The 57,671-nt window shown below is 44.6% G+C and carries 47 protein-coding genes, 1 tRNA gene and 1 pseudogene (1 of these 49 only partly in view); 22 read left to right on the forward strand and 27 right to left on the reverse strand.

Features of this window, described 5'->3' with window-relative positions; genetic code table 11:
* Positions 1-84, reverse strand: the 5' end (the start) of a protein-coding gene (locus ACYVEA_RS28710) for a tetratricopeptide repeat-containing sensor histidine kinase (protein ID WP_461116858.1). The gene continues 2,115 nt to the left of window position 1, outside the view; the window shows 84 of its 2,199 coding nt (coding positions 1-84); the start codon lies at positions 82-84; its stop codon lies beyond the left edge, outside the window.
* 550 nt (positions 85-634) lie between these two features.
* On the opposite strand from ACYVEA_RS28710, the gene ACYVEA_RS28715 reads away from it, so the two are divergent.
* Positions 635-1,108 (forward strand): nuclear transport factor 2 family protein, encoded by a 474-nt coding sequence (locus ACYVEA_RS28715; RefSeq protein ID WP_461116859.1) that lies wholly within the window; start codon positions 635-637, stop codon positions 1,106-1,108.
* 59 nt (positions 1,109-1,167) lie between these two features.
* Entirely contained in the window at positions 1,168-1,746 is a 579-nt protein-coding gene (locus ACYVEA_RS28720; protein WP_461116860.1) for a DsbA family protein, read from the forward strand.
* Between the two features lie 37 nt (positions 1,747-1,783).
* On the opposite strand, the gene ACYVEA_RS28725 is transcribed toward ACYVEA_RS28720, so the two are convergent.
* Positions 1,784-3,850: a sigma 54-interacting transcriptional regulator gene (locus tag ACYVEA_RS28725; RefSeq protein WP_461116861.1), complete on the reverse strand. Its 2,067-nt coding sequence runs from the start codon at positions 3,848-3,850 to the stop codon at positions 1,784-1,786.
* 619 nt (positions 3,851-4,469) lie between these two features.
* Between ACYVEA_RS28725 and ACYVEA_RS28730 the strand changes: the two genes are divergently transcribed.
* The 10 genes and pseudogenes from ACYVEA_RS28730 (at position 4,470) to ACYVEA_RS28775 (ending at position 11,698) form a co-directional block, all read left to right on the forward strand.
* Positions 4,470-5,168: an SDR family NAD(P)-dependent oxidoreductase gene (locus ACYVEA_RS28730; RefSeq protein ID WP_461116862.1), complete on the forward strand. Its 699-nt coding sequence runs from the start codon at positions 4,470-4,472 to the stop codon at positions 5,166-5,168.
* Positions 5,169-5,209: 41 nt separating this feature from the next.
* Complete coding sequence (locus ACYVEA_RS28735; protein WP_461116863.1) at positions 5,210-6,529, forward strand: NAD(P)/FAD-dependent oxidoreductase; 1,320 nt, start codon at positions 5,210-5,212, stop codon at positions 6,527-6,529.
* Positions 6,530-6,540: 11 nt separating this feature from the next.
* Complete coding sequence (locus tag ACYVEA_RS28740; RefSeq protein WP_461116864.1) at positions 6,541-7,110, forward strand: hypothetical protein; 570 nt, start codon at positions 6,541-6,543, stop codon at positions 7,108-7,110.
* Between the two features lie 241 nt (positions 7,111-7,351).
* The gene (locus tag ACYVEA_RS28745) at positions 7,352-7,957 is read left to right on the forward strand and encodes a recombinase family protein (RefSeq protein WP_461116865.1); all 606 of its coding nucleotides are present in this window, start codon (positions 7,352-7,354) and stop codon (positions 7,955-7,957) included.
* Between the two features lie 214 nt (positions 7,958-8,171).
* Positions 8,172-8,387, forward strand: coding sequence for a hypothetical protein (locus ACYVEA_RS28750; protein WP_461116866.1), 216 nt, complete (start codon positions 8,172-8,174; stop codon positions 8,385-8,387).
* Positions 8,387-8,785, forward strand: a pseudogene (locus ACYVEA_RS28755) (type II toxin-antitoxin system VapC family toxin). The gene ACYVEA_RS28750 and the pseudogene ACYVEA_RS28755 overlap by 1 nt, the downstream one beginning before the upstream one ends.
* A 446-nt stretch (positions 8,786-9,231) precedes the next feature.
* Entirely contained in the window at positions 9,232-9,528 is a 297-nt protein-coding gene (locus tag ACYVEA_RS28760; protein ID WP_461116867.1) for a type II toxin-antitoxin system HigB family toxin, read from the forward strand.
* 11 nt (positions 9,529-9,539) lie between these two features.
* Positions 9,540-9,926, forward strand: a complete 387-nt coding sequence (locus ACYVEA_RS28765; protein WP_461116868.1) for a helix-turn-helix domain-containing protein — start codon at positions 9,540-9,542, stop codon at positions 9,924-9,926.
* A 72-nt stretch (positions 9,927-9,998) separates the two neighbouring features.
* Complete coding sequence (locus ACYVEA_RS28770; protein ID WP_461116869.1) at positions 9,999-10,226, forward strand: hypothetical protein; 228 nt, start codon at positions 9,999-10,001, stop codon at positions 10,224-10,226.
* A gap of 323 nt (positions 10,227-10,549) precedes the next feature.
* Positions 10,550-11,698 (forward strand): cysteine desulfurase family protein, encoded by a 1,149-nt coding sequence (locus tag ACYVEA_RS28775; RefSeq protein WP_461116870.1) that lies wholly within the window; start codon positions 10,550-10,552, stop codon positions 11,696-11,698.
* Positions 11,699-11,838: 140 nt separating this feature from the next.
* Here the strand turns inward: ACYVEA_RS28775 and ACYVEA_RS28780 are convergent, their stop codons facing one another.
* The 5 genes from ACYVEA_RS28780 to ACYVEA_RS28800 form a co-directional block, all read right to left on the reverse strand.
* Entirely contained in the window at positions 11,839-13,857 is a 2,019-nt protein-coding gene (locus tag ACYVEA_RS28780; protein ID WP_461116871.1) for a hypothetical protein, read from the reverse strand.
* A gap of 8 nt (positions 13,858-13,865) precedes the next feature.
* Positions 13,866-14,522, reverse strand: a complete 657-nt coding sequence (locus ACYVEA_RS28785; protein ID WP_461116872.1) for a hypothetical protein — start codon at positions 14,520-14,522, stop codon at positions 13,866-13,868.
* On the reverse strand, positions 14,519-15,616 hold the full coding sequence (locus ACYVEA_RS28790; RefSeq protein WP_461116873.1) for a hypothetical protein: 1,098 nt from the start codon (positions 15,614-15,616) through the stop codon (positions 14,519-14,521). The genes ACYVEA_RS28785 and ACYVEA_RS28790 overlap by 4 nt, the downstream gene beginning before the upstream one ends.
* Positions 15,576-16,850, reverse strand: a complete 1,275-nt coding sequence (locus ACYVEA_RS28795) for a reverse transcriptase domain-containing protein (protein WP_461116874.1) — start codon at positions 16,848-16,850, stop codon at positions 15,576-15,578. Before ACYVEA_RS28795 ends, ACYVEA_RS28790 begins: the two co-directional genes overlap by 41 nt.
* A gap of 260 nt (positions 16,851-17,110) precedes the next feature.
* The gene (locus ACYVEA_RS28800) at positions 17,111-18,463 is read right to left on the reverse strand and encodes an ATP-dependent DNA helicase (RefSeq protein ID WP_461116875.1); all 1,353 of its coding nucleotides are present in this window, start codon (positions 18,461-18,463) and stop codon (positions 17,111-17,113) included.
* A gap of 246 nt (positions 18,464-18,709) precedes the next feature.
* Here ACYVEA_RS28800 and ACYVEA_RS28805 point away from each other — a divergent pair, with 246 nt between their 5' ends.
* Entirely contained in the window at positions 18,710-19,540 is an 831-nt protein-coding gene (locus ACYVEA_RS28805) for a helix-turn-helix transcriptional regulator (protein WP_461116876.1), read from the forward strand.
* A gap of 72 nt (positions 19,541-19,612) precedes the next feature.
* Here the strand turns inward: ACYVEA_RS28805 and ACYVEA_RS28810 are convergent, their stop codons facing one another.
* From ACYVEA_RS28810 to ACYVEA_RS28870, 13 genes are all read right to left on the reverse strand, one after another.
* Positions 19,613-20,023, reverse strand: coding sequence for an EthD family reductase (locus tag ACYVEA_RS28810; protein WP_461116877.1), 411 nt, complete (start codon positions 20,021-20,023; stop codon positions 19,613-19,615).
* Positions 20,024-20,320: 297 nt separating this feature from the next.
* Positions 20,321-21,811, reverse strand: a complete 1,491-nt coding sequence (gene brxL / locus ACYVEA_RS28815; RefSeq protein ID WP_461116878.1) for a BREX system Lon protease-like protein BrxL — start codon at positions 21,809-21,811, stop codon at positions 20,321-20,323.
* Positions 21,812-21,814: 3 nt separating this feature from the next.
* Positions 21,815-24,145, reverse strand: a complete 2,331-nt coding sequence (locus tag ACYVEA_RS28820; RefSeq protein WP_461116879.1) for a hypothetical protein — start codon at positions 24,143-24,145, stop codon at positions 21,815-21,817.
* Positions 24,142-28,833, reverse strand: a complete 4,692-nt coding sequence (locus ACYVEA_RS28825) for a hypothetical protein (protein ID WP_461116880.1) — start codon at positions 28,831-28,833, stop codon at positions 24,142-24,144. The genes ACYVEA_RS28820 and ACYVEA_RS28825 overlap by 4 nt, the downstream gene beginning before the upstream one ends.
* Positions 28,834-29,258: 425 nt before the next feature.
* The gene (locus ACYVEA_RS28830) at positions 29,259-30,035 is read right to left on the reverse strand and encodes a DUF4007 family protein (protein ID WP_461116881.1); all 777 of its coding nucleotides are present in this window, start codon (positions 30,033-30,035) and stop codon (positions 29,259-29,261) included.
* Between the two features lie 9 nt (positions 30,036-30,044).
* A complete protein-coding gene (locus tag ACYVEA_RS28835; RefSeq protein ID WP_461116882.1) occupies positions 30,045-31,166 on the reverse strand; it encodes a phosphoadenosine phosphosulfate reductase domain-containing protein in 1,122 nt (373 codons plus the stop codon).
* Complete coding sequence (locus ACYVEA_RS28840; RefSeq protein WP_461116883.1) at positions 31,163-34,390, reverse strand: hypothetical protein; 3,228 nt, start codon at positions 34,388-34,390, stop codon at positions 31,163-31,165. Before ACYVEA_RS28840 ends, ACYVEA_RS28835 begins: the two co-directional genes overlap by 4 nt.
* Positions 34,371-35,315, reverse strand: a complete 945-nt coding sequence (locus ACYVEA_RS28845; protein ID WP_461116884.1) for a DUF4007 family protein — start codon at positions 35,313-35,315, stop codon at positions 34,371-34,373. Before ACYVEA_RS28845 ends, ACYVEA_RS28840 begins: the two co-directional genes overlap by 20 nt.
* A 725-nt stretch (positions 35,316-36,040) precedes the next feature.
* Complete coding sequence (locus tag ACYVEA_RS28850; protein ID WP_461116885.1) at positions 36,041-38,059, reverse strand: ParB N-terminal domain-containing protein; 2,019 nt, start codon at positions 38,057-38,059, stop codon at positions 36,041-36,043.
* Between the two features lies 1 nt (position 38,060).
* Positions 38,061-38,621: a hypothetical protein gene (locus tag ACYVEA_RS28855; RefSeq protein ID WP_461116886.1), complete on the reverse strand. Its 561-nt coding sequence runs from the start codon at positions 38,619-38,621 to the stop codon at positions 38,061-38,063.
* A 195-nt stretch (positions 38,622-38,816) separates the two neighbouring features.
* Positions 38,817-39,095 carry a helix-turn-helix domain-containing protein gene (locus tag ACYVEA_RS28860; RefSeq protein WP_461116887.1) on the reverse strand — a complete coding sequence of 93 codons (279 nt, stop codon included), beginning with the start codon at positions 39,093-39,095 and terminating at the stop codon, positions 38,817-38,819.
* 1,471 nt (positions 39,096-40,566) lie between these two features.
* Positions 40,567-41,064: a hypothetical protein gene (locus ACYVEA_RS28865; RefSeq protein WP_461116888.1), complete on the reverse strand. Its 498-nt coding sequence runs from the start codon at positions 41,062-41,064 to the stop codon at positions 40,567-40,569.
* An 87-nt stretch (positions 41,065-41,151) separates the two neighbouring features.
* Positions 41,152-41,745 (reverse strand): hypothetical protein, encoded by a 594-nt coding sequence (locus ACYVEA_RS28870; RefSeq protein ID WP_461116889.1) that lies wholly within the window; start codon positions 41,743-41,745, stop codon positions 41,152-41,154.
* Between the two features lie 325 nt (positions 41,746-42,070).
* Here ACYVEA_RS28870 and ACYVEA_RS28875 point away from each other — a divergent pair, with 325 nt between their 5' ends.
* The 3 genes from ACYVEA_RS28875 (at position 42,071) to ACYVEA_RS28885 (ending at position 44,756) form a co-directional block, all read left to right on the forward strand.
* The gene (locus ACYVEA_RS28875) at positions 42,071-42,298 is read left to right on the forward strand and encodes a hypothetical protein (protein WP_461116890.1); all 228 of its coding nucleotides are present in this window, start codon (positions 42,071-42,073) and stop codon (positions 42,296-42,298) included.
* Positions 42,299-42,679: 381 nt separating this feature from the next.
* A complete protein-coding gene (locus ACYVEA_RS28880) occupies positions 42,680-43,465 on the forward strand; it encodes a Fic family protein (RefSeq protein WP_461116891.1) in 786 nt (261 codons plus the stop codon).
* Between the two features lie 91 nt (positions 43,466-43,556).
* Complete coding sequence (locus ACYVEA_RS28885) at positions 43,557-44,756, forward strand: tyrosine-type recombinase/integrase (RefSeq protein WP_461116892.1); 1,200 nt, start codon at positions 43,557-43,559, stop codon at positions 44,754-44,756.
* Positions 44,757-44,812: 56 nt separating this feature from the next.
* Here ACYVEA_RS28885 and ACYVEA_RS28890 read toward each other — a convergent pair whose 3' ends face one another.
* The gene (locus tag ACYVEA_RS28890) at positions 44,813-44,992 is read right to left on the reverse strand and encodes a hypothetical protein (RefSeq protein WP_461116893.1); all 180 of its coding nucleotides are present in this window, start codon (positions 44,990-44,992) and stop codon (positions 44,813-44,815) included.
* A 230-nt stretch (positions 44,993-45,222) separates the two neighbouring features.
* Between ACYVEA_RS28890 and ACYVEA_RS28895 the strand changes: the two genes are divergently transcribed.
* Positions 45,223-45,843 carry a hypothetical protein gene (locus tag ACYVEA_RS28895; protein ID WP_461116894.1) on the forward strand — a complete coding sequence of 207 codons (621 nt, stop codon included), beginning with the start codon at positions 45,223-45,225 and terminating at the stop codon, positions 45,841-45,843.
* 106 nt (positions 45,844-45,949) lie between these two features.
* On the opposite strand, the gene ACYVEA_RS28900 is transcribed toward ACYVEA_RS28895, so the two are convergent.
* Entirely contained in the window at positions 45,950-51,091 is a 5,142-nt protein-coding gene (locus ACYVEA_RS28900; RefSeq protein ID WP_461116895.1) for an Eco57I restriction-modification methylase domain-containing protein, read from the reverse strand.
* Positions 51,092-51,559: 468 nt separating this feature from the next.
* Here ACYVEA_RS28900 and ACYVEA_RS28905 point away from each other — a divergent pair, with 468 nt between their 5' ends.
* Positions 51,560-51,763 carry a hypothetical protein gene (locus ACYVEA_RS28905; protein ID WP_461116896.1) on the forward strand — a complete coding sequence of 68 codons (204 nt, stop codon included), beginning with the start codon at positions 51,560-51,562 and terminating at the stop codon, positions 51,761-51,763.
* Positions 51,764-51,834: 71 nt separating this feature from the next.
* On the forward strand, positions 51,835-52,347 hold the full coding sequence (locus ACYVEA_RS28910) for a hypothetical protein (RefSeq protein ID WP_461116897.1): 513 nt from the start codon (positions 51,835-51,837) through the stop codon (positions 52,345-52,347).
* Positions 52,348-52,400: 53 nt separating this feature from the next.
* Here ACYVEA_RS28910 and ACYVEA_RS28915 read toward each other — a convergent pair whose 3' ends face one another.
* Positions 52,401-52,619 carry a hypothetical protein gene (locus tag ACYVEA_RS28915; protein ID WP_461116898.1) on the reverse strand — a complete coding sequence of 73 codons (219 nt, stop codon included), beginning with the start codon at positions 52,617-52,619 and terminating at the stop codon, positions 52,401-52,403.
* Between the two features lie 425 nt (positions 52,620-53,044).
* Between ACYVEA_RS28915 and ACYVEA_RS28920 the strand changes: the two genes are divergently transcribed.
* Together ACYVEA_RS28920 and ACYVEA_RS28925 are read left to right on the forward strand one after the other, a co-directional pair.
* On the forward strand, positions 53,045-53,959 hold the full coding sequence (locus tag ACYVEA_RS28920) for a PAS domain-containing protein (RefSeq protein ID WP_461116899.1): 915 nt from the start codon (positions 53,045-53,047) through the stop codon (positions 53,957-53,959).
* Positions 53,960-54,085: 126 nt separating this feature from the next.
* Positions 54,086-55,360 (forward strand): PAS domain-containing sensor histidine kinase, encoded by a 1,275-nt coding sequence (locus ACYVEA_RS28925; RefSeq protein WP_461116900.1) that lies wholly within the window; start codon positions 54,086-54,088, stop codon positions 55,358-55,360.
* 324 nt (positions 55,361-55,684) lie between these two features.
* Here the strand turns inward: ACYVEA_RS28925 and ACYVEA_RS28930 are convergent.
* The 3 genes from ACYVEA_RS28930 to wrbA all read right to left on the reverse strand — a co-directional run bounded on the left by ACYVEA_RS28930 (position 55,685) and on the right by wrbA (position 56,397).
* Positions 55,685-55,760 (reverse strand) — tRNA-Lys (locus tag ACYVEA_RS28930).
* 35 nt (positions 55,761-55,795) lie between these two features.
* Positions 55,796-55,981 (reverse strand): hypothetical protein, encoded by a 186-nt coding sequence (locus tag ACYVEA_RS28935; RefSeq protein ID WP_461116901.1) that lies wholly within the window; start codon positions 55,979-55,981, stop codon positions 55,796-55,798.
* Positions 55,982-55,983: 2 nt separating this feature from the next.
* Positions 55,984-56,397 carry an NAD(P)H:quinone oxidoreductase gene (gene wrbA / locus ACYVEA_RS28940; protein ID WP_461116902.1) on the reverse strand — a complete coding sequence of 138 codons (414 nt, stop codon included), beginning with the start codon at positions 56,395-56,397 and terminating at the stop codon, positions 55,984-55,986.
* A 386-nt stretch (positions 56,398-56,783) separates the two neighbouring features.
* Between wrbA and ACYVEA_RS28945 the strand changes: the two genes are divergently transcribed.
* On the forward strand, positions 56,784-57,173 hold the full coding sequence (locus ACYVEA_RS28945) for a hypothetical protein (protein ID WP_461116903.1): 390 nt from the start codon (positions 56,784-56,786) through the stop codon (positions 57,171-57,173).
* Between the two features lie 84 nt (positions 57,174-57,257).
* Here the strand turns inward: ACYVEA_RS28945 and ACYVEA_RS28950 are convergent, their stop codons facing one another.
* The gene (locus tag ACYVEA_RS28950; protein WP_461116904.1) at positions 57,258-57,551 is read right to left on the reverse strand and encodes a hypothetical protein; all 294 of its coding nucleotides are present in this window, start codon (positions 57,549-57,551) and stop codon (positions 57,258-57,260) included.
* Positions 57,552-57,671: the final 120 nt, after the last annotated feature.

Consider the following 57,671-nt stretch of genomic DNA (forward strand, 5'->3'; position numbering starts at 1 on the left):
ATACTTGCCCAGCTCGAACAGGATTCTTATTCGGCCGGTATCTGCCTTGCTTTGGGCTAACTGAACCAGCAGTTGATTCGCCATCTTCCGGTTTATGTTTTGTGCGTGGGTGGGTAGAGTCCCCCAAAGCAAACCAAAAAACAAGCAAACGTTTACCCGTACAAACGGAGAGACCCAATAAATAAACAGGAGTGATCGTGCTGAGCCAATCGACCTTACTAATGATTGACTAAACGAGAAAAAGGTTACTGACTCTATCATGATCAATTGGCTTCAATGCACTTGGCGTGTGAGCAGTTACTTATGACCGCCGACGTCTATAAACGCTTACTATTCACGCTACAAAAATGGCTCCGAATTGGGATGCCTTTAGTCGGACCAAAAAGACCTGCTTACCTGTTTCCCCAGGATCGCGAACTCTAAAAAAATTGGAGTTATAGGGTAAATGCGCGTATTCTTTTGGAGTTTCCCCAGACTAATTTAAGTCTACAGGTCAGACTTTTATGAGATATATCACGCTCTGGGCCTTTCGTTGGCTGTTTTCTACCACGTAGAATCAATGGCGGTTTCGTGGCACAGGAGTTGACCCGCTTTATGCAGGAATCGTCCTGTATTTCAACCCAATCCAATCTCCATGAAACGGCTTGTTATCTTCTTTCGCTGGCTCATTGGGCCGTCTATGACTATCCTAATTGAGGTGCTTCACGTTCGTTTGCTCAACGTATGGATTCGAACATCGCCCCCTGCTTTTATTCACCCCAACTGCACCTGGAAATTGGCCGATGGGCATGTCTGCCCCGGTAATCATCAGGGGCGGGATTTTTTCGGACACTACCAGCGGCAAATTAACAGCGCCTACCCGGAATGGCACGAAGTTGTCAGTGAAGTCATTGGCTCTCAAATTGGTGGCATCGTAATCGGCAACTACCAGTTTCAGCGAGAAAAGAATGGGTTGTGGTATAGCGCTCCATTTACCCATTTCTACCGGATTCAAAGTGGACAAATCGTTAGTGCGTATTACTACATGGGCGAGGTGAATACGCACCTGAGTTGGTTCCGGTGTACGACCGGTTTCCCTACTTACGTTGCTTTACATTCGCTTAACTGACGCTTAGCCTTCTACGTAGAAACTTCGTTTTTGATCAACCATTCTCTTTTTTGGCGTTTATGGATTCGATAACAAACAATTTCCTTGCCGACATGGGTCATGCGACACCTACGGTCGAGCTGACCGAGTTTGGCGACTTTACCTGCGCCCAGTGCCGCCGGAGTCGACCTTTACTCGCTTCTATACTAACTGCGTTCGATGGTCGGGTTCGGTATACCTATCGCCACTTCCCCAACGAGCGATGCGAGGCCTCCGTAATGGCTGCGGTTGCCGCTGAAGCTGCGCGTCGGCAGGGGCAATTCTGGTCCATGTATCAGGCCTTGTTTGCCCAACCGACTATCACTCGTTCCACACTCTCTATTCTTGCTATTCATCTTGGATTGCACTACCATCAGTTTCTGGCCGATTTAGAAGGTGAAGAACTGCATCATCGAATTGAAGCAGACAGACACGAAGGACAGCAGCTCGGCGTCATGACAACGCCTACGTTTTTCGTTGGTGGACAACGGTTTTACGGAAAGCTAACACAGTCCCGTTTAGCGCCAATTGTTCACGCTCAGGTAAGTCAGTACGCTCAACCCGTGCTTACTCAAGTGGATATTGCCAACGGCATGATCTACTGGGGACGGGGTGAATGAATCCGTAAAAAATTGACAATAGTTTACGGTGAATCCTTCAATCAGGATCAGTATGGGAAGCTTTAGGCTCAACGGAAAGTGTTTTGCGAATGCCCAGTTTATCCATCCGGTATTCCAGCGTTGTTGGTTTCAGGTTGAGTAGTTCAGCCGCCCCATTACTGCCCCGGATGCGACCATTGGTGCGCTTGAGCACCGCCAGAATATAGTCACGTTCCGTCTGCTGCTGAATCTGTTTTATGTCATTCAGGTCTTTTGGAGGAGAGCTAGTCGATTGACTGGAATCACGACTGTCATTCTCCGGGGGTAAGGTAGGTCTACTGAATAGAAATAGATTACTTACTAAAGGCCGACCTAATTCGAGGGGTGTCTGCCCATCATTAAGAATTACGGCCTGCTCCATGACGTTTTCCAGTTCCCGAATGTTGCCCGGCCAGGCGTAGTTGACCAGTTCAGCGAGTACCTGAGGATTGATCCCGCGAAAGGGTTTCCCCATTTTCCGGGCTGATTTCTGGGCGAAAAAGTGAGCCAGTAACGGAATATCCCCTGCTCGTTCGCGTAGAGCCGGTAAGGTGATGGGAAAGGTGGCGAGCCGAAAATAAAGATCCATCCGGAAGCGCCCTTCGGCTACTTCTTTTTCCAGATTACGGTTTGTTGCAGCAATGATCCGCACATCAGTTTTAATAGGCGTTTTGCCACCGATTCGTTCTATTTCCTTTTCCTGCAAAACCCGTAAAAGCTTGGCCTGTAGCTCCAGGGGCAACTCCCCAATCTCATCCAGGAAAATAGTACCCTCCTGGGCCAGTTCAAACTTGCCAATCCGTTTCTCGAAAGCTCCCGTAAAAGCCCCTTTCTCATGACCGAACAGTTCCGATTCGATGAGTGTGGCGGGGAGCGCGGCACAGTTGATTTTGACCAGGATCTTGCTCTTTCGGGGGGATAGATTGTGAATAGCTCTGGCAATTAGCTCTTTGCCGGTTCCACTCTCGCCCAGGATCAACACCGTTGTATCGGTATATGCAACCTGGTTGACCTGCTCAAAAACCCGTAGTAACGACTGGCTACGACCAATGATTTCTTCAAAATTGGCCGACGTTTTAACCTCCTCCTGAAGGTAGTTCTTTTCGCGCTGGAGCTGTTCGCTGAGCCGGGCTACCTCCTCAAAAGCCAGCACACGCTCCAGCATGAGAACGATTGGCTGTTCTAACCGTTCCAGTAGCGTCAGGTGCGACGCACGATATACATCGGTTTTTCGGCTCAGAAATAGAATCACAAACGAGTCGTTGCCGCTCATCCGCAGCGGCATGACTAGCCCTGACTGGAGTCGGAATGATTTAGCGAGCACCTGCCCATAGCGGTGGGTTTGACAAAAATCGTCGAAGACTTCTTTATTATAGCAGACAGGTTCCCGAAAGCGCATCCCGCTTTGCATCGCCAGCAGTTGGTCCGCGCTATAGCCCGTCATCGGTTGCAGATCGTTCAGGGTAAGGGTTTTATATTCGTCAAATCCGATCTGGTAGAAGTTATAACTCTGATTGACACCGTTCTTCTGATACTGAATCGTCAGAAAGTCGAATGGGACGTTAGGTTGCAGTAATCTGGCCGCGTTCAGTAGTTTCTGTTCCCAACTTTCCGATGCTGACAAGGCATCGGTGAGGCCAATTTGCAACGCTTTTTCCTCCCGTAGTCTCATCTCAACACTGTGCGCGTGACGGTACCGGCTGATTTCCAGCGTTGTCAATATATCTTTTTCCCGAAAAGGCTTCACAATGTAGCCACTGGGCTGCGTAGCTTTTACCTGTTCCAGTACGCTTTTGTTGTCATTAGCCGAGATGTAGATGAACGGAATGCCCATGTCTTCCAGCTGTTTGGCTAAGTCGATGCCGGTTTCTTTTCCTTTCAGATAAATGTCGAGCAAGACCATATCAGGCCTATGCTGCGCAATAAGTGTCAGGGCTTCGGCCACCGAATCGGCTACTCCCAAAACAGGATAACCGGCAACGTGCAGAATCAACTCCAGGTCATTGGCGATAATGTATTCATCTTCAACGATCAGAATTTGACAGGCTGAGGTGGAGGAAAGAGTAGGGTTGAGGTGTTGCTGCATAGTTTAGGAACATAGAGAAAGTGTACATTCAGACTACCTTTCTGTTGACCTTACAAGAATTGCGCCCTACCAGGACAGTAAGTAAAGATAATTAGTTTATCTACGGGTAGTTGCTTCCAGGAAGCAAACAATCCAAGGGCCAGTCACTGTAGCAGCAAATACGTGTTTTTAAACGATAAATTTAATTTGCCAATCTGTTTGACTAGGCGTAAAACTCAATCACCGGCTTAATGGAACTACAGATCAACTGTAGAAACCCCCAGATTTACTGGAGTTCTCCAGTTTACTTTGATCCGATCAGTAGCGATTGACTGAACAGCGAATAGAAACAGTCCTAGCTGGAGCGAATCTTGTTGCTGACCGCCATGATCAAGTACTCCCTTTCAGCTATAGTAAACCCCAAAAATAATGGAGTAGTCTATTAAAAGTCCGACTAGTTTGGATGTTTGTGCTCGTGTATAGCGTATCCCTTCAAGTCTAAATACCCCTCAATCGCCTGAAAAGGCCTGTTTGTAAAATTCGTAGCCAAAAAATAATACTGGCACAAAAACGGATCAGGAAGCTGTTGACGCTTGACTTTTAATGTTAATAGCTCCTGAACAAACGCATCTGTGTACTCATGGCTACCCTATTCATAACCGGTGCTTCTGGTGGCTTAGGCCACGTGGTCACCCAAACCCTGCTGAGCGAAGGGCATCTCGTTATTGCAACGCGCCAGTACAGCGACAATCCGCAAAACCTTATTCATGGCTTTTCAGACTTGCTGTTTACCTATGAAACAGACCTGGCGGATGAAGATCAGGTTCAGAAGTTAATCCAACGGGTTATTCATAAACACGGTCCTATCGACGCAGCGATTCTTTTAGCGGGTGGGTATGCAGGTGGTTCACTGACGGAGACGGATGGGACCTTACTCGATAGCATGATGACGGTAAATTTCAAAACGGCTTATCATGTCATTCAGCCACTTTTTGCCCACATGAGTAGCCAATCCAACGGAGGCCGGTTCGTACTGATTGGTGCCAGGCAACCATTAAATGCTCAATTCGGTCGGCAAGCGGTGGCGTATACTTTATCCAAATCACTGTTGTTCGAATTATCGGACCTGATCAATGCGTCGGGTAAGGAGCATGATATTGTCTCTACCGTCATTGCTCCCAGTGTTATTGATACCGCAGCAAACCGTGGTGTAATGCCGGATGCCGACTTTACGGCCTGGGTCAATCCGCAAACCTTGGCCGACACGATTGCCTTTATGCTTTTTGGCGCGGGCCGTGCCTTACGAGAACCTATACTTAAGGTATACAATCGGGCCTAGCCGCTGGCGGGTAATTAATTCACTCATAAACTAATGAACTGATGGAGATTAACATTCCCGATTCCGGTTTACCCCGTGTGGTCATTGTGGGCAGTGGGTTTGGCGGTATACAACTGGCGAAGTCCCTGAAAGGAAAAGCGCTTGAGGTAGTATTGCTCGACAGGAATAATTACCACACGTTTTTGCCGCTGCTTTATCAGGTGGCGACGGCCGGGCTTGAACCCGACGCCATTGCCGAACCCGTTCGTGAAATATTTACTGGACAACCCCATTTCCATTTTCGAATGGCGGAGGTACTACAGATCGATCCACAGCACCATAAACTGGACACCTCCATTGGTACCCTGCACTACGATTACCTGGTGCTGGCCTGCGGCTCACAAGCCAATTATTACGGGAATGACGAGCTGACCCGTTACGCTCTGCCTATGAAGACGGTGAGAAATGCCCTGGCCTTGCGGAGTCGACTGCTTGAAAATAGTGAACAGGCACTGGAACTAGCCAATGAGCAGCAACAACTCGAACAATTGAACATCGTCATTGCCGGTGGTGGTCCAACGGGCGTTGAGCTGGCCGGTGCCATTGCTGAACTGCGAGATATTGTACTTGCCAAAGACTACCCCGAACTGCCCCTTAAACACATGAAGATTCACCTGATCGAGGGAAACAACCGCCTATTAAAAAGCATGGGAGAAGATTCCTCCCGAAAGGCCCATCAGTTTCTGAAGCGGATGGGCGTAACGGTGCACTTAAAAGTCATGGTTCAATCCTACGATGGCCGGGTCGTTACGCTTAGTAATGGAGACACGCATGCTGCGAAAACCTTGTTCTGGACGGCCGGAGTGGAAGGCGTACTCATTCCGGGCTTATCGCCCGCCAGTGTTGGAAAAGGAAATCGGTATAGGGTCAATGCGGTTAATCAGGTGGAGGGCTATGGGAACGTTTTCGCCATTGGTGATAATGCCTTGCAAGTGCTTCCAGATTATCTACAGGGGCTTCCGGGATTGGCTCCCCCTGCAATACAGCAAGGGCAATGGCTGGCGAAGAATTTAGTTTCTCTAAGCCAGCAGCAGCCGCTTCAACCGTTTCGCTACCTAAATAAAGGCGTAATGGCCGTTATTGGCCGCAACCGGGCGGTCGTTGAACTCCCCTTCTGGCACACGCAGGGGTTTCTGGCCTGGCTACTCTGGATGGGCGTGCACCTTCTTTTATTGGTTGGCTTCCGCAACAAAGCGTCGACGGTACTGAACTGGGCGGTCAATTACTTCAGCTACAGCCGGGCTTCCCGGCTAATCACCCGATTTCAGAATGCTCCTGTTGAAGCCGTAACCAGCGTTTCAGGGGCCTCTGTTCCTCTTTAGCTTTCCGGACTATGAAAAATGCTTTTCGAACGTCTACCTCCTGGTCAGTGCTGTATTGGCGATCAGGCTTCTGGGCTCTTTTTGGCGTTGTACTACTGTGCGCTGATCCCGGTTTTTCATCCAGTATCGTTGCCTTTTTGAGCTCGATTATGCTTATCGAAGGTCTTCTGGCAATTCGGTTCTGGCAGGTAAATCGTGTTCATATAAACGATACAAATTGGTATTTGGCTGCGGGCCTGCTAGATAGTTTGACCGGCATATTCTTGCTGCTTTATCGCGATAACCCGACCATGAGTATTGGGTTAACACTGGGTGGTTGGGGACTGTTCGTTGCTATGTTGCAGGCCGTAGAAACCATTTATGTGTTCTTGGGTGTGCAATCGTCAGGTAAGGTCAGCGACTTTTCAATTACCATCACTCATATGATAAACGTCTTGATCTGCGGGGGAATAGCGTTCGTTGTCTTACAGCAGCCATTGGGCGAAAACTCTATTCGATGGTCGGGATTACTATTTATCGGATTAAGTATGTCATTATTGACTACGACCCGTCGTTTGCAAATTGACGCATCCTCTCAGTAACTATATAGTAAGCTTCATTAGTTTTCACGATTGAGGGCACCCATCTATTTAAGCAGACTTTTTCGTGAACGATTTCAGACAGGAAGGGTAAATGATCGTCACATTAATTATGACATTCACAACCCATACAATTGATCCTAAGAAACATGATTATTCAGTAACTTCAACGCCTACAACCTGCTCGCTGGATCGAAAATAGATTTTTAACTTCTCTTTTACATGAGATAGCTACCCTTATACCATGAAGTTAGGTTATGCGCGAGTCTCTACTCAAGATCAAAATCTGGCGCTTCAGCTAGATGCCCTTAATGCAGCAGGTTGCTCGAAAATCTTTCAGGAAAAAGCCAGTGGGTCTAAAACCGAACGGCCTGAATTGAACAGGTTACTCGAAATCATCCGGGAGGGAGATACGTTGATGATTTGGAAACTGGATCGCTTGGGCCGTTCCCTAAATCACTTGATTGAGATCGTGACTCAGTTAGAAGAGCAACATATTGGCTTAGTTAGTCTAAACGACCCCATCGACACTACGACGGCTCAAGGTCGGCTGGTTTTTCGTATTTTCGCCAGTCTGGCTGAGTTTGAGCGGGAGGTGATTCGGGAGCGGACTCTGGCCGGTTTGGCCTCCGCCCGACGACGGGGGCAACTTCTTGGCCGACGTAAAGGGCTATCAAAAGCCGGTGAGCAGAAAGCCCGAATTGGTGAAAGTCTTTACAAAGAAGCCAATTACTCGGTCGAGCAAATTGCCCGTGAATTACATATCTCTAAAACCACCCTGTATAAGTACCTTCGCCTACGCGGGGTGGAAATAGGTGCTCCCGTTCAAAACCAAACGGCTACAACTTAGCAAAAAGATGTACTGGATTTGATATTTATCAAACGAACGTTTGTTAAATGATGCCACGAAGCAGGTTGACATTTGTCAGATGTCCATTCAGAAACCTATTAAATGCTTCATTACCTTTCTAGCTGTTCTTTTCAAGGCAGGTTGACCTTGTATTTACATGAAAGTGTTAACTTGTCCTACGTATCTTTTAACATGGCCTAGGCCGACAGTAGCTTTGATTTATCAACTGGAAATCGATGATCGCGACGAGACGGGCAAGGCCGTCTTGGCCTTTATTCGACAGATGGCAGCCACCAATAAAGCCATAAAGCACCCAGTCGCGATCAATCAGCCGGAAATAACGGAACGTCCTTTTGGCACCATGAAGGGTAGCTTTAAACTGGCACCGGACTTCAATGAGCCCCTGGATGATTTGAAAGACTACATGTAATGCACATACTGATTGATACGCATATTTTGTTGTGGGTGCTGGAAGCTGATGCCCAGTTGTCCGCTCGGGCAGCGGAGTTGATTCGCAGCACCACCAACGAAGTGTTTGTGAGTGTCGCTTCGCTGCTTGAAATTTCCATCAAGAAAAAGATTGGCAAACTCGACACCACATGATCTTCTACTGAAGTCTTTCAGGAAATGACCGGTGTATTGGCTATTCAGCTCCTGCCTATCCTGCCCCATCATTTAGACGCATATCAGTCGATCCCGCTGTATGAGGATCACCGCGACCCCTTCGACCGTTTATTAATTGCCACGGCTTTTGCCGATAGTCTCACGTTAATATCCGACGATAGCAAGTTTAATCAATATATGCCTTATATAACCTTGATTCAATAGCCTTCGATTTAACTGCAATTACCCTCATACATAATTGTACGCTAATTCGGGTGTGTTTTACCTACCTACCGACCTAAAACAACGTTTGCCCCACCACTATGGGACGTTTTTCTGAACGGTGGCAGGGTAGGAGATAGGTGTCCGCAAACAGCTTTTTCGCGTTCAATAAACCCGTTCAATTTGATTGTTCAACGTTTTAGGCTGGGTTGAGGTTTATCTGACCAGTTTTTATTCAATGTTGTTACCAAGCCTTGAGTATAGTTTTGTCTAATAGCTCGAACATACACGATTGGTTTTATTAAGTGCATAAATATATAACATACATACAGGCATTCTATCTATATCGCCACTTTATCCCGTACTAATAAAATTACATATTATGTAAATAAATAGTTGATTATGTAATTTACTGTTAGTAATTTTAAACAATTAGAAAAGGGGAGTAAATGGTCATCATTACAAAAACAATACTCAACGAGTTTGGCCTTCAGCATACTGATTCAGCATTAGCTCTCAATGATTGGTATACTACAGTTAAGACCTCCGATTGGAAAAGTTTGGCGGATATCAAGCAAACCTTCAATTCGGTGGATTACGTGGGTAATGACCGTTTTGTATTTAATGTAAGGGGCAATAAGTATCGCATAGTTGCTATGATTTTCTTTGACAAACGAACCGTGTTTATTCGCTTTGTCGGTACACATTCTCAGTATGATAAAATCCCTGATTGTTCAATTGTTTAAATAAATTGATTATGCAGTTGCCAACCAACCCAGCAGAGTATCAAAAACTCATGGCTCGCATTGAAACCTTCGTAGAGAAAGCAACAGTAGGAGGGGGGTTTGATGCGCTAACACCCGATGAAGGTAATGAATTAGCTTTGTTATCAGAATTAGCGGAAGCTTATGAAGATAGCATCCCGCTGATGCCGATCAAAGTGCCTCAGACTATTGCTGAAATGATTGAGTTTAAAATGTATGAGAAGAAAATGAAGCAACGGGATATGGCACGCTTACTGGAGGTACCTGAAACTAGGCTTTCTGAGGTGTTACGAGGCAAACGCCGGGTATCCATGGACTTGGCCAAGATGCTTCGTACAAAACTTAAGATTGATGCTGATTTTATTTTAGAACATGCCTAAGTATCAGTCACTGGTTATTTAATAATTTAATATTTTGTAAAAAATAATTTCAAAATCAATCTCTACTAACACATGTCATTTTACATAAAACTAATTATTGAGACTGTGAATTGTGACGAATCTGATGCAAATGAGATTGAAGAATATATGCGCTTTTGTATTTTCAACTCTACCTTAGATTGGCAAACTAAGCATCAGCTTGAGCAGGGAGCAGAAAGGGCTTGGAAAGAAATACAGTATCTAAGAACTTTCGAAGATATTGTTTATGCGAATAGATTAATTAAGGAAAATAAAATATAGTAAAAAGACCGCCTTTTCGTCTAAGCTTTTTTGAGTGATATTATTAATAGTTAAAAGACTATAATTACAGTAGAAGATTGTTCTAAAGTTTTCCCAATTCAAAAAGTAAGATTTTGAAGAAATATCAGTTAAATTAAAAAGCTAATTACCTTTTTTGCTGGTAGTTGAAGGTATTCATAATAGTTATTGACAAATGAGAATACAGAAATTATTAGGATCTAAGTGCCTGTAGCTTAGTATTCTATGGATTATTGAGCCAATAGTTAAATTTGTTAACCAACACCGTTCAGACGCGACCCACAATGTTATTATCAAATTAATTTATGGAACTAATCTATCTCGACAATAATTCAACCACTCGGATGGATCCTGAAGTACTTGATTCAATGATGCCTTATCTACTAGACTTTTATGGCAATGCTTCAAGTGCGCATGGATTTGGGAAGATCATAAATGACAGGGTTGAAAATGCACGTTCTCAAGTAGCAGATCTAGTTGGCTGTGATTCAAATGAAATCATATTCACGGCCGGTGCAACTGAATCAATAAACTTAGCGATTAAAGGGGTTGCTGAAAATGATTCGAGTAATAGAAAACATATTGTCACTATAAAAACAGAGCATGCTGCAGTTTTAGATGTATGCCATTTCATGGAATCCTGTGGATATGAAGTAACTTATCTACCTGTTGACCGTGATGGTTTAATTCAGGTTGATAAATTGCGCGAAGTATTACGCTTTGATACACTACTAGTGGTTGTCATGCTAGTCAACAATGAAACAGGAGTAATACAACCAATACGACAGATTGCTGATTTAGCCCACGAAGTCGGAGCTTTATTCATGACAGATGCAACGCAGGCTGTTGGTAAGATGCCTATCAATGTTGATGAGTTAGAAGTTGACTTATTGGCATTTTCAGCTCACAAATTTTATGGACCAAAAGGCATCGGGGGATTATTTTTACGGCAGCGTTCTCAATGGCGTGTGCAATTGGCAGCCACTACGCATGGTGGTGGTCACGAACGCGGCTTTCGAAGTGGTACGCTTAATGTTCCAGGAATTATTGGGATAGGACAAGCTTGCGAACTGGCACAACGAATGATGGTAACAGATGAGCAGCGAGTTTCTAAGCTTCGTAATCTGTTAGAGACATCCTTATTAGAGATTGACGGTGCATTTGTAAATGGCAATATTTCAAGTCGGCTTTACAATGTCACAAATATTACTTTTCCTAGAGTAAATGCAAATGTATTAATTGAGCAACTAAAAGATTTAGCGCTGTCCAATGGGTCAGCCTGTTCCTCAGCTGTGTTTGAGCCATCTCATGTATTAAAAGCAATGGGATTAACAGATGATGAGGCTTTTGGAGCTATCCGTTTTTCGCTGGGACGGTATACGACAAAAGAGGAGATCAATACGGCAGTTCGGTTAATTAATCAAGCAATTAGCTTATATCATTCGTCTCTTTAATGGGGCGTTTAATTGGAGGACTTGTTTAATAACCGTAAACCACAATCAGTAGCATACGGAGTTACAAAAATTATTTTCGTATTTCGACATGAGGGTACTCAAAGCGGCCTGAATCAATAGTTTTTAGACCAATTATTTGATTAAATATTGGGCATTATACCCTTTAACAAGAAATAAACGAGTCCGAATAGGTTTTTTATGTCATCCATAGTTACTTTAACATTAGTATCGCGTAATGTTTTTGTGTAGTCAGCGTTAGTATCATTATCCCCATGGGTCAAATACAGATGGTTACGAAGCTTATTTAACTCATGCAGCTTTTGTAAATTATGTTCTTTTATACTCCATCTTAAAAAAATAAACTTCTTGTATATTATAAATGCTATTTGCATCTGAAGAGCATTGGCGTAGAGAATACGCTGTTCTTTAAATACTGGTGGTTGATCAAAAACATAAAATGGTGAATTCTTTCGTAAATATATTTCCGATGTTTCTTGAAAAATATATTTTCCCTGATACTCTGAATAGTTACCACTATTATTTAATTTAGGCTTAGATAAATATTTAATGAAATATTGAGATCTACCACCTACTTCTAAATGCCATTCTAATACCTCAATTCTGGTATTATCGTTATTTAGATAGATACAAGAATTATTTGTTGAATTGAAAGGATGAAATTTTGATGTTTTCTCAAAATAGCATTCGGAAATTTCATTTAGGCAACTCCATAGAGTTAAGAAAGCCGTTTCACTTTCTTCATAATAGAAGTTATCTCTATCAAAAGCTGTTTCCTCATAGGTTTTTTTTAATAATCCTATGAACATACAAAGGCGTTCGAGAATGCGTTTATGAAAACAGGTTTCCTCCGGTGTACCAACTCTTTTCTCCTGGATCAGATTTACATTCTCGATATCCCTAATGCCTTTCCAGAAAGGAAATAGGACAGCATATTTTTGTAAGCAAATTTTTACAAGTGCAAAAAGCGCGGTTACATCATTGCGTACAGTTGCGGGTGTACGGTTAATATCAGGACTATACTTGATGTAAAAACCGTCGGCTCCATGGTCGGTAAAACTGTCTAACGTTTTTGCTTTTGTGGAGGCGGTGAACATAATTACTGGTAAGATCGGATTATGCTGTTTTATTATTTTTAAAGCTTCCAAACCTGAAAAATTAATTGAGTTTTCTTCCTGGTAATCTTGCTCAGTTAACCTTATATCAAGTAGGATTAAATTCCAATCATCTGACTTTAATTTGTCTTTAATAAGTTTTAGCACCTCCTGGCGGCTTTGTCCTTTCTTAAGTTCTTTTACACAGTCAAATTCAATTTTTGCCTCTTCAAAGATTGCTTTGAGGGTTTGTTCCCAACCTTTATTGTATTCGTCGTCAATGTATAATATTTTAGGCTTTTGATTGGGGTTAAAAGGCTTGCCTTCATTTAGAACCTCCGACAATTTGAGTGTATCTGACTCTCCGGACGCATAGCCTAGCTTCACTTTTAAGTATTTAATATATAAACTGTTTTCAATCCATTCTGGCTGGCCAGAAAGCACGTTAGCCGTCAACTGGTCCAGTTCCAAAGCTCCCCATTCATTGGCCAGCGAATGATTAGATTCAAGGTGGGGCGGGGGGGTAATCGGATATTGCGCTAAACTGGTTACCAAATTCTGGTTATCTATCGGCTTCAGAAATTGCCATTCATTTTTCACAAATGACAGCAGCCCATCGAATGACTCCTCAGTATAGTAAACCTGAGGAGTGCTTAAGAAAGAAAGGTACGAACACCCCAATTGAGCCAGTTGCCCCAGTTCTTCAAACCCCATGAGGATAATGGGTACATACCGTTTTTTTTGCAACTCAATGCTAAGGCGAATATGCATAGCCAATTGAAAGCCATCATACGATAAGGGAGAAGGCCCGTAAGTGGCCGGAATAGCAATCACATCAAATTCTACTGACAAAATAGATTTTAAGAGGCCTGCTTTAGATATAGAAACATAGTCATCAAAGCTTTCATAGGAGGTAGAAGGAGCATCGAGAACTGTCACTTCAATAGAGCTGAGATGATCGTTCAATATGTCAAAATCATAAGAAATAAACTGCCCGTCATTTGGTGCTCCGGGCAGCGTTCTTTGTATAACGAGTAGCTTATTCATTTTTGTATTTACAAATTGTTGACTCGTAAAATGGCTTTTCTTAGCTGATCTTTAATCTGACCTATTGTTAGAGTCTGTTTTTCCAACAGACTCTCTACTTTATCATATGTTTCAGCAAGTTCATCTGCTCTATTTTTATAATCTTTTACGAAATCTAATAAGTACTTCTGATTTACACTATCCAACACACTGTCATGTGCTAATTGATGTAAATGGGAGGCAATAGCATTAGTGAATAGTAAGAATTCATTAAGCAAAAATTTTTGACCAAAGCATAAAGTTCGAATGTCATTAATACCTTCAATGTATGTTCTTAGATTTTCATAAAAAATTTTACTATTTACGTTTGCATAAAGACTCCCATTGAGATGGACATAATTTGCATTGATAGTTCCTCCACTGAAATAAACAAAAGAGACCCTTCTTGCCTGGTAATACTTCTGAAGTCCTGTTACTTTTTTTACGTTCCTACTCAGAGCGACGTGACCTCTATGACACAATACCGCCTTCGGTTCAGGTAGTCTTGTTTGCAGTTCATCGTGTATTTCTTCCGCAGTATCGCCAAATCGTATGTCCGAAATGACAGTAATTTTATCTGGTGGCAGTACGTAATCCTTTAAAAGCTGGCGTTGACGCTCCGGGCGATCTTCGATGAGATAAATCATTTGTAGAGAATTAATTTGTACGTAACGTCTTTTTCTCCAATCCAGTCAGTAAGTTCCACTGGTTGCACTACACGATTAATTGGCACGTCACGTGTCAGATAAGGAAACTTAAATCTGTTTCCGTCCTTTGTTGAGATATGCATCTGCCAATCGCAGATGCTCTGTAAAATCTTACGTACTTCATTTATGTCCCCATGTAATCCGTTTCGTTTTTCTGCATAAACATCCCAAGATATATAAGAATTTATGTGCGAGATGTCTAATTCATAGACATCATCTTTACTGATTAAAGTAACTTTTATATGTGTGGAACGATCTTTATGGAGAGATATCCAACCAAATAATCGTTTCAACGCATATTTCAATTGAACTGTGTCTATAAATAGCTCGACCGAGTCGAACTCGGCATCTTTTATATTCAGTTTAAAATCTGTTGTGAGGCCAGCTTCGTTAAATAAATTTTTAATAATCCTGTCAAGCGTTTGCGAGCTATCTTCTGTTCTTAGCTGAATATCAAATTTGAACCGCTTGATTACATCACTAAAAAAAGGATATTTAATCAGACGATTATTCTTTATCGGGAACTTGGTCTCTTGTGGCAAGGGGTATTTATCTGGATAAATATTCGGATTAGCTTTACACCAGTCTGCTAATGAGGTATTACCCCAAGCCATTTCAATTTTATATTCGTAGGTAAAGAAAAACTCTCCCTTTACAAATCCATTAAGTCGGTTGTATGTACTTTCATGTAATTGATTTTTCTGCTTGTACACTACTTTATTGAAAGCTTTCCAAGCTCTTTCCAAAAATTCATCATAGTTGAACTCACCCACAGCTGAATCATATTGATGCGTAAAAAATTTCAACTTTTCATCACTCGAGAACGAGGCAAGTATATTTTTCGCAGCTATAGGATTATGGTTTGTTTCCTTGTGCCCATTTTCGAGCGTAGTTTGTTCAGTTCCGGCAGAAAGTGCAAGTTTCAATGCTCTAACTTCGACGGTATCACCGCCCTGCGCTGACAGCCTTTGAATCGCCTTTTCCAATCTTATCTTAAGGGCCGCCTCTGTCGTCAGTTCCCCATTGTGCTTCATAATCATTCATTAGTTGGGTTGCCTGTGCAATATCGCCTTTTTGGTAAAGTTCCATAATGAGCACGAGCATTTCAGCCTGATTCAGCGATGTCTGTTCAGACATTGCTGAATCAGGCAACGTTTTCGGCATGTCTGCTCTACTAGGTAGGCCATCGTATAGTTTCTGATACTTTTTGTACAACTCGTCGTCTGCTCCGCGTACCATGCGCATGTAGAGTAGTTTACCCATCAGCACGTTGGTGAGCAGGGGACGCTTCTTCATGGGAGCGTCAGGACAATGCTTTGCCCAATAGCAATCCTGCGCCTTCGTTTCTCCCTGTTTGCTACATAGGTTCAACAGCATCCTGATTTCACGCCAGTATTGGCGTGATACATTAATGCGTTCATTTACGATCAATCCAGTCACTTCCTGTCTGTAACCGTTTTGTTGCAGGCGCGTTTTGGTGGGATTGATAGTGAAACCCTGCTCCGTTATGATCCGGTTAAGTTCACGATAAAACTCTCCATTCGAGTTGTACACATTACGGTAAGAGGAGAAAGTTAAATCATCTGCATACCGTGTATATGTTAGTCGGAATCGTTTCGCCAGGCCCGCAAGCCGTCGATCAAGTTGCTTACAAACTACGTTGGTCAAAACCGGCGACGTAGGCGCACCCTGAGGTAAAAAAGAGCGCTTAGGGTCATTTATATTAGGTTCACAACATAAGTTTGCCATCATAAACGCCAACGGCTCCCTCTCACCGGTCAGGTTAAAGGGAGGGAGGGTTAGGCAGGCCTTTACGCGCCCGAAGCCGATGCTCGGAAAGAAGTCTTTCAGGTCAAGGTTGTAGATAAACGGCTTACCAACGTGCGGGCGGGCGTTGTCAACAATACTTTTCCCCGACACAAAGCCAGTGGCAGCATGATGGACGTAAGATTCAGCCATAACCTGAAAAGCTACATTCAAGCACCGCTGAATTGTCTTCAACGCACCTACTGGTGCATGTAGCGTTCGCTCTCCTCCTTTTTTTTTGGGTATCATAAAGGCTTTATACCGAGCTAGGGGGAGTTTGGTGTTGGCAAAATATGTAATCGTTTGCAGCTTAATTGGCTTTTGCCTGCCTGACTTAGCCCGATCTCCCTCTGTAAAGATTACGGACTTGATGTAATTCACCAGTAACGATAAGTCATCGTTGGTTTGCATAGTATCAAACAAATCCTTGACCTTCTGTTTTTGCTCTGGTGTTAATTGCATAGGTTGTAAAAAATCCTAAACTGCCCAAACCCGGTATTCTTCCTGTAAACGTGTCACCCTATTAAGGAATAGGGGCAAGGAAGTATAAATGATGTGTATTAATAAAGGTAAGTTTATAAGCCTTACCTACACACATTAAGCCCTTAGCTTGCGCTTGAGCCGCACGGCAAAACGCTCGTGTGAAAATCAATACCGTTGGGGACGGGCAGTTCAGGATGTAAAAGAACGTGTAAAAATAGATATTAGAGTTGCAAACGTTGCTACGCCGAACAAATCAACCGCTTCCTTGCCCGCGTCACTCCGGTGTAGAGGAAGTTCAGATTGTGATTGCCGTTGGGCGTCCACTTGTTCAACAGCACCGTGTCGAACTCGCTGCCTTGGGCTTTGTGGCCGGTAATGCCGTAGCCGTAGCGCAGGCGCATAGCTCCCAGGTACGGGTTCAGGAGTTTCTGCTTGTACTTACTCTCCCGAAAGGCTTTGTCGGTGCGCATCACTTCAGCATAGAGCGTATTTTCCTGCTCCCGCATTAGTTCGGGTTTTTCGGCCTGCGTGAATTCCAGACAAACCTTTCCTGCTAGGCGATGGGGTTGGCCCTGTTCGTCAGTCAGTTCGACCATAACCTGCTGAAAATGTAATCCACCGAAGCGTTCGGCTCCACTAATCAGTTCGACTACCGTGCCGAAATCGCCGTTGTACGCGATATAGCCAGCACCAACAAAATTTTGGTGGAACACCATTATGTCGCCGACCGCTAATGTGTCAGTCCGGCCCAGCCGCTGCCGCACGGCTCTGTTGAACTGAGTTAAGGACTTGTGGTAAGGCGCGATGTAGACAACCGAATCCAGCCGACGCGGATTGAAGGCCCGCAGGTATGCGTCGACGGCCCCTTCCAGGCTCCAGAAGTGTTTGCTCTCGATCTGCCAGCTACGACCAAACCGCATGGCATCCCGCAGCGAGGTAGCCGAGCGCAGAATGCTGGAGCCTTCGGCCTGGCGTTTGACGTCGGTTAATTCCACTACCCGCCCGCTCAGGCCGAACTCCTCACGGAGGTAACGATCAGACAAAGCGGGTGGAGTTTGACCCGCTTCGTAGCCAATGGGCGGTAACTGATACACGTCGCCAATAAACAACACCTTGCTGCCCTTATTGCCGTTTTTGACGAAGTGCATAAAGTTACGCAATAGGCCATGGCTTACGATAAACTTGTCCTCATCGGTAACGCGGTCAGAGATCATCGAGGATTCGTCCACGATGTAGAGCGTTGGCAGGGTATCGTCGTTCATTTTCAGTGAGGTTTTCACCCGTCCGTCTTCCAGCGGTTCGATCAAGTAAATCCGGCTGTGCAGAGTGCGGGCTTCGCGTTCTGTCTTACGCCCAATGATCCGGGCCGCCCGCGTAGTAGGTGCCGACAAAAAGCAGGTAATCTGCTGCTCGGCCAGGTAGTCAACTACCGCTTTGACGATTGATGTCTTTCCCGTTCCCGCCGAACCACGCAGCATAAAGAAATCCTCATCGGATTCCATGAACTCTTCGATCTCGAATAGAAACTGAGCCTGCTCGGTAGTGGGAGCGAATGGGAGAAGGTCAAAAATCGTAGGGGTAGTTGTCGTCATAGCCTGTTGCAGTTTGTTTCTGATGCAAGGTTAGGCAGATCAACTACAGTTTTATTTACTTTGATAAAAATTGTAGCGATATCGATGAAAAAACACGGGGCCGTCAGTGATCTACGACTAAAACGCATTTTTGAAATTCATAAAGTACTGAGGAAGACTCACCGGGGCTGGTCAGCTGAGGAGCTGTGTGAACTATGCAGGGAGGTTGACCCTAGCCTAAACCCTGAGGTAGATAAGAGAACCACGATGAATGATCTCAAATTTCTGAGGGAGGTACTACAGGCTCCTCTACCCGAACGGGCCAATAAGCATCACGGCTACTATTATTCGGAACCGTATTCTATCCTGGAGGGCTTAGACGATTCATATTTAGGTGGTCTGAATGAGGCATTGGCTTTATTGCGGCAATTATCAAAGTCAAAAGAGTTTATTGGCCTGGAAGATTTGCTGCTACGACTCGAACAGCGCATCACACTTACTTCGGCTGATCAGAATCCAGTAATTGAGTTCGACGAAGCGGAGTTGGTGGGCCGTGAGCATCTAATTGGGTTGTACCAAGCTACCCAAAAGAAAGCCTTCCTGAGAATCACTTATCAGACGTTTCAGGGAGAAGAGCCGACGATTCGATATATCTTTCCGCTATTGCTGAAACAGTATAATAACCGTTGGGTGCTTGTTGTTTGGGAGAACGGTCGGGCTAATCCGCAAAACCTGCCCCTCGACAGGATCAAGCGTTTTCGAGAAACTGCTGAGGAGTTTGTTTACCCCAAAACGTTCAACAGCCGAACCTATTTCCAAAACCTGCTTGGAACGACTAAAACGGACAACGAAGCAGTCTCTGTAGTGTTACACTTCAGTCCCGAACGCAGTAAGTATGTAGAAACTAAGAAAATTCACCCAACGCAGAAATCAACTCGGTTACCCGATGGCAGATTAGAGGTCTGGCTTCTGGTTGAAATAAACCGCGAGTTGGAAGCCCGGATACTGGAGTTTGGTAAGGATGTATTGGTTGTTGCTCCTTTACTGTTACGCGAGCGGATCAAAGAAAACCTTTTGGAGGCATTAAGGCAATACTAAATCCTAATCGGACCAAGGTTTGTGATGGGTTATAATGCAAACCGGCCCCCAAAAGGTCTCAAAAATGCTAGTTTATTTTACCACTTCACTTACTAAAATAATAGGACTCACGTTGGTGTAGTTGGCAAAATCGGCCCGGATGGCGTCTCGATGTGGGCCGACAGCCGCTTGATACGCATTTAGGCTCTTTACATAAAAGGTGCCAATCGCCATAAACGGCAGGGGTTGGTTTGGCACGCCGTTGGCCAGCCCTTTGTCAATGGTATACTTCACCAAATTGGTCCCTAAAAAGCTGGCGACCATCGGCATGTGCTTGGTTTCATAGTAGGCCATGTCAAAGGTTTTGCCTTCGGCATAGGGATACATGATAACCACTTTAATTAAGCTTTTCTCACCAGTAACAGCTGTGTTAGGCTTATCTTGAGTAAAGCCAGCCAAACTAACGCTTAAAAGAACAAATGTTAGAATCAGTTTGCTTTTCATACTTCTTCTAGGTGGTTAAGGTCGTCAATCGGAAATTAGGGTTAAAAGTTTTTGAACCAAGTTGGTCAGTGATATAAAATAGACTCTCTCTTTTTCTACTACTGCTTACTTGGTCGGAGACAAATAATCGTATGAGCCAGAATAATGGATTATCTGTGATTTGTCCCTCAAATTGCTCCTGAGTGAGAGGACTTTTTGCACATCCAGGTCAAACGACGAATTATGTAACATTCCGCAGAACAACCCCGTTTAGTACACTACAAAGCAAAAATGACAGACCCAATTAATTTATTTATACTAGATTGGCATCTCTTCTGACCCATCTTCAACAGAAACCACCTCATGTGTCATCGCCGAAAGTGGCCCGCGCTTTAAGGTAATTTCGTGTTTAGAAAACTCTGGGTCCATGTAAAATAATTGTTCTCGTAAGCGTTGACGTAGGTGTATGGCAGGTAGGAGGCAGTAAGTTTCGAACTCCTCCTCGCTAACAACGGATAAATCCGGAAAAAGAAGCTTCAAAAAGCCAGCAGATAATTTAAGAATGGCTCGAACATCACGAAAGTCTTTAGAATCAATCAGGTGTTGACGTTCCTCTACGTACTTATCATACTCAATACGAAAACGCATTGCGTGAAAGATTTCACCTAGATAGTCAGCCTTTAAGCCTACCCCTTTGGAAAGAGCATCGACTCCCATACGAGGCAGGTGCCAGCCAGGCAACAGCCCATGAATGCGATCAAGAAGTGCTGTTTCTTGTAATATTGTTGGTAGATCGCTAAACAGATGCTTATAGTTTACCGGCATCTTATCGTGGCCAATTTGCACGTTAGCAATGAAAACTGCCCCAGCATCAGCGGCCACTGTAAATTTACCCTTGGAATACTTTCCTTGTTCCAAATAACCTTTAAGTTTAGCTACGGTTTCATCTGGGCTGCTGAAAGACAGAGATTGAGCCTCATCAAATACAACAATATCAAACTGGGTAAACAGCCCAGGTACCTTTGTGTTCTCGTTGTAGAAAAGCACTGCGGGAGACACAGCACCTCCTTCAATCAGGCGAGAATAACGAGAGAACTGACCGAATAAAAATGATTTCCCGGTACCTTTAGGAGCTAACTCGAATAGGTTTACTCGACGCTGAACAAATGGAATTAAGCGCGTAAGCAAAGCTGAGCGAGTTGTTTCTGTTATATAACCACCTTCGCCTTCTGCATTATATCCGAGGGAATTAATTAATACTTGGGTCCACTCTTCAAGGCTGAACATCCGTCGCTTTTCAACATATTCATCAACATCAATTTTGGATGCTTGCAAGGGTTTGAACTCACTGAGCCAAACTTCACCACCTTTGTCAGTTGGGCGTCGGTATTGATAGATGGCTAGCCCCCACATCCCACCCTTCAATAGGCGTGGGTAGCGAGTAAGCAAGTGCTCTTCCACCAAAACCTTTTGATTGCCGAGGCTGCCTGATTCTAAAAAAGTTTGGTCTTTAGTTAAATCTACACGCGGACTGACGTATTCCAGCACCGAAACATTATCTCCATTACGCAAACGTTGTTTGAGGTCCTCAACGTCATCTTTACTTGGCATAAACTTGCGTACGAACGCAATTACCTGTTGCTTGACATCTTCATCCCATTCGCCCCCCTTTAGCTGGCGGTCGATGAGCCATTCCCCCACAAATACTGGTATGCTCTGCTCGTTAAGGCCGGAGCCACTGTATAAGCTTTTATCGATGCTAGCTGACTCAAACACGTCAGTTACTTTTTGGCGAAGTGAATCATTCATGCGTTATAGAGAATCAAAATCGAAGTCATCCAATTCGTTGGACTGCTGGATGGGAACTGGGAAAGTTGCTTGTGTTGTATAGCTCTCACCTAGAATAACATATTCTAGGGTAGCATTTAAATTAACATAGCCGTTTTGTGGACGTAATGAGGACGGTAGTTTAAGGCTACCTTTGAATGTTACATTGCCGTTCGATCCAAGTTGGCTGGGGAGGTTGAATTGACTCTTGGTGTCTTGAGCAATTGATAAGCCCCGAAGCTCTACGGCAAAAGTATTAGGGTTATGAATTCGTAACTGTACCTCCTTAAACGTTTTACCCAATTCTAAGTCCTTCGTGCCAAAATAGCTTACCAAAAGGTCGTTCACCATCACATCACTTGCTTCAGCCATCAGTACCGGCACGATGGTTTCTTCAGGAGTCAACCCCCCATGTCGATAGCCTGAGTCATTGCGGCCAAAGTAACGGTAGCCACGGGCTGCTACCCAGTCGTCCTGATTGTGAGTCATCGACTTCGTCAGGTGGTAGGTTTCCTCAACGTCTAGTTCCTCATCAGCCAACTTGCCGACCAGCTTAATACAACGTTCATGCGGCTCAGCAGTGGCATCCTTAATCTTTTTGTTGCTGATACCAGATTCACTGCGTAAGCAACGGGTTGCGCCATGATCCGTGGAAATAAGGAGACGTGTTCGACGGTCAGGAGTTTGGCGCATAGCCATTGCTAGTAACCCAATGCGCTTATCAAGCTCTTGCCCGATGTGCTCAGCCCGTGTTCCCTCTATTTCTCTGTCTTCTTTATGTTGATACGAATCAAGTTCCCGCCAATGCAGACAACATAGGTCAGCATCAACTGCAAGGGTATCAGCAAAGTCGCGTACCTGATTAGCAAAGACAACTCTATGATCAGGATATGCCTGCACCAACGCTTCTCTGCGATTTACAGGGATAAAGGAAGAAGCATTAGGCCGAAGGCCGTTAAGCAGCGCCGGTATGCCTATGGCTGTTATGGTTGGCAAGGTTGCTAGCGCATATTCTACTTTGACTTTGTTCAGACCATGCTTTTTCAAGGCAGCTGTTAAATGCCAAGTATAAGCATCAGGTAGCCCATCGACTATAAGCCAGATTAGTCGGCTATTAGTAGGGGAAAGTAGCCGCTGGGCTCGTTGGCGAACGTTGCTGCTTGTTAAAATGCGCTCATCGTCAATGAGCGTTTCATAATGAGCAAAAAGCCAGTCGCCATACGTATTAGCGTATTCCTCAACTTGGTAAACTAATTCGACCGGTGGCTGTTTCATAAGGTCAAGCCAGAACTTGTAAGGAATAAAGCTGGTAGTTGCCCATTCCTGCCACATTCGCAGCTGTTGCGGCAAAGCTAGTTGTGAGAGGTCAGCCGAAGTTGGAGGTTCAAGTAACTCAGGTATAACGAGAGCCCGAAGCCGTCCGTGCAGGTAAGTTTCGTTAGATAGAATATCCGCATAGCGAAATTCTATACTTTGCAAGATTGCAGGATTTAGACTGATTCCCGTAGAAATCAAAGCCTGCAATTCACCAACGTAGCGTCCTTTCAGGACATCCAGAATTGGCGTGCCTTTCTTTAATTCAACACTGACCAACTGAATAACTTTCTGCTCTAATTTAAGGTCAGCTTCTGTAGCTTTAAACGGTCGAATGGACCAGCTTAATAGGTTGAGTTGTTGTAAGTCAGAAAGAGATACCTGGTAAGTCTTTTTAAGCAATAAAGCATTTTCATGTTCCCAGTCTGAGATTAACTCAGGCAAACCACCCAAATAAATGCCTTCTGCCAAAATTCTGGCAAAGGTAGCGTCGGCTGCTTTAAGTGGCTCAAGCGCAGGCGGCAACGAATCTAAGTATTGACTCCAAAGCTTGCGAAGGTAATCCTTATTTAATGAGGGTGGTTTCTGCGCTACAAAACGTGCCAGTGAATATACAGTAGCAGGTTCAGTAGTGATTACAGAATGAAATGATTCACCAAAGAAGTGCTTAGCGATACCTATTAAAGTAGGTTCTACATCATTACTTAGAAGCAACCCAAGTTCCTGTACAGCTTTATCAGTGAGGTCTGAAGGAAAGGCAACATTAGGCCACCGGTCTCGCAGCTGTGCTAATGGTAAGATATGTGTAGCCAGCGTTGTGGGTAGGTCATCAAACCATTGAGTCCAAGGTTCATGACGGACGACAACATCGCGGCCCGGTTGGTTTGGACTCCGGATGAAAGCAAGCAGAAGTTGCCGGGCAGCTACATAGCTAGCATCGTCCGTCACTTCTAAAGCGCCAGAGACTGGTTGGAGGCCAAAAGGATCTATATAGATTCTCATTGTACCGGCGCTACGGGTGTCAATTCGTTAAGTAGGTCATTTAGCAACTTGCGTTGCTGTCCAGGATTTAAATCCTTCTTTTCGCAAAAATTCCGAACAAAAGCACTCAACTCCTCTCGTGCCTCGGCTAATTTTCGGTCTTCAGGGAAGGTCCAAGCTTGAATAGTAGCAATAGCTTTATTCCAGCTGCTCACAAACACCCTCTGCTGGTCCTTATCCCAAAGGTGATGGTTTGGGGGTAACTGTAGGTAGATGGCCACTTCCTCAACCAGCTTTCCCAAGTCGGATTTTGTTCTTACTGCATGCAACATTAATCGAGTTAGGGGATCCGTAAGTAACGTAGCATCCGCATCTGCCTTAACAGTATAAGCTTCTTGACGTAGTAAGTCATCGTAAAGTGCGCTTTTGTAATCAGCTTCGTGCTTATATTTACCTTTTTTGTCTAGGGCTGATACCAATTCAAGCAAAGGGCGACTGTAGCTGTCGATTCTTGTCTTTAAGCTTCCAATCTTGGCTAGTAACCCGGGTAACTCTTGAACGTTTATGTCTTTTAAACCCGGCAGCCCCCATCGTTGAGGTAGGGTTTGGGTTAGTAAATTATATAGGCTTTCGCCTGATGACAGCTGATTAATTAATAGCGCCTCATCAGAAGTTTTGTTAGCCCAATCAGCCTCCCGAGTACGAGCGGGTAAATTACTATACCACTGCGTAAAAATTCCTTCTCTGAGTACTTGAACTGTATTAGTTTCTTTCAGACCAAACAATTGCCCTATCTCAGAAAAAAAATCCGTCTCAGCTAACAGTGGCTGCCAGGCATTAATGAGTCCATAGCAGCGCCGGTACTCGGCGGCCACCGCAGCAATCTGAGTATCGGTCCACTCCTTCCAATTAGTTGGAAGGGAGCTAAGTAAGGGGTTTTTTTCTATCCAGCGCCGCGGAATATTATCGAGGTATAGGGTAGCTGTTGGCGCAGTAGAGTCAATATTTTCTAACAACCACTTTGCTGCAGGGTCTTCGAAGGGGTGGTTCTGTTTGAGTTGGCCTAATCCAATCCACCAGTCCTTGAAAAGGTTGGCAAAGTCGATTTCGGTGGGGCACTTACTAGGCAAAACTTCGAAGACCTCACGTGCTATATATTGCAGCACCTTCAAAGGGTCGAGGGTGAACTCCTCGACAGTTTTCTTGTAACCCTGAAATTCTTTGACGTATTCTGACTGACAAAGGTAGAGGTTGCCTTCCCAAGTGTGCAGTGGCTTTGTTGTCAGTTCAGAAGTGTAATAAGATAGAATATCTTTTCCTACCGGCCCATTCTGGATGAGTCTAATCCATTTAGCTATGTATGGGTCGGAATAGGTAGCCATCCGCTGGGCTGTCGTTAAACCAGAAAACCATTCTTTGGTGATCAACTGGATATCATCCGTACCAACGTTCTTTTTTCCAAAGACTGTTTTGGACATTGTTTCTAACGTTTCTTGCCGAAACAGTTTGTCCGCATCAATTGGAAATTGCTTGAACTCTCGTAACTTCTTAAGCAGCTTGGGGCGGTTCGCAGGGTCATCTTCAAAAGCTTGTTGTGATGTAATACCCAGCAGGCTGTTAGGCAGTGTTTCCAAGAAAAGCATTCGGGCCTCTAGCTCGGGAATGTTTTGCTGTAGGGCGGCAATAGTTTCAAAAAATGCGTTGACTTCTCCACCTTTGCGGGTAATCAGTGCTTTTTGCAAAGACGTCATAGGAGCAACAATACCTTGGAATTGACGGGCAACTTCTGCGAATGAAGTAGCTGAACTCTTGCCAAACAAGTCGCGAAGCTCGCGTAAGTATCCCTCTTCTTTCGGCGACATGTCCACCCGCCGAATGCGGTAATCAGCCGGCTTCTTAAATAAGTCTTTGAAAAGTTCAGCGTCCTTTTCCTTTACCAGCGCACCTTTATAGATGGTTATTTGAAGCGAATGAAACCGGTCATAACAGCCAAAGAAGAACTTAATAAGATGTTCTGACAATCCATACGGAGCTTGCAATAAGGGACTAAATAGCTCCTGTCCCGAAACCCCAACTTCCTTTCCTTTAAGTACTTTATCAAAGTGTTTAAAAATGGCGGCCTCCGGCGTATTGGCCTCCGGCGATTTAATTTCTCCGTATTGAACACTCTTTTCACGTGCGGTTTGCTTGGTTAAAGTGAGTTTATAGAAGAAGTGTTCTACTATGCGGTCATGAGCAGCATTGCCTGGAGTATCGAGTGGAATTCGCCCAGTTGGACTGCTATAGATGTTGGCGAATGCTGCATCTCGGTCCTTTGCTTGTTGGGTCCGCTTCACAAACCATAGCGCAGCATCCTTAACTGTAGGAACCTGAGAAAACCGCTCCTCTACTTTTTGCTCAAACCATTTGTAGAACCCACGGGCATTACTAAAGGGCTGCGGAGTAGCCTCTGTAGCGTAATGCCACAACCAGTTATTTGGCTCAAATGTGCCAGTGATTAAGCTGCGTAACTCTCTTTCGGTGAGGCGAAACTGGTCTGTTACCTTATCTTTTCGGGCCGGGTTAAAGGCAATTTCTTCACGCAGCAAGGCAGCCTCTAATGCCAAGTACTTTAAGGTTTTCTTTTGTAGTTCGCTAAACAAGAAAGGGTCTTGCGGTTGAGCATAAAATACATATGGCTGCATGGATTTATTGGCAAGTATATAGTTCGCCATTTGCTCCTGAACCTCTGGTTTTTCACTCACTATGTGGAAAATATAGCCAGTTGCTGGCCAATTTTCATTTTTACCGCTATAAAAATCAGCCAGCTTTTCCAGCTTTTCCTTAGCGTCTGAAGCCTGGGAGATTTGTACCACTTCATAGCGCCGTTGCGCACCATAACGGTCATTTTGCTCGTCTGAAACCAAAGCAGGGCAAGGTTCAAGACTTTTCCAAACGTCCAAGCACTTAGGTAGCTTCAAGCCTGCTAATTTAGCTTCTTCTTCCTTCAGCACACTGTCAACAGATAAAGTACCAGCCGAAGGAAAGTCGTAGGTGTCGGTGGTACGGTTATGTTCTAACCAACCTTTATCAGCTAAGCTGTTTAGGAGTCCATCAAACTCAGCATTACGCGAGGCAGGCCAGTTTTGTGCCCAAAGCAATAGGTCCCGGCGTGGAGCGAGGTGATTGTCACGTACAACCTTTAATAGAAGCACGTTGCGAAATAGGCGCTCAGCATCGACTTCTCCTGTTACGTTAGCAAGTGCAGTCTTGTAATCATCGAGCGAGTTACGGATTTGCCCAAATTTAGCATTTATTAGATTCGTCTCGAAAAAATCGAGTAGCCGGTCAGGTGTGAACAACGTTGGACGGCCGTTGTTATCCGTGAGTGGCTGAGTATTAAGAAAATGTTGTAACCCCCCTACTTCTAGTTGGCTAGGACTAAGAAAGTTGAACATTGTTCGCGTATTCTGGGCGTATTCGTTCGAGAACTTGGGGAGAAGTCGGGCGGTCAGAGGATGAAGTGGGAACAGGTTCTCGACCACGTTATGGCTTATCCATTGAGCCGTTTGCTTGCCGTAAAGATTCTGCTTGCTTACTAAGTCAACAGCGTTGCTAGCATAGTCGTCAGAATTTAATAATTCGTCCAACTTTGGCTTTGTCTCCTTCGAACGAATGAAGACCGTTCCCATGATTTCAGTGGCATCAGTAATCTCAACGTCATCACCTGTTCCGTCCAATGTGTCTTTCGTCGCCCCAAGCGAGTGTGGGTCGAATCTTCCAGATGTTTTTTCCAGATTCTTTTTCTTGTCTTCTAGTAAGGCATATGGGTCTTGATGAGTTGCAGCTATGAATAAAATGTTTACTCCCTGACTACCAGCTCGCTTAACGCTCTCAATAAACTTCTGGATCGGCAGGCCAGACCCTTCGTCAGCGTTAATCAATCGACCGAGCATGTCGCCGAATTCATCATACAATACAACAATGCCACGGTAACCTTGAGATGCAATGTTTTTCGCAGTTTCCTCGTACACTTTATAAGCATCCGCTACATCTGACTCATCAAACGAATTACCTACTATAGTACGAAAGAAGGTTTTGAAAGTGAGATAAGAATCTGGGTCCAAATCACGAAGCAACCCAACAAAGTCTTCTATTTTAATCCCCCTCAGTTTTTCTTCAAAGTGCTGGTAGGCTGTGGGATTAGTTGCTTTCCAACCTTCTAAAACTTCAGCTGCTCGTTGGTACATGGTTGGGGGGCGGAAAATCAGACCTTGCTTGTCAAGAGCAGTAATCAACCCCTTCATTAGTGCTTGTCGGAAATCACTTTCACCATAGTTCGGGATAACAACCAAAAATCGGTCGTCGCGCTGAGTCAGCGCTTCCAATTTCGTACTCAGTCCATCCTTTATCTGAGACTCCTTGTCAGAGATTTTTTGCAAGAAGGGGGCAAGAGCCTCCGGACTGTTATTGCCGAGCAGATGGGCCATCATCAGCATCAAATATGACTTACCCGTGCCATACGATGCCTGAATAAGATGAAGCTTATGGTCAGTATTTGTTGAAACTGTATCTAATATAGCTTTCATTACGCGCCGCGAACTGCGATTGGGCAGGTAGCCTTCAATCTTTTGGTCGGGGGCAGTGAGGTTGTATCGGAAATCGTTTGATAAGTCAATCTCGGCTGAAAAAGCTGTTGAGAGTTGAATTAAGCTGCTCAGCGTACTCATAGTATCATACAAAGGACTTAGTATCGGCTAAATTGAGGGTATGCTGTGGTTGAGGCAGCACTTGTCCATACACCGCGTTGAATATGGAGAAAACCCGTGCTGAGTAAAGCAAAAATACAATTGGGTGCTTGGGCTCCAACACAACCAGTTTTTGTACAAGCTGCTTTAGAAACCCGGGATTGTTCAACCTTGGTGCAACATAAAGTTCAAGATTCAGAAAGAGGCAGGGAGCACCTTCAGCCAACATCCTTACCCGCTCTATTAATAGGTCATCAGTAAGAATCAGTCTACCGCTATGCTTTGCTGAACCGTCGACTGGCACAAAGCCAGCTTGCCTACTTTGGTTTATTACGTCCTCAAAATGGCTACTAGCTAGTACTGCTCCAGTTCGTTTCCGCGCCCGATATACGGTGGCTAACAATTCTTCAATTCTCTGCATAATACTTCTCGACAAGTGCTAGTGGAGAACCATTGAAGGGAAGTTCCACCATGTTTAGATTGGCTACTTGTACGCGCTTCACCAGTCCAAGATGGGCTAAGTCGTTTAGCCGGTTTTCTATGCTGTTTGCGTTATAGCCAAAGAACTTTCCTATGTTGCCAGGCTCCTCTAGCAACTCGGTAATTGTGATGGACTGTCTGCCGCGCCGATTATCATACAAGATATAAGCTAGTAGCAGTGGATGAACGCCGTAAGGGTCTAGACGCTCTATCCTATCGTTATTGATGAAAATCATGCGCAGCTTCTCAAACGCATCCGTATCGGTAAGTGCTTTGAAAGTCTTATTAATAAGTCCGTTAACGTAAGGCTTTCTGTAATTTGTCTGAATGTCGTTCGCTGAGGCCCAAAGCTTAAAAGCTTCTTGAAAACCAGTCAAGCTTACGACGTTATCAGTACAATTCAGTAGGTAAAAAAGGACAGGGTTATGGTCTCGAGCGGACCAGTGGTATAAGCAGAGCCATTTGGAAAAATCCTCAACCAAGCGCTTATCTGCCTTCCTAATTAATTCTCCAAGCTTTGTTAGCTCTTTTGTAGTGCTCGCTAAGTTGAAGTCTTTAAGATAGTCAATCAGGCCCCTTACTTTATTATCACCAAAGCCGGTTTCATTGATTAACACTTGTTTTTCAACTCCCAAAAGGTTGAAAACTTGCGTGATTTCCCTAAGAACTACTCCGAAGCCTTGGTATTCGTGAAGTGTTTGCATAGAAGGCTACTATATAAAGCAGGCAGCACAGCCCTCTGGTTCATCATCTAGAAGCTTATCCATAAGGAAGGGCGAACTGTTAGCTAATTTCTCAACCCGTTTTTTCTGTTTTTGAATGTACTCTCTTTTTATTTGCTCAATTCGTTCAGGCTTCATTAGTTCAGCTAGTGATTCCCGTTCGCTCCACGTGTAGCCTTCTTTCTCATACTTTCTTGCCTTTTCAAAAAGCTCCGGATGTTGCTCATAGAGCCAGACCCACTCGATTTTTTGTTGAAAAAAGCAGAAGTAGCAACCAGACCGGCTTCTCGAATACGTTCCTTTCTCGCCATCTACCTCAAATTCACGCTCTTCATAATACTTTGGAATACCAACGCCACTTGTTTTCAGCAATGCGAAGATGTCATCCTTAACCAACACCTTTGTATCAGCAATCACTGGAAAGTCATCTACCTGAGAAAGTGGATAGTTAGTTGTTTTTATGTAACTAAAAACCAGTCGGTTAAATGCTTCTGTATCTGCATTTAGTAGGAGGTCTAACTTTTTCTTCGCCGAAAACCGCAGTGATAGAGGTTCACCAATAATTTGACGAAATTCATCATCAACTATGACTAGCCCAGCCTCTATCATGCTCATAAGTGGCTTGATGTTAGAATTAGCTAACACTTTGGTTATAACATCTTCACTCCAAATATTTTTCCGAAAGGGAAAAATTGACTGAATGTTACTCTTTTTAGAGATATAACCTTCACGCTGTTCGTCCCCCCGTATACCGACATAAGAAACAACTGGGTCATTACCTATGAATGTCTCAAACGGACGTAATTTTAAGTTTTCGGTACACCAGCGGGATTGAGTGGAAGGTAAGTACTTAAATTTGCTTTTGTAAAGCAATTCAAAAGGGCCCAATTGGTGATTCTCGGTGTCTTTCGAGTGGGTCAATCTGATAATGGGCTTACCTAAGTAGCCTTCCAATCGCGTAATCAAGTCATACGTTTCTTGAAGCTCCTCACCAGTATCTGCGGTGTAATACTCAATATCTATCTCAGGATAGTTATCCTTCATATAGATGGCTAGGGCAGCACTGTCCTTGCCTCCAGATATACCTAATACGTGTCTAACTTTCTGACTCATGATAGTAGTAGTTCATTAAGCAGGTTTGCCACGATAGCTAAGTTCAATTGCTTATCATGTTTTAGGGAACCTAGTCGTTTCATCAACATGTCGGTATCCTTCTTTACAATATTCTCCTTGTCTTTGGGCAATCTGATAACTGCCTTTTGGGCTCCGGCACCAAAAGCATTTAATTCGATACCAACGACAGATTCTAAACTAGGATCGATGTTGGTGGCCGACAAGCTAGTTAGGCTATCCAAGTCAAGTAACATCCGCTGAAACTTATCATACAGCACCATTTCATCTTCATCGCTGATAACATCTAATGACTTACCTATAACAGCTTGCGCCATAGCACTGAGCCAAGCATCACGGTCGGCACTAGACGAATTTAATCGCTGCACGAAAACTCGCTGGTTTGGCATGAGCATCGGCTGACTCAACTTCCTGAAGCGTTTTTGCAAAACTGCCTTGTACTCCGAAAAGGGAAGAGGTTGACCTACAACCTCTTCCTGAATGAAGCCTTCGAAACGAGTCAGTAACTCGGGATACGCATGACGGATACTACGAATTGCATTCTCAATTTTATGAATGTATTCTGATAATGACTCCTGCGAGCTGAGAAGAATATTTAAACTGTATCCTAATGCAGAAGGAAAGTCTTCAAAAAAAGTTTTTTCAGGGTCTACTGAGGTAACAATTGCGGTCCTTAAGGCAAGCACTTCCTTCTCAAGGCGCTGGGTGTTTTTGGCGTAGGCAGGTAGTTGGCGATGAAAGGACAAAAAAGGTCGGATTGTCTCAACAAATGTCTGGTTATCAACAAATAATCGGTCCTGTTGTTGAAGAAATGTTCGGTAGCTATTAAGAAGGTCTAACTTGACTCCTTCAATGTCAAATGTTTTTACCTCATAGTCAGATGGGTATTTTATAACCAGGTCAAGGGTCTCATCAGATAGCTGGGGAATATATCCTTTATCCCCAAATAGGGCATAGTCGTCCCGCTTCAAGAAGAGGAAAGTAGGTATCCAGAAATCAAGAAACCCCTGTTTAAGTTTAAAGGGTGACGCAGCCAGCTTTTCATATAAGCCCGAAATAGCTCTGCGACGCTCCTTTGCGCTCTGCAAAAATTGCTCCGAAACTTTCCACAGCTGTTGAAAACGGTTGGGATCAGGGTGTTGCTCGTTACGACTGCCAAAGCTGGTAGAGATACCGTTGGCTTTGAGCAAGGTTAGGTAAATGGTCTTTTCAGGGGGAAACTTACTCTTTTCAAACCCTAGGTCAGGCTTATCCCAGTTTGTTACTAGCGCTTTAAAATACTGGCGACGAGCTGTAAAAATTGAACTCGAGATAATATGACGGTTTACCAGTTCATTCTTGAAAATTGGGGCGCTCGGGTAGATGTCCTGACAAACTCTAGATAACAGTTGGTTGAAAAGCCGTTGTGAATGAATAGCCTGCCTTTCACCTTGCCACAGCCAAGTAAGGTGCGTCGAACCAATAAAAAGATTGCCGAGAATAAAATGGTTGAGAGTTTTACGTGCCGCTTCAATATTTTCATCTAGTAGGCGTAGAGCTATTTTGTCATCTGTGTTGTCGACTTTTACCTGCTCCAGCTTTTGCAGTTCGTAGAGTAAGTCAATAATGTCACGTGTGTTTTCGTAATGTACGAAAATCAGCGCTTGGTCGGAGTGTGCAGCTGAATGCACCCGGACCGTTTCGGCCGACAGGTTTTCATTAAAAATCAGGTAAATCAAGCCATCCACTTCACCTATTGGATAATCAGCCCGCAGCTCATCCGTAATGACAAACTTAAATTGGCGCGGGGTTCCAAATTCGTAGGTATATGCTTTGGCCAAAACAGGTGGCAGGTCGTCGTAACGCTGCAAGAGAGCTGCAACTGCGTCACTTTTAGCAATCTTCTGCTCAACTTCTATTAAGGCTGCTTCGACATCTAAAGTAGTTCCATTGTTTGGAATAAAGCGTTTGGCATGTGCCCGGTATAGAATGATTTTGTGTTTCTTCAGAGCTTCAATCAGATCTGCGGCATTCACAATACCCAGCGTAGTCTTAGCATAGCGTATTAAGAAAGTCTCACTCAAGTTGCTACCCTGAGCTGCGGTGATGTTCAGCAAGCCAATAGTCTTGAGCAGATTCCGGTAGGCTTCAATGTCTTCTGAAAATATTCGCTCAATTTCGTCCAAGCCGTTGCGGATTGCTGACCAAGCGGCATAGTCTGGGTTAAATTTTGATTGGAGATACGAATAGAAATTGAAAAATAAGTAGTCGTATACTTGCCCGATGTGATAGAATGCAGCAGGTCGATCACGTCGAAACTGTTTTAAACTTGTGTGGTCTGATGCTTCCAGGAAGGAAAATAAACTGCGCTCGTTCTGACCGTAACGTTGTAAACACAAAGTCAGTACATTAGCGGCTAACAAATCAAGCGGAAAAAGGCTTGTAGCAACTTCTTCCGCATATGCGGGCTTAAGGTCAAACGCTCGCGTGTCATTGAAAATGAGGACTGTCTGTAGTACTGCTTCTTCTTGGTAAGCATCGCGCTTGTCGACGTTTAAGTAGGTAGCGGCTAAGCGAAGCAACTGCTCAATTGGCTCATTAAAAGTGATCTCTTGGAAACGACCCTTGACTTTATTCCATTCTTGCCGTTGTGGTCCACTCAGTCCAAAGGCATAAGCATCAAAATTTTGATGTACCGTTGTAATGAGTAATATATTGTGACTCGGATTAGCTGCAAACTCGGCAAGACTCTGTAAGAAATAAACAGCTGAGTTGGGATCATGAGCTGCTGCATGCTCCAGAAACTTACCAAACTCGTCAATCAAAATAATAAGACGACCATTCTTCAAGCTCTCCTGATGTTGGTAGTAAAGTGCAGCTAGGATGGTAGAACTACCAGCTCCTGGTTCCAAGCCATATCGCTCGGCCATAATGTTGGCAAGCGACTGGTATTCACCTATGAAGCGAACGACCTCGGTAGGACCAGCACCGAATAGCTTATCCCTAAAATAAGGCTTGTTCTCATTTATATTTTGCTCGAAAGCCCACAGGAAAGCACTTTTTCCCGTTCCGTATGAGCCAATAAGCGTAAAAGCACGAACACCATTATGATAATCGGCCAGCAATTGCGAAACAATGCGCCGAGTATTATCCGTTGGGATATAATTTAATGCCCGGTTGGCATCCCTATCGATGTTTACCGAAGGGCTAAATAAGAGCTGGGACATAATAATCTCTTAAAATTTTGTACTTATCAACTGGTTTCTCACGGAACTGGAGTTCACGTACACCTGCTTGGTCATTATATGTGATAAAGTCATACTGGCTTACCAACTGTTCAATCTTTCGTCGTAGACCCGAGCGGTTCATCGCGAAAATAGCACATGGCATGTCAGGGTCATTTTCTAATGTGTCCAAACTCACAGAAAGGCCGATGCTGGGTGAGTCTAGAAGGCAGTAAAGAATCCAATCAGCTGGTATATCGTCTCGATCTAATGGAGTAATAACGTACACTGGGATCTCTCCTCTCCCATCCTCTGTCTTGCGGGGAAAAGAGTGCACCAAATTCAGCTCTGTTAAGATGCCTGAAAAGCTATCTTCCCGATCTTTAGATTTCGCTCCCTTACCATCTGTGCTACGATAGTACATTTTTAGAAATACACCGAAGTCATCACTGATACTTTTTGGGCTTATGGCAAAGCCTTCTTCCCGCCCTTTTTGCTCAACGAACCGTTCATAATCTTCCTTAGTAAATTCAATTTTACGCTTTCTAAACTCATTGAAGATTATCCAGTAGGTAGATGCAAATCGGGTCCGGACTAACTGATAATGAAGTAGCCACAAAGTAGCATTATCTTCAAGAAAGGGGTCAAAAGGAGGTAACTCGTCTTGACCCCCGAAAAGAAGGTGCGCGAGTTTGGTAGGCTTGTCGGTTATTTCATCGAGCATTCCGAAGGCCCGTAACCAATGTTTGATGGCTCTTACCATATTATTACCCACGCCAAGGATTACAGGAGAATCTTCAGCGGTGAATACTCGATTCTCCATCAAGTAGTCATACCCTTTTTTTAGCCACAACAACCGGCATTGAAAGCTATCGTGTCCACTAAAAGTGAATTTATGTGATTGAGGTATAGCTGTTTGTGCTATCATTAGTAACCAATAGGACCAGTTAAGCTTAAAAGTAAAAGAGTAAATCTAACATAAAAGTGCTTAATTCCTTAGTCTTATTTGATTTTCTACTAACCCTAACCTACTTCACAGGTAAAGCAATAAAGCGATGCATATTGGCACACAAGCCTTTGTGGATAAAATTGCATAGGCAAGAAGAACTCTAAACTAAAGCTTATTTATAAAACACATCATCGAAATTGATGCTGGTATGTCACTTTTTGAACTTAGTCGCAATTTGTATTCTAATACTTACTCACGGATCAACAACTTACGATATCTATATGTAAAATCGAATGTGCTCACGCAACTGATTTATAAATTTCAAACATTTCTGATTACATAATTAATGTTGAAAGAAAGAATAGAGGAGAACCTACTAAATATTCTTGAAATGGCTCAGGAAACTATATTTGAGCTGTTGGCTTGATTTATTTCAATATTGTCTTATTATTAAAATGTATCAAGCCAACCTGTTTAAGGAATTCAATTTAAAATCATAGTCAATGTTAAAAGATAGTAATTAATTCCGGCAACACTCCGCTTTAGTCCTACCGCTTTTAATTCACAGTTATATAATGTTTAACGCAATCAAGGAAATCGCATTCAACAATAAATATAACTAGCAAAATTGTTCTAAACATAAGATTTCTATTTAATTCTATTACATAAAATATGCATCATTGGTTAATTCATATTGAAGTTATTCATTTGGAGGATTCATAATTAGTAAAAGCAGTTCTAAACACTTCAATCAAATAGGTTTTTTTATTTAATAAAATTGTCGAAGCTATTTGTTCCAATTCTACGTCGGTATAGATACTGAAACGTTTACTTAGCAATCTTTTTGTGCGTTGTGTAGAAAAGCGAATAGCAAATTTGTTAAATTCATTTATATCATCTCCACTTTTAATTATTGTATAGACGTCGCTTAGAAATCTTAAGACATCAGCAAAAGCTCTCACACCTTGCGAATTGTAGATAATTCGCTTATCTTCAAACAAAATTCCTTCCCAAAAAGACGAAGCAACAGTACCAAATTCATCTAGTTTAGAATCGGTATCTATAAAAAAATCATCTTTTCCAAATAAGTTAATATCTCCATAGTCTAAAATGTCCAGCACTTCATTTAAATTTTCGACATAGATATTTTTTGTAGATATAACCATTGATTCAGTACTTCCTATTTTTAAATTATTAAGTAGTGTTTCAAAAAAACGATTGAAAACGCCTTTTTGACCAACCACAGTGTAAAACAAATAATACTTTGGATTGAATTCTTCAAATAATATCCTTCTAACCTCTAAATATTTATCCCTTAAATTAGAGTTCACAATAAGTTTCTTTATATTAGCTAGCAACGATTTATACAAATTCGATTGAACGTCAAAAGCATTTAGTTCTGATAACTTTTCGATTACTTCAGCATAAGGCTTTGCTTGTTTAAATATTTGGACAATAGCTTTTAAATAAAAATTTTCAAAATTTTCTTGAGCAACTTCTAATACTCTGTAATCGTAAGTAAATAAAATACTATCTAAGCCATTGTAATCGTCTTCGCTCATTTCTTGAGCAAATACTTCTCTCGAAATTTCTTTTTGCTGTAAATAAGTGTTGAAAGAAGTTTCTAAAGGAACTACTTCACTAAATTCACTCTTGCTTTTTATTGTACTATCAACAAAAAAGTAACTATTTAAAATATTAATAAAATTGGTGATCTTACTTTTATTTCTATGATCGTCAATTGTAACTAGACGCTTCCCAACCAGCTCATCACTTATAATTTGATGTAATGTCAATAGACCTGTTAAATGCGGTAATTCATGTTTTAAGCTATCACCATGCCAATCGATTAATGCCGAAGGAATGAAACAATCTGGTTCTTTTGATGTTCCATCTCTATTTACTGACTCTACTAAAGATTGAACACACAAAGAGGCTAAATCTTTGTCGTCCATCAATATTCTTCTAACCAATCCTACTGATTTCGCATTCGTATTTATATCAATAAAAACTGTTCTTAATACTTGAACTGGCGTTAACGAACTTTTTGTTTTTACTAAACGACTTACATCAAGAAAGATGACATCCTGAATAGCGGAGTAAAATGCTGAATTTTCCTCTCTTGCTTTCAATAGAGCCTCCAACCGATGCTGACCATCTATAACTACAGCATAGAATTTGACTTTATCCCAACATAATATATTATGCTCAAACACTTGTGAAGTATTATAAAAATAAAGACCGTCGACAAGGCTATCATTTTTTTTTGCAATAAGTAATTCTTTAAATTTCAAATTAATACTATAAGCAGATTTGTCGAATACTAATTCTTTAATTGAATCACTTTGATCTGCAGGATAATTATATGTTTTAGAAAAACTACCGTCTATTTCCCTCGGCAATAAAGCCACTATTATAGGTGGGAAGTATTTTACATCTCTTCCTTGAGCTGCTAAATATTTTTTTGCTATTTCATTAATTCGGCTTTTATCAACTTCTCTTTGGATAATTTGGCTTACAGGCCATTCTTTATCTTGACTCAACGTTTCGTACAATGATACGTCTGATTGTAACTCCGCAACATTTAAAGTAGCTAAGTAAGTTTTGATAAATTCATCTGTGCCAAAACCACCAGTGCGAACGGAATAAACGTTTGATAGATTTATACCTTGTTGCTTAAATCCTTGATTCTCAATTTCGTCGAAATTGTCTAATTCATTCATATTAATCCGGTTTTATGGTTAAGCCAGGTTTTACCCTTCTTGAATATATTTCTTCAAATATGTTATTAATTGCCCTTTCTGTTGGATTATATTTAACTTCCTTATAACCTACCCAAATATGCTGTTCTGGAATACCACTTTTTATTATTTCAGGAATCACATTAGTTTTTGCAGTAAAATGTTGACTCAGTCTTGAACGAAGATTATTTGCTTTTCCCAAGTAAAATGGTCTTACAAAACAAATTTCCTTAAAAAAATCATTAAAAGATATTATATTAGATCTACTCAATAAGTGTGTTTCAAGTTCTGAGTTTTTTTTATCACTCAGCCCAAACATATTATTGTTATCTCGAAAACCTTGTTCCCATATTTTCGCATGGAATTTATATAATCCTCTGATTTCTTCTTCTATGTAAAAGTTCTTTAACGAATATTCTTTAAGGATATCTATTAAATCTTTCGTCTTTATTAGATTCGCATCAAAGTCTGGCCAATATACCCACTGATAAATACCATAAGATGAAGGAATTCCATCAATTGGGTCATCAATATTTTTTTTCAAATAATCTAATTTATTAAATGTAAAGCTATTATACTTCATATTTTTATTTATTCAGCCATTAAGTTATTTTATTTAGATACTTTACTTTGTGGTAGACTCTTACTCCAACCTATTTTTTAGTATTTGGCTTATTTGCGAATGATCGTAGCTAGTATTAAATAACCTTCTGATAACCTTATTAATTCGATAACGAGTTCAAATCGCTAGTTTAAATCCATGTAGTTCATCACCTTTGTTAAGTTCAATTAGTAGTTGAGCTAGTTGCTGAGTAGATAAACGAGTTGGTGTTCCTGTTCTTTTACCTTCTTGCAAGGACTGGTATCCTTGCTGTTGATATTTTTTAAGGGTATTACTTACCCAAGGTTGAGTTAATCCAAATACCTTAGCAATAGCTTCTTGTTGCCATCCGGCCTGTCTTAATTCAACACAGCGCCGCCTAAGCGCCTCGTAATCCCTTCGTTTATAAGTTGCCATTATAAGACAAAGTTACTTATATAATATACTTACTCACAAACCGTTCAATACACTAGTAGCAATTTAATCGCGACTGAAGTAACCCTTCTTTCAACGGGATACTGTTAGCAAATTTACTCCAAAGCTACTGAATGAGCCATCAAGCGCAGAAAAGCAGTTTGATGAGTGACTTCTTAAGATACAATATATAGAGAATCATCGAAGCGACTAAGTCAATCGTCTTTTAAATTCATATTAAATTTAATCAGCCCAAGTAGCGAGTACAGTGTGTACTAAATCCACCTCTGAGGAATTATTCATCTGAAGTGTGTCGTCATAATATAAAAGCTTTGTCAGATCGTTAGAACGTCGCTTTAGCTGACAGCCTGCCAGTCTTAATTATGGGTTTCGGCTTTGATTTCTCTAGAATTTCCTTACGTATTCTACGGTGCTTGCACAATAAGATTAATTCATGACGGGTCAACTATGAATTCGTCCAATTAAAGGCTAATGAATCCTATTAGGTTTACTAGATAAATATCTGATTTTCAAAATATTGTGTACGACATAAGAGTTTTGGGGAAATCGTTCACGAAAACCCTTCGACGAATGAACAAGATTTCATGGTTTCCCGCCCTGCCCGCTCAATTGATTATAAACCCGAAACCGTTCACGAAAAGGTCGCCTATCCTGAACGGCTACTAAGAAAAGTACAAATCAGTATAAAACGGGGGTAAAGTGTTCTTATTTCAAATTTATCGGTAAAATACTATTACCAAGATAGATTTAGGCTGGAAGCCATCACTTCGATATTAACGCTATTTAAAAAATAATGAACCGTTAATCGTCAAAATACAAACTGTGAAAATTGTACAATTCTTAGTCAAGTTGTATAACTAACTTTATGTAAAGAGATTATTTAAATAAGGCCCAAATAGTCAACGGGATATCCGTATTTAAATAGTTTTATCATGACCCACGTAGATGCATTTGTTCATTTTTCTTGAGGTTCATCATGGCTTTTTCACTTGGATCGTTGCCGAAAGATTCTGATCAGATCGTATTTCACAACCCCCGAAGTTTGGTGAATTATCTGGTATTGGACAATTAGTGATTATGTAAGGTGAACCTATATGAATGTCGTAATAATTAACCCCCTTTGGCCAAGATAATGTCAATTTTATTACTCCAGTTTGGTCAGTCACGTTGTTGAGTGTTTCCAGATCATATAGGCGGGTAGAACTCGTCTTGAATCCTGTTAAAGTGATACCAACTCCGGGTAGTGGTTTTCCAGTTGTGTCCTGCACGGTTAGTACCAATTCAGACTTTTTGTTAACGGCTAGGAAACAGCCGCTTACTAGCCAGCTTACAGCACTACATAGGATCAAGCTACTAAGCAACAGCCGGCTGAAATGATTGAGCGACATCTTCATGATTCCAAACATATGGTGAAACTGATTGATGTTGCATAAGTGCAATTATGTAAAATAAACTACTTTGCTTTAATCCAACCCAGATTCGTTTGCCGGAACCCCCAGTCGGTAGGAGGATATGAAAAATGAATTTGCAAGCGCAAATGACCGTGTTGAGCTGCTTTATGAAGAAAGGTAACTTTTGCTCGGCGGTCATAGAAATCATTTACCCATAGTTGATCAATTTGACCCTTTACTAAAGAGCCTCTAACAGCTACCAGCGTGTCATTGGGATAAGTAACAAGAAGACCCGTTGTAGCGTCATCGACTTGCCCTACTGCTCGAACCGATATAGTGCTCCCTTCTCCGCTTTGGCTTTGACTAGCTCCGACGTAAAAAGTAGTATCCCTCGCAACACTAGCTAAGTCGATAGTAATATCTGGAAGTCCATTAGTGTACAAGAAAGTGGCAAAAGCTAATCCTAACACACCAATCAGTACTATAAAGCCTAGCAACGCACTCTTGGCCACCTTAAAAATCGTTTGGATGGTCGTTTCAGTAGTCTCTTCACGTTTCATTGTGTTGTATAATCTACATTATGTTTTGTAATACAGGTTGTAAGACAAAATTGCGGTCTGTCTTACACCTGTAAGACAACCGTTTTTTTAGAACTTAATCGCGTTTTCTAACTGATCCGCTTCCTTTCGTAAATAATCTCTAGTTTCTGGATCGTCTTCCACGTTCAGTTGTTGATGAAGGATTAAGTAGCGAGCTTTTCGGCTAGTAAAGGGTTCGCTGGTCATAAACTCCTCCAGCCACTGACTAAAATCAAGTAACTCAGCTTGCTGATGGGAATAGGTGAAATAGTCCGTGAAACCAGCCTGAGCCAAATTAGACCATTCGTATTTTGGGAGCGGTTCAATGGGATGGTCAAAGAACTTATTCAATACATACGTATTGGCACAGAAGGTTTGCCCCATTTTCGCTTTTGCGTCGGCCAGCTTACCCCCTTTAAAAAGTAGCAGAGCCCACTCAAACAGAAAGTCCGGAAAGCCAATATCGTCGGAAAAAGTTTTGGCGAACCAGCGGGTATAGGCCAATCCCCCTTTGTAATCGGCCAGCTGGATGTAATAGCGGGTGGGTAAATAGCGCAGTCCACGGGAATCATCATACCCACCAAACTTGCGTTTCTCGGCGGCTAAAGCCCGTTTAATATCGGCTATTTTTCTGATCAGCCGTTGCACTTGTTTAGGCGTCATTGGATGAGGCTGGGTAAGGTAAACTTAGTCGTTACGACCAGGCACCGGCTAGGTGTTAATTCATTGACCACCTCTACCGCAAACTGGAAAATAGTATCCATTTTCTAACCGGCCCATCTTGAAAAAACAATACATTCATCTAGTGTAAAATTAGCGTCTGTTCACTGTGTCTTATTGGTTAAGTACAAACAAGTGGCAGAATTTTCTCGGTCGAGAAAACCCTTGATCGACCAGGTGGTTTTGCAATCTGTCCAGGGGTCTCACACCACAGCGTAGCATTCCTTCCGACACTTAACTCGTTCAACAAAAGCAATTAATCGCACGCATGACAATTGAAACGTTCAATTTAGCCATCACAATCGGGGAGATCGTTGGAGCTATTCTCTTTCTAAGGTATGTGTGGAAGAAGACCGATTGGAAACAGGAGCGCGAATTTAAGCGGCTCATGGATACCAGGGATTGGGATAAGCTACCTGAAAAGCCACGCTCACCGAACCCACAGGCGGTTACTCCTGGCTCGGGGTCAACTTCTCATCGGTTTCCTCTTGAGTAGCCAGTTCCACGCTTTGGACGAATTCCTCCGTGGAAATCGAGTGAATATAGGGATCATCGAGTTCATCCGCCGAATCAGGACTGGTGACGGGATTATCTTCATTCATACGCGAGTAAGTGTTTAACATTCGGGACAAGGGAGCGAAGCCTGTTGTTCATCAAAACTAGTCCGGTTCCAGAAAGTTCGTTTCGACCTACGAAGGTCAGTAAATGCGCTATTCTTAACTATTCCAAGCAAATAAATTTGTTCACCGTTACACAAATTCTCATTTGTGTAAATTGGTGAAACCCGTTTATTTTGTAAGTTGCCAACTGATGACAACCCGTTGCACTTTACAATGTAGCAGTAACGGTGCATCGACGCGTATTACCGTTTATATCTATGACCTCATCCCAATCATCGAGCCTGACCTTACCCGCCCTGCTCAGCTGGTATCGTGACCTGACCAGAGACTCACTTCCCGTGGGGGGTTACAACGGGTTGATTCACTGCCATCATTCGGCTGCGCTGGACGGCTGTAGTCTCACACTTACCGAAAGTCTGTCGTTGCTGGAGAAAGGCGTAACCACGGATAGTAAACCGGCCGCTCATTACTGGATGCTGGTCGATTATCAGCAGGCTCAACAGCAGATGCTGGCCTGGGCCGCCGAACGGGAACCCCTGAATCGCGCCCGGCTTCAAGCCATTGGCGCGGCCCTGATGCGCCGGACGGGTGGTCCCATGCATACAATACTGGGCAGTTATGACTCCAGCCAGGGCGAATTACGACTGGCCAGCCGCATGACGGCCCATCGCAAGTTAATCGACGCGCAGAAACTACCCGCCGCCGTAGATAAACTACTCAGGCAGCTCAATACAGACCTAGCTGCCGTTAAAACTATGCGTCAGATCTATGATCTTTCCTTTCAGGCGCATTACGACCTACTTTGCCTGCAGCCCTTTGGGGAGGGTAATGGCCGGGTGGCTCGCCTGCTGATGAATTACGTTCAGCACTACCACAAACTACCCATCAGTTTAGTACATGCTACTGATCGTCAGGCTTATACAAAGGCGTTGGATCAATCTCAATCGCAGTCTTTTGCCAGACCTATCCTGGACTTCATGTATACGCAACTCATCACCTACTTACAGACGGAGTGTGAACGCCTTACGCAGGAGCCGTCCTAACGTCCGTAAATAAGCCTGCCCATTTAAGGGGCTTGTGGCCATCCCGGAATTTACACGTCACCCATCAATCGACCCAGTCCCTACTACTGAAATGCCATTACCTGCCAAACGTCCTGACGATCGTTCCCCCTCACCGGCCTCCGCCCCGGCGAGTTACACCGTATCCCGACTGATTGCGTATTTTGCCAGTACGCTGCCTGCCTCCAGTAACTACCCCCGTCATGCCAGGGCTTACCTCGACTACTGCTTACAACAGGGGTATGGCGTGGATGGGTTTAGCCTGGGTCTGTACGCTACTGGATTCCGACCCAACCGCATCTCGCCCCTGCGCAAGTTTCTTTTCTTTTATCAGCAACTCGGCTACCCGCAGATCCTTTTGGACCCGCCTAAAAAAGATATCTCTCCCGCGGCCAACGAACTGGTCCTGCGCTTCATTCGGGAGCACAAAGGATTGAAAGGGGAACGTTCCAAACAGACCTATACCCAGGCATTAAATGCGTTTTTCCATTACATTGATGTGCAGCTGCAGCAGGGCCGTCCAGCCTCGCTGACTGGCCTAACGGTCAATGACTACATCACCCAGCTAAACCAACAGGGAAAGTCACCCTTCACCATCAACATTTATTTATCCCCGGTGAAGCAACTAGCCGCCTGGTGCGTGCTGAAGCGAAAGGAGCTGGCCCTTACCCCCGACCAGGTCGAGTCTCTTCAGGATGTGCAGGCCGTGAAAGGGTTTACCGTGGAGCGTCGCTTTTACAAAGAGAGTTTGGAAGCCAACGAGCGAACCGACTTGCTGGCCTCGGCAGCTTCGCCCCGTGACCGGGCTATTCTGGCCCTGTTAAGCCTGGAGGGATTACGTACCGTTGAGATCACTCGTCTCCTATTGGCCGACGTGGATGTCGATCGTCGACTGATTCATGTACTGGGAAAAGGAAAGAGCACTAAAAAGCCCATTAAGCTTTTCGAGGCCTGCCTGGGGCCGCTGGTTGGTTACCTGCAAAGTATCCAGCAGTGGCCGCTGCCCGAACAGGATCAGAAAACTCCTTTGTTTGCGAACCTGACCACGGCTCAGGTTCGCTACATCACCAACAAACACCTGCTAAAAAATGGCCTTAAAAAGAAAGGCATGTCTGCGCACAGTCTTCGGCATACGGCGGCGCAACTACTGCTGGATGGAGGCGTTGAATTAGTGTATGTTCAGCAGCATCTGCGCCATGAATCGATCGAAACGACGCAGTTTTATACCTTAAAACAAACCCTTAAAACGTATTTTCAGAAACTACCCAATTAGGCAAAGGCGGCTTGGTTTCCTATTGCTTTACGGAATCGTTTCAACCAATTGATTCATCAGGAAGCCAGAACAATCATCAACACTAACAGGAATGAACCCATTGTCGTAGCCATCAACAAATCCATTAGCGTTCGGGTCAATGGCGTATACTGTTTTCGGCGTAAAAGCAGGAACATGAGGAAGATTCCGACCAGACCGACCGCTACTAATTTTATCACAAACTGGCTATTTGTCATACTTGCCCTTAGGAGTTAACGGTCTGGATTTACTTCGGACGAAAATAGCCAATATATAAATAGGCGTACATTAGCCTTACTTTTTTGACCCCTAATAACTAATCGCTTTATCCCCTGTTCCTACTAATTCACGCTGGACTAGTAAGTATAACGCAGCCAGAAAAAAAACAATTTTCAGCCCTTTGTTTGTTACCTTGCTGAAACTTTTCACCAGTTAACTATTTACTAGTATGGGCTTTATACGAATCTTCCGCGTGCTGTTCGCCAATAGTTATATGCGACCCTTCGAACAGTCTTTTTTCTTTACTCTTTATGCTCCTATGATCAAGCCGTGGGTCCAACGGGTTGTCCAACGGGAGTATATGCAACCCTGGACCTTATTGTTTATCATCTGGGCGATAGCGATGGCCGCCTTACCCGCTGTTACCTTTTTCTCATCGTTTCTTTTACAGGGGCTGAGTCAAAATACCTTTATACCTACCGGGTTCCTAACAACGGCCATCTTACTGGTTCAGTTGTTGATTGGATGTATCGAAGTGTGGGGTATCTACTACATTACCCGGCTGCACCTCACCAAATTATTTTACTGGCACCGGGACAAATATCCGGATTGGCCAAATCGACCGATCTGGTTTCAAATGGATCGATACATGTTTCGACCAGAGGTGTTTGCGCTGGTCATTGTTACGTTCTTCTGGCTACAACTAGGGAATTTTATGCAGCATAGTGACTTACTGCTCTTTCAAAACGGCGGGTGGATCTCGTTAATCCAACTCTGGTTGCCGTGGGTAGGTGGAGCCGTATGGCCAATGGTATCAATTTTCTATCACCGTCAACTCCTGGAATTATAATGAATTAGCCAGAATGAATCTGTGAAGTAAAGTAAATCGACGTCAGCAAAAAGCCGCTTCCTAGCAGGGAACGGCTTTTTAGTTGGCTAACAACAAATCGAACGCTTTAAACAGCTTCGATCACTTCGGTTTCCAGTTGTTTTTTCAATTCACTAACCAGCAAGCTTAATTGGGTCAACTGCTCCTGTTTTTTGAAGGGTTGATTCAAATTCTGACTAAAGGCTTCCTGTTGACTAATGGCCCGTTCCAGTTGTTTTTTTCCTACTTCGGGCGCGTCTAACGTTCGATTAATGGCCGCTCGCAGGGACGTTCCCAATGCCCATCCGTAGTTAATCTGGCCCTTTAGATTTACCCCCCATTGGTAACTGATGGAGTAAATAGCGCGGCCTGTTTCCCGATCATGGCCGCTCCATTCGCCTTTCAAATGTATATCCAAGCCGTTTACCGTAAGCAGACCTGAACTATACGCGCCGTTGGTACGCCGGGCTGCGGATTTGATTTCGGAGAAATACCGCTCTAATGGTTCGCTCCAATCGGCTTTACTGGTAAACTGCTGACCAGTAAACCCAATTGTTTTAATCATTCCGTCAACCTCATCGGTTGGCACGTCTACGAACTTATTTTTTATGATTTCGGCCTCCAAGCTCAATTTTGGCAAAAGCCCGTTTAAATGAACACTCGTGCGCCGGGCTTCTTCAATCATGGATTGTGCGTTCATTAAACCCCGTTGCCACGCCTTTTTCTGCTGATTCAGCCGCGTTAATTCGTGGTTTTTAGCCGTATAGAGCAAGGCGGTCTGAGAGCCGGATAAGGTAGCCATCATCTGTTCATAATTCATTGACGAAAAATCGTCGTCGTCCGATACATCGGCCATTGTTTCAACCGTAGCCCCCCCTTTTAGAACCTGGTTAATAAATTTTTGCTTCATGGCTAACCGGCCGTAACTCGTCGCGTCAAGGGTTTTTTCTACGCCATAGGTTAGTACCTCAACGCATCGTTTCCAGACGGCGAATAAATTACCCTGTCGGATAATTCGCCCGTTCCGCTGTTCAAAATCGGTGGGCCGGTTGGGAGCGTCTAAATGATGGATAGCGGCTAACCGTTCCTGAACGTTTACCCCAACGCCCAGACGTTCACTACTGCCCATCAGAACGCGAATCCGGCCGGTGCGAACATTGGCAAAAATGGGCTCCCGTTTGTTTTTATCGGCGGGAACAACACAGATTTCCTCGGTGGGAATGCCCAATAAGCGCAGTTTATGGGCAATTTCGTCGAATAGATTGAATTGAGCAGACATCGCCACTAAACCGGCGGACCGGCCGGGCGTCGCCACCGCATCGGCGGACCGGCCGGTTTCCTCGTCAGTCTCGCCAGCAAACATGCTGGCTGACGAGGTAAATACATCGCAAAAAACTAACTGCGTTCCTTTAACGTCGCCGGTCTGGTGGTAAATCCGGTGTATTTCTGCAACAGCCCGGTTCACTTTATTACCGGGTTCATCCTCGGCGGTGGGATCGATCAAGCGTATATCCAGCGTCGCTTTTTTAGCCTTGCCGTACATCACTAACGGTATATGACTGTTCTCGCGCTTTTCTTTGCCGGTTAACTGCTCGAACCAGCGCAGGGTTTGCCGAATAGCATAAAGTTCAGCCCTAACGCCCGGCGTTTGGGGTAGCAAAATACGGGTGAAGCCGGGATTGGCGGGGGTGGTTTCTGTGGCGGGTTGGCTGGCTAAAACCGGTAAAAAGTCGCCGGTTTTAAACTCATGTACATCATCGGCCAAGACAACGTCTACCGACTGCCGGTATAAGGCTGACAACTGGGCAACGTTCATAAACTGCGCCAGTCGTTCCACGGTCTTAAACTGACCCGATGTACTTAATTCAAAAACGGGCACCACTTTACAGAATGTTCCGCAAAATTGGTCAAAGGTGGCTAGTTGCAATTTTTCCAATCGGTCGCTGGCAATGTAGCGTAGCATCGTCCAGGCTTCGGCCATCGTGTTTGAAATAGGGGTTCCCGTTGCCAGAATGACCCGCCCGTTTTTATTTAAAATGGTCCGGCATTTAACCATGGCTTGAAAGGCATCCTGACTCCCGGCTGTATCAATGCCTTTAATTTGGTAGCGGCTGGTCGTAAAGCCAAACCGTTTGTATTTGTGGGCTTCATCCAGAAACAGCGCATCAATTCCCAATTGAGAGAAATTAAGCATCTGATCTTTTTTACGGCTGGCCTGTTCAAGCCGTTTGGCTTCTATTTTGGCTTTCCGTTTGTTGATTTGTTTAACGCGTTGCTTCCCGCTCCGGCGGTTGGCCCGGCCTTCGGCGGAGGGGTCTCTGTCGTCGTAGTCAATGCGGCTTAGTTCATCCCGAATTAATTCTTCTTCGATCGCTACATCATCCGGGATAAGCTTTAAGAACGACTGCGGAATAACAATACCGTCGAACCGGTTAGTCGCTATCCGTTGCAGAAACCGTTTTCGGTTGGATGCCTGTAAGTCAGCCGGAGTTGGCTGGTAAACAATTGCGCCGGGGTACAGCGCGCGCCAAGCCTTCGCAAAATCCTCGACGGTTGAATTCTGCACGGCAACCAGGGCTTTTGATGCTCTGCCAAGCCGGATCAATTCCATGGCGGTCGAGATGATCTCCCAGGTCTTACCCGTGCCGACCCAATGGGCAAATAGACAGTCCTCCTGTTTTCCCCGCTCAACGGCTTTAAACTGGTGGTCACGTAAGGTAATTAACGGGGAAGCACCGGGATAATGGGCCATGGTCGGTTTGGCAAACTGGCGTTCGACATAGCTATTAAACCGTTCGTTAAATGCCTTTTCTATGGCGGGGGCGTAATGCTCCCGCGCCCACTGGTTAAACTGTTCCTGCAAGACTTCCTGTTGCTGTACGGCGGCAGTCATGGCCTCAATGTCCTTGACCTCCTTTTTATTTCCAGCCTCATCCTGTATAGTTTTGGTGATGACTATACTACGCTGATTCAACGCGGCTTCGATTAATTCAAGGGCGGTACGTTCTTTGGTACCCTGTGACTGATTGAGGGCGGAGTACCCCGTTTGATTGGCTAAACGGTACTCGGCCCGTTGTGAACTATATACTAAGGTTAGTTTTATCGAAAGCAAGGTCTGTATCCAGTCGGTTATACAAGCCAGTGGCAACCAGTTCGATCCTAATTGAAAACTAATCAACGATACCGGTAAACTAGGCGGTAGTATAGCTTGTAAGGCATCTAGATTGGCCTGTAACTGCGGCTCATCCAGCAATCGGCCTTCCAATAGGGTTAGTTTCTCCCGAATATCCCCCGACAGATACGTACCGGCATCTAGTAACTCATCGGCCCGCTCCGGGTCTATAAAGGCTAGCGCGTTCGTTAAAAGGTAGGTACGTACTTCGCCAATAGGCTTGCCCGTTAGCGTACTGATATAATCCAGATCAATACGGCCGTGGTTAAATAAGGACAGACTTAACCCGTCCTCTACTAAATCAACGTGCGTGATGGTGGTAAGGGCTCCAAACACCCGTTCCCGCAAAATGGCCGATTCAACAATGACTGTTTTTCCGTGGGCATCCAGCTTTTGAATTTCAAGCGCCTGAACGCTTAAAAACTGACCGTCTACGGATTCAATCCAGTTTAGCGACCGATTGGCGGACAATCGCCCGTACGTGGTGACAAAGAACGTATAGTGGTCTTGTAGCTCCTGACGTAAGGCATCACAAACGGAATCACTCTGATTCTGTTCCGCCTTTAACAAAGCAAAGAACAGGCGTTTTAGGGTCGAATAGGAACGGTATATACTCTGCTTGCTCCACATTCGGCCCCGAATTTTCACGGTTCCGCTCAAAGCGGGATTTATACGTTCCGTGCGTTCTTCGGGCAACTTTGCCCCCGCCTGACCAAACCGGCTGGCGGCCCCCTGTAGCTGGTTCCCTAATTGAGTTACGGCTTCATCCAGTCGGGTAGCCAGTTCGCTACTGCGTTCCAGAAATAACGTCTGGCGGTCGCCCCGGTAAAGCCCTCCCTTTCCTACTTCGCTGGCAAAAGTCATTTCCCCTAACATCCGATGTGGATTTTCAACGTAGTATTGGTTGACCTGAATGCTTGGCATAACGGGGGGGTCGTCTTGGTCTTCCCCCTCGCTGGTCAGTGTTCGCAGTGTAGCCGTATTGACAAAGGGTTGAGCAAACGAGGTACGAGCCTGATTTTCGGGCCGCTTTTGAAATAGTAAAATATCCGTCGTTACTTCGGTGCTGGCGGTTTTATCAAATGCGCAGGAGGGCAGACGAATGGCACCCAACAATTCCATGCGCTGTTCATCCAGTTTAAGGCGAAAGGCTTTACTACCGGCATCCAGCGTGCCCATTGACGTAATGAAACAAACCAATCCACCGGGAACGACAAGTCGGGACGCCTTACCGATAAAATAATTATGAATATGAAACGGGCACCAATCCCGGTCCACGGCATCAAAAACAGTGTAATCCCCGAACGGCACATTGCCAATTATCAGATCGTACTTGCCTCGTTCCAGCGGGGCTACCTCTAGCCCCGTTGCGTGGGTAATCACTTCGGGATAAAGCAGCGCTAAAATAGCGGCTGACAGGGGGTCTTTCTCGACGGCAGTAATCGTAGAGGCTTGCCGTAAATGGTCGGGCATAGCCCCGATGAAATGACCTGTACCGGCGGCTGGCTCTAAAACCCGGCCTCCCTTGAAGCCTACTTTTTCCGCTAACGCCCACATTCGTTTAATGACCTCAATGCTGGTAAAGAATGCGTTTAAGGTGCTCTGCCCGGCCCCTTCCCGTTCCATGGGCGTCATTAACGAATCGGCCTCCATTCGCAAACTTTTGTATTTCCGGTACCAGCGGTTTTGTTCTTCGGTCTGCGCCTCTACGTCGGTTGCCCTATGGGTTACCTCATCCCACAGAGCCGCCAAACTGCCCCATCCGCTAAAACGGGCTAATTCATTACACTGCTCCGGTGTGGGTTGCTGCTGATTGGCGTTCAGCGATTTACAAAGGGCAATAGCCGCCAGATTAGCGCGAATCCGGCCTATTTCGCCCGTTGGGGCGGGTTCTTGCTGTAAGCTAAACCGTTGAATCCGTGGCGAAACGATCTGGTTAACCGCTCGAACGGCAGGAACCAGTTCGGGTGCAACTTGTAGCAGTACGTCAAATAAACTGAGTTGAACGGGTGCGCCCTGTTGCGAAGTTGCCGGGCGTTTGGCTTTGAGAGGTTTCATACAATTCTTAGGTGTTCTCTTTGTTGTTTAGCATATAAAAATACCGATATGCCGACCGAGAAAACCGCTAAGAACCTTCTATTAACTTACTCAAAATCAACCCTTTACCCTGTTATATTAGGCCCGTAGGGCCTCTATTTCGAACGTATTCCGACTTGCCCATCCGGGCTTCGTTCATTCTTCACTCATGAAGCTGGTGAAGTGATGTCGACAAAAGTTGATAAGCCTCGGGTTCATACGGGGATTATTCCGAGATTTAACCCGCGGGAAGGAGCGCTTGAGAAAACCCAAAAACTATAGATAAACGCGTGCAGACCACACCCTAACTACCCTGAACGGCCATCGCCAATTCATACGTTTACAATCCATATTGGAACTGCATGAGAACGGATAGTGGAATAAAAAATGTCGTTAAATTTCGGCTAACCGGAACCGCTGCGGCGGGCCGTCCCCGATGGCAATTTGTTGGTGAGTTTTTATCACCTGAATATCGCCAGCCAGGAGGCCGTCAATTGGCATATTGCCGAGCAACTGGTTGAGGGTAGGTTAATGGCTGAAGTTTTATATGAAGGAAACTTGCAGAATAATACCGCCTATCCAGTTGCGATTTACCGACTCCTCGAACGGGTCGAGGTGTACGTCAACTGCGTCCGGATCGAACGGGTAAAGTAGGACCATTTAGTGCATTATATGGAGACTGATCGACCAGCAACACGAAAGGCTAAAACAGGCAACACGTTATGATGAGTTTTGACATAGGTCGGCCATTTCCGATCGATCGCTACCAGGCCACGGGGCAGGAATCGATTAAAGCCATGATGACGGTGGGCTTGTTCGACATCCTGTTTTACACGCTTAACCCCGTCGACGACCGCGCCCTGTTCAACCGGGGTCTGCTTCGCTACGGCCTCTACGAACGGGAGGGCCTGCCGTCTTTTCTAATCGAGTTCCCTGGCCACTTCAGCTTTGAGCTTCCGCTTAATATCCGTAAAATCGATCCGGATGCGGTCGCCGACTGGATCAAGAGCGACGCCAACGGCTTGACGCTTTACTTGCTCAATGCGCGCTCCAATATCATCGAAGGGATACGATTCATGGGTTTGCGGCCCGAGCTGATTACCCAACTCCGGCAGGTTAGCCAAGAGCAGCTGGCCCGCTACCCGACACCCTCGGCTGTCGAGGACGGCTTTGATCAGATTTACGCCCACACGAGCCTTGATCAGATGGTGCGGGGCACGACGATGTACTTATACTAAACCGGACTCATCTTGTTAGCGTCGGTAAGTTCAATGAAAGCCAGTTCGGTTATTCATGATGCGTTAATTCCAGCGGGCTGTTTGTCTAGTGAAGTTTTAAGGCGTTTCAGTACCTCCACTGAATTTGCATTACCTTGTCGTGCAGCTTCTATGGTTGTAGTGATGGTCCTGGCCAGATTATCAGTCGATTCCCAAGCCGATATTTTATGGTACGTAGCGGGCCATTGTTTGCTGATGAACCAGCTTATAAGTGCTTCTTCCTCTTCATTCATAATTCAAAGTTAGTTACACTGTTGTTGGTAGGTCTTCCCGGCGGGAAAGGAAGCACCCTGGATAGTATTCTTGCGAAGCTATAACCTTCTCGTCCGCCTTTTGACCCATTTGCTTAGAAAAACGTCAACTTACTGACCTTTTCGTCATTTGGGAAAAAATCAGTCCGCCCGGCGGCCCGGTCACGAACTCAGCTTAAACATGAGATTCTAATTTTGTTTAGTGAGATGACATGTAGAGACTGAAATTCAAACCAACTGACTTTAGTAGAACAATCATGGTATCCATCTCTATAAAAGGGCGTTTTGTGGGACCCTTTATCGGTAGAGTCAGTTCGATCAAAACCACTTATCTCTGTTTATATCAGTAAGACTATAGACTAGAAGAATTTAGCTTAAATTGCCTATTAGTCTACAACAAGTTTTCTATGAACGGCCAGCAACAGCCTTCCAATACCCCTGCTACTCTTACTCAGCGACTTGATATCAATTTTGCCCTCCAGACGGCCGGTCTGGGCCTCTGGGAGCTGGACCCGGTCACGAAACAACTTCTCTGGGATGACCGATGCCGTCAGTTATTTGGCCTGGCTAACGACAATCCGCTTACCTATGAGCAAGCTATCCAGTATATATATCCCGACGATCTGGTCCGTGTGGACCTAGCGGTTCAACAGGTGCTCTCGGGTCAGTCGAACGGGCAGTATGATGTGACCTATCGAACAGTGGGGGCAGATGATGGCCTGCTCCGGTGGGTTCGTTTCATAGGGAGGGCCGAGTTGACCCCCGACGGGCAGGTCTATCGCTTTGCGGGCGTGGCGCAGGAGGTCACCGAGCAGCGACAAGCCCAGCAAGCTCTCCAGGAAAATCAGCAGTTTTTACAAGCTGTTATTGATCTGGCCGAATTAGGATCCTATACAATTGATGTAACTTCCTTTCAAATGGTTAAATCAGCCCGGGTTGCCCAGTGGTATGGACTCTCGGAGCAAACCGATGTCGAGTCATCCATGAAGGCCATCCTGGAGAGTGATCGGGAGCGGGTCGGTCAAGTACTAGCCCAGGCTCTTGAGCCCGGCGCACCCGGCTCGTATCAAGTTGAGTACACGATTCATAACCTACAAACAGGCGTCCGACATAGCTTACGAACCATCGGGCAAGTCAGAAGAAATGAAGACGGCCAACCCTTTTGCGTTGAAGGTGCCGTCATGGACATTACGCCACAACGCGAGTTGCAATTGATGCTGGAGCAGCAGGTGCAGGCGCGCACCCAGGAGCTGGCCGCCAGTGAAGCCCGCTATCGTGAGTTAGCCCAAAGCTTGGAAGCCCAGGTGCACCAGCGCACCTAGGCGCTGGCAACGGCTAATGAGGAACTAGCCGCCATTAATGAACAACTCCGAGTCAGTTATCAGCAGGAGCGGCTAATTCATCAGCAGCTGGAAGCCAGTGAGGCTAAACTGCGCGCGGTGATTGCCGTGGCTCCGGCTAGTATCGGCTTGGTGGTGGGACGGGATATGATCATTGAGAGTCCCAATCAAGCCTTCATTGACATTGTGGGTAAAGGATGGGACATTGTGGGCAAGCCCGTACGGGAAGCCATGCCCGAAATAACCACCGAAAACCAAGCTTATCTGCAGATTCTGGAAGACGTTTACACCTCGGGGAAGCCGTTTCAAAGTTATGGGTCACTGGTTCAAGTCGTTCGAGAAGGCATACTCACCAACAACTATTATAATTTCAGCTATAGCCCGTTGTTTGACCCAGCCGGTCAGGTCTATGCCATTTTGTCCATTAGCATCGATGTCACCGGACAGATTCTGGCACAACGGGCAGCAGAAGACAGTGAGGCTCGCTACCGTCAACTAGCCGAGCACCTGGAAGAGCAGGTGCTTGAACGTACTGAGCAGTTAGCCGCCAGCAATGATAAACTGGCGTCCACCAATGAGGAATTAACAACGACCAACGAGGACTTCGTGGCCAGCAACAAAGCCCTGGAAGCGGCCAATCATGACCTGTTACGCTCAAACCAGAACCTGGAGCAGTTTGCCTATGTGGCCTCCCATGACATGCAGGAACCGCTTCGCAAGATCCAGCAGTTTGGTGATCTTATCAAGAGTCAGTATGGGGACCGGCTGGGCGATGGGGTGGCTTACTTAGAGCGGATGCAGACCGCCGCCAGTCGCATGTCAGTGTTGATTCGAGACTTGTTAGCCTTCTCGCGCATCTCCACCACGCAGGTGATTGCCCAACCCGTGGCGCTCAACCAGGTGGTGAGCCGGGTGTTAGATACCTTATCGGTCGTGGTGGAGGAAAGTGGGGCGCAGGTGGAGGTGACTAGTTTGCCGGTGGTGCCGGGGGACTCGTCCCAGTTGGACCAACTGTTTCAGAACCTGTTGTCCAACGCCTTCAAGTTTCGGCGTACCAACCCAGGCGGGGAGCTGGTTACCCCTCAAATCCGGGTTAAGGCCAGTCTAGTCGCTGAAAGCGATTTACCCCCATCCCTACATCCTGCTCGATACGCCCAAACCTATCACTGCATCGAAGTAGCCGACAACGGCATTGGCTTTGATGAGAAGTATCTGGAGCGCATGTTTCAAGTGTTTCAACGGTTGCATGGCAAGAACGAGTTTGGAGGTACGGGCATCGGGTTGGCCATTGTGCAGAAGGTGGTGACCAATCATGGAGGAGCCATCACCGCTACGAGTGAGCCCGGCAAGGGCGCTACCTTCTTGGTGTACTTACCCGCCTAGCGAGTGGTCGTTCTATCTGAAAAGGATCGAAGCAATTTGGTTTTGACGGGCAATCATCCGTTTGCCTAATCTCGCATAACGCTACCTTAATAACCCCTAAATAAAGTTGGCAAAAGAAGTGCTAAATAATCTATCTCTCTTTCAAACTACACAATAAACTCAGTTAACGAACGTTTTAAATTTGTTACCTAATTTCGAAGCCCCTTCGGTTCAACCGGTGGGGCTTTTTTTGTGTCACGAAACGCTGGTTTGATTTTAACAATGGGACTAAACACAACAGGCCAGCTACAACACATTGTGTTGTAGCTGGCCTGTTGTGTTTATTGGTGACCCCGGACAGGTTCGAACTGTCGACCCATTGATTAAGAGTCAATTGCTCTACCAACTGAGCTACGGAGTCATGTTAAACATGGTACTACAAGAACCATTTTGTTCTTATTTGAGTGCCAGTTTACGAGCTATTTCAGCGGTGTGTCGGCCCTGGAAGCGAGCCCCTTCCAACTCGTTGGCGGTGGGCTGGCGTTCGCCCTGGCCGCCGGCGACCGTGCTTGCCCCATAAGGCGTGCCGCCGGTTACCTCCGCATGACCCATTTGACCCTGCCAGGCGTATGGCAAGCCCACAATTACAAACCCGTGATGTAGCAACTCGGTATGGAAGGCGCGAATGGTCTCCTCCTGGCCCCCGTGCTGACAAACGCTCCGCCTACCTTGCCTACCAGAGCCCCGCTGGCCCACAGACTGCCCGTACTGTCCATAAAGGCCTGCATCTGGCCGCAGAGGTTGCCGTATCGGGTGGGTGTGCCAAACAAGATCGCGTCATACTCAACCAGTTCAGCGGGTGTGACGATGGGCACATGAGCGAAGGCCTGCTGGGCTTGGGTAGCTCCTGTTTTATCCAGTACTTCAGGGGGCAGTGTTTCCGGTACGCGTTTAACGACCACCTCGTTGTTCTCGATTTGGCGAGCCCCATCTGCAATGGCTTCGGCCAGGGTCCAGACGTGGCCATAGGTAGAGTAAAATACGACAAGCGTTTTCATAAATACAGATTGAGATGTTGCGCATCAGATAAAGCGCTTTATCAACCCATCGCTTAATGGCATTGTTTAAGCAAAACCGCATGGCCGTCTTTCGGGGTGATTTGGCTTAATCAAATCTGACGCCAAATTCATTCGCTCTCTGAGGCGCTAAGTCAACAGTGACTGATGGTACTTGAGAGAAAGTAAACTATCAATAACCTATAAAACGCTCTTACGATCAAAGCTGCGGAGCAATCTGAATCTAGTCGGTTCGTTTTCACACAGATGGTGCGATAATGCACTTGAGACCAGCAAGAAATCGTGAATAAGTGTTTGTTTACCAGACAATTAAGATTGGCAAGAAAGTTGACTAGAAGAGCGGGTAAACAAACCATTTTTCGCTATCTATGAACTCTTTACTAGGTCTCAGCCTCACCTTTAGCCTGATGGGTATAGCTCTCAACTCTACTGCATCTAGTTATCAGTCTCTTCATCATGGACCCACCAGTCATTTTGTTTATCCCGTTCAGCAGAAATCGGATTCGCTCCACCGCTACGTGGGAACCTACGAACTAGCTCCAGGTCAGCAATTAACGGTGAGTTTGGTGACCAACGTACTGTATATTTTACCTCCCAACGAGACGGCAAAAGCCTCTCTAAGAGAAATTGGCCCTAATAAATTTGAAGTTGTTGGTGAAGAAGCGCATCTAGTGTTCACCCAAGCTCCTGGGGGGCAAATCACAGCAGTAGAAATTCGATTCGGTAACGGAGCTGCAGCAACCGGCAAGAAACTATAATGACAGGGAATGTCGCAAAAATCGCTAGTAAGCGCAGTGAGCAGACGTCTAGGCAATTGCTAAAAATGTTTACTTCTTGCAGAGCTACCCAGTGATGGGAAATTCAAGGTAAACGACAGTCAATATGAATACGGTCTCATCTCGATAAACAATCCGCATGGAGGAGGACAGCCTGGCATTTGTATAATGAATGGCTTTCACCAGCGCCTGCTCGATGGATAGAGAAGCTGGTACGACAAATCCTTCCGCTTCAATTCGTTTGATTAAGTCCAGGATGTCGTCCGTCGAACAGGCCAGCACTGGACTCGACTGGTTAGCTATCGTTTCCAGGTAGTCAAAAAAGCGATCACTAAGGTCGTATAAAACGGTCGTTCTCATACCTAAATATCGCTTATCAGGGCTGTCCAATACGGGTTAACAACGCGTCGTTGGCAGAGAAGTTAATCAGCCCTCCCCTGTTATTGGCTTTAGCTTTGTCCAAAATTTTGGACATCATTC

It is taken from the genome of Spirosoma jeollabukense, from assembly GCF_054777855.1.

Coding starts and splice junctions, on each gene's coding strand:
- ACYVEA_RS28715 (WP_461116859.1), top strand. CDS start 635: ATGAAACGGCTTGTTATCTTCTTTCGCTGGCTCATTGGGCCGTCTATG.
- ACYVEA_RS28720 (WP_461116860.1), top strand. CDS start 1,168: ATGGATTCGATAACAAACAATTTCCTTGCCGACATGGGTCATGCGACA.
- ACYVEA_RS28725 (WP_461116861.1), bottom strand. CDS start 3,850: ATGCAGCAACACCTCAACCCTACTCTTTCCTCCACCTCAGCCTGTCAA.
- ACYVEA_RS28730 (WP_461116862.1), top strand. CDS start 4,470: ATGGCTACCCTATTCATAACCGGTGCTTCTGGTGGCTTAGGCCACGTG.
- ACYVEA_RS28735 (WP_461116863.1), top strand. CDS start 5,210: ATGGAGATTAACATTCCCGATTCCGGTTTACCCCGTGTGGTCATTGTG.
- ACYVEA_RS28740 (WP_461116864.1), top strand. CDS start 6,541: ATGAAAAATGCTTTTCGAACGTCTACCTCCTGGTCAGTGCTGTATTGG.
- ACYVEA_RS28745 (WP_461116865.1), top strand. CDS start 7,352: ATGAAGTTAGGTTATGCGCGAGTCTCTACTCAAGATCAAAATCTGGCG.
- ACYVEA_RS28760 (WP_461116867.1), top strand. CDS start 9,232: ATGGTCATCATTACAAAAACAATACTCAACGAGTTTGGCCTTCAGCAT.
- ACYVEA_RS28765 (WP_461116868.1), top strand. CDS start 9,540: ATGCAGTTGCCAACCAACCCAGCAGAGTATCAAAAACTCATGGCTCGC.
- ACYVEA_RS28770 (WP_461116869.1), top strand. CDS start 9,999: ATGTCATTTTACATAAAACTAATTATTGAGACTGTGAATTGTGACGAA.
- ACYVEA_RS28775 (WP_461116870.1), top strand. CDS start 10,550: ATGGAACTAATCTATCTCGACAATAATTCAACCACTCGGATGGATCCT.
- ACYVEA_RS28780 (WP_461116871.1), bottom strand. CDS start 13,857: ATGAATAAGCTACTCGTTATACAAAGAACGCTGCCCGGAGCACCAAAT.
- ACYVEA_RS28785 (WP_461116872.1), bottom strand. CDS start 14,522: ATGATTTATCTCATCGAAGATCGCCCGGAGCGTCAACGCCAGCTTTTA.
- ACYVEA_RS28790 (WP_461116873.1), bottom strand. CDS start 15,616: ATGAAGCACAATGGGGAACTGACGACAGAGGCGGCCCTTAAGATAAGA.
- ACYVEA_RS28795 (WP_461116874.1), bottom strand. CDS start 16,850: ATGCAATTAACACCAGAGCAAAAACAGAAGGTCAAGGATTTGTTTGAT.
- ACYVEA_RS28800 (WP_461116875.1), bottom strand. CDS start 18,463: ATGACGACAACTACCCCTACGATTTTTGACCTTCTCCCATTCGCTCCC.
- ACYVEA_RS28805 (WP_461116876.1), top strand. CDS start 18,710: ATGAATGATCTCAAATTTCTGAGGGAGGTACTACAGGCTCCTCTACCC.
- ACYVEA_RS28810 (WP_461116877.1), bottom strand. CDS start 20,023: ATGAAAAGCAAACTGATTCTAACATTTGTTCTTTTAAGCGTTAGTTTG.
- brxL (WP_461116878.1), bottom strand. CDS start 21,811: ATGAATGATTCACTTCGCCAAAAAGTAACTGACGTGTTTGAGTCAGCT.
- ACYVEA_RS28820 (WP_461116879.1), bottom strand. CDS start 24,145: ATGAGAATCTATATAGATCCTTTTGGCCTCCAACCAGTCTCTGGCGCT.
- ACYVEA_RS28825 (WP_461116880.1), bottom strand. CDS start 28,833: ATGAGTACGCTGAGCAGCTTAATTCAACTCTCAACAGCTTTTTCAGCC.
- ACYVEA_RS28830 (WP_461116881.1), bottom strand. CDS start 30,035: ATGCAAACACTTCACGAATACCAAGGCTTCGGAGTAGTTCTTAGGGAA.
- ACYVEA_RS28835 (WP_461116882.1), bottom strand. CDS start 31,166: ATGAGTCAGAAAGTTAGACACGTATTAGGTATATCTGGAGGCAAGGAC.
- ACYVEA_RS28840 (WP_461116883.1), bottom strand. CDS start 34,390: ATGTCCCAGCTCTTATTTAGCCCTTCGGTAAACATCGATAGGGATGCC.
- ACYVEA_RS28845 (WP_461116884.1), bottom strand. CDS start 35,315: ATGATAGCACAAACAGCTATACCTCAATCACATAAATTCACTTTTAGT.
- ACYVEA_RS28850 (WP_461116885.1), bottom strand. CDS start 38,059: ATGAATGAATTAGACAATTTCGACGAAATTGAGAATCAAGGATTTAAG.
- ACYVEA_RS28860 (WP_461116887.1), bottom strand. CDS start 39,095: ATGGCAACTTATAAACGAAGGGATTACGAGGCGCTTAGGCGGCGCTGT.
- ACYVEA_RS28865 (WP_461116888.1), bottom strand. CDS start 41,064: ATGAAACGTGAAGAGACTACTGAAACGACCATCCAAACGATTTTTAAG.
- ACYVEA_RS28870 (WP_461116889.1), bottom strand. CDS start 41,745: ATGACGCCTAAACAAGTGCAACGGCTGATCAGAAAAATAGCCGATATT.
- ACYVEA_RS28875 (WP_461116890.1), top strand. CDS start 42,071: ATGACAATTGAAACGTTCAATTTAGCCATCACAATCGGGGAGATCGTT.
- ACYVEA_RS28880 (WP_461116891.1), top strand. CDS start 42,680: ATGACCTCATCCCAATCATCGAGCCTGACCTTACCCGCCCTGCTCAGC.
- ACYVEA_RS28885 (WP_461116892.1), top strand. CDS start 43,557: ATGCCATTACCTGCCAAACGTCCTGACGATCGTTCCCCCTCACCGGCC.
- ACYVEA_RS28890 (WP_461116893.1), bottom strand. CDS start 44,992: ATGACAAATAGCCAGTTTGTGATAAAATTAGTAGCGGTCGGTCTGGTC.
- ACYVEA_RS28895 (WP_461116894.1), top strand. CDS start 45,223: ATGGGCTTTATACGAATCTTCCGCGTGCTGTTCGCCAATAGTTATATG.
- ACYVEA_RS28900 (WP_461116895.1), bottom strand. CDS start 51,091: ATGAAACCTCTCAAAGCCAAACGCCCGGCAACTTCGCAACAGGGCGCA.
- ACYVEA_RS28910 (WP_461116897.1), top strand. CDS start 51,835: ATGAGTTTTGACATAGGTCGGCCATTTCCGATCGATCGCTACCAGGCC.
- ACYVEA_RS28915 (WP_461116898.1), bottom strand. CDS start 52,619: ATGAATGAAGAGGAAGAAGCACTTATAAGCTGGTTCATCAGCAAACAA.
- ACYVEA_RS28920 (WP_461116899.1), top strand. CDS start 53,045: ATGAACGGCCAGCAACAGCCTTCCAATACCCCTGCTACTCTTACTCAG.
- wrbA (WP_461116902.1), bottom strand. CDS start 56,397: ATGAAAACGCTTGTCGTATTTTACTCTACCTATGGCCACGTCTGGACC.
- ACYVEA_RS28945 (WP_461116903.1), top strand. CDS start 56,784: ATGAACTCTTTACTAGGTCTCAGCCTCACCTTTAGCCTGATGGGTATA.
- ACYVEA_RS28950 (WP_461116904.1), bottom strand. CDS start 57,551: ATGAGAACGACCGTTTTATACGACCTTAGTGATCGCTTTTTTGACTAC.